Here is a 55276-nt window from a genome sequence, read left to right as displayed (position 1 = left end):
CCGGGCCGTTGTCGACATCGAGCAGGATGGCGTCCCAGGCCGATTTCCCGGCGCCGATGACGCGCCCGACATCGCTTTCCTGGATGGTGATGCGTGGGTCGTCGAGGCAGCCGTCGAAAATGCCGGCCATGGGACCGCGCGCCCAGGCGACGACGGCCGGCACCAGTTCGGCGATGGTGACGCTTGCGTCAGGACCAAGTTCGGCAAGGGCGGCGCGTAGCGTGAAGCCCATGCCCAGGCCGCCGATCAGGATTTTCGGCTGCTGGTGACCGGCGATCCTTTCGCAGGCGAGTTTTGCAAGCGCCTGCTCGGAGCCGCTGAGACGGCTGTTCATCAGCTCGTTGGTGCCCAGCATGATGGAAAATTCAGTACCGCGCTGCTTCAGGCGCAATTCCTGCCCGCCGTCCGGTGTCTTCGCCGAATCGAGCTGGACCCAAGGGATCAATGCCTGATTCCACTTTTTGGAATCATGGCTACGTCGCCAGCGCCGGCTGGCTCCAGCGGGCGGCGAGCAGCCGGTAGGGGATCAGCGCCACCACGGCGATGATCAGCTTCACCGAGAGGTCGCCCAGCGCCCAGGACACCCAGCGCATGGTCTCGACCGGCAGCACGCCCAGCAGCGGCGCCGCCTCCAGCGCGAAGCTGTCGTTCGGGCCGACGAAGGCGAAAGCGGCGGAGAAGGCGACGCCGAAGAAGACGACGGTGTCGAACACCGAGCCGACCAGCGTGCCGACGATCGGCGCCCGCCACCAGCTCTGCCGGCGCAGCCGGTTGAACACGGTGACGTCGAGCAGTTGCGCGGTGAGGAAGGCGGCGCCCGAGGCGGCGGCAATGCGCACCAGCCGGTCGGCGGCGGTCTCGAATTCGATCAGGCCGTGGCGGAACAGGAAGGGCGGGACGAGGATCGAGCAGATCACCGCCGTCATGAAGCCGACAAAGACGATCCTGCGCGCCACGGTCGGGCCATAGCGGCGGTTGGCGAGGTCGGTGACAAGGAAGGAGAAGGGGTAGGTGAAGGCGCCCCAGGTCAAGATGTCAGCCAGCGACAGGCCGCCGATCTGACCCTGCATCGGGAACTGCACGAGGATGTTGGAGGCCACGACGACGAGCGCCATGGCGGCCACGAAGGGCAGATATCGCGAGACGGAATTCATTTTTTTATCCTGGGTAATGGAACCAGCGGAATGTCATGCCGAATCCGCACGACACTCCTGCGAAGGCGGTGTCCCGCCAGAAACTGTTAAGCCGCGGCCTGCTCGGCGAGCTTCTTGGCGATCTGCTTCTTCAGGAGGCGAGCGCGCTGCGACAGCTCCTTGGCGTCGGCCTTGGCCAGGAAGGCGTCGAGGCCGCCGCGGTGCTCGACCGAACGCAGCGCGTTGGCCGAAATGCGCAGGCGCACATTCTGGTTCAGCACTTCGGAGATCAGCGTCACATTGACCAGGTTCGGCAGGAAGCGGCGCTTGGTCTTGTTGTTGGCGTGGCTCACATTGTTGCCGGTCTGGACTGCCTTGGCAGTGAGCTCGCAGGTGCGGGACATGATTCTAACCTTCAGTTCTCGGTCGGCCAAACCATTCGACCCGCGCCAGGCGGCGCGCGGTCTCGGTCAGGCGGCCTTATGGAAAAAGTTGGCGTTCCATAGTGGCATTTCACCGGCGCGTCAAGCTCCGGCCAGCCAGCCATATTCCATATAAAGGCCGGATTTCACCCTATAAGCCAGCCTCATAGGGACATACCAGCCAGGAATAGCCCGTTTCCCGGCTGAAAATCGAGGACCGCCATGCTTCGCCCCCCTGTGCTTCGTCTGTCATATGCCTTCGCCTGCTTGCTGGCTGTCGCCTTGCCAACGGCAAGTTTCGCCGCCGCCGCGCCACAATCTTTCAAGGGCGAGTATACGGTGTCGTTCCTCGGCCTTTCAGTGGCCAGGGCGACATTCTCGAGCCGCTATGACGGCGACAATTACGCGATCAACGGCACTGTCTCGGCGGCGGGCCTCGCTAAGCTGTTCGACGATACCAAGGGCACGGTCTCGTCCAAAGGCACTATTTCAGGCAAGCAGATGCGGCCACAGGCCTTCCGCGCCGATTACACGTCTGGCAAGAAGGCCTCGGTGGTCGACATCCGCTTCGCCAATGGCGCGGTGACCTCGACCGAGGTCGTCCCGGCGCCGAAGAAGCGCGATCCCAAGAGCTGGGTTCCGCTTGGCGCGGGCGACCTGAAGTCGGTCCTCGATCCGATGGCGGCGACCGTCATCCACGCCGACAGCCTCGATCAGGTCTGCGGGCGCACGGTCAAGTTCTACGATGGCGAGATGCGCGCCAATCTGACGCTGACCTATGCCTCGAAAGGGTCGATCTCGGTGCTCGGATACAAGGGCGACACGGTGACCTGCCGAATGGGGTTTGAGCCGGTGGCGGGGTACCGCAAGGGCCGCAAGGCGCTGAATTTCCTCAAGGACCGGAGCCGCATGATGGTGACGTTTGCACCGCTCGGCCAAACCGGCGTATATGCGCCGATCCGCGCCACGGTCGGGACCCAGATCGGTCCGCTGACCATCAGCGCCGGACGGTTCGAAGCCATAAACTAGGCGCGTTTGCGCGCCGCCGGAGACAGGCATGGGGCGCGCAACATTGATCGGCTTCTCGGCGGTCGCCATGTGGTCGTTGCTGGCGCTGTTGACCGACGCGTCCGGCCAGGTGCCGCCGTTCCTGCTGTCGGCCATCACCTTCGCCATCGGCACCTGCGTCGGGCTCGCCGCGCGGCTGGTGATGCCGGCCGCCGACCGCAGCGAAAAGATCCCGCCGCAGGTCTGGGTGATCGGCATTGCCGGGCTGTTCGGCTACCATTTCTTCTACTTCACCGCGCTGCGCAACGCGCCGGCGGTGGAGGCGAGCCTGATCGCCTATCTGTGGCCACTGCTGATCGTGCTGGGCTCGGCGCTGATGCCGGGCGAGCGGCTGGCCTGGAACCACGTCGTCGGCGCGCTGCTCGGCCTTGCAGGCACGGTCCTCATCGTCACCAAGGGCGGCGGCCTTGCCTTCGACGCGCGCTATGCCTTCGGCTACGCGATGGCCGGTGTTTGCGCCCTCCTGTGGTCGTCCTATTCGCTGTTGTCGCGGCGTTTCCCATCGGTGCCGACCTCGATCGTCACCTGGTTCTGCGCGGCGACGTCTGTGCTTTCGCTGGCCTGCCACTTCCTGCTTGAGCAGACGGTGCTGCCCGTCGGCATCGGCCAGTGGCTGGCCGTGCTCGGCCTCGGGCTGATGCCGGTGGGGGCCGCCTTCTACGCCTGGGACATCGGCGTCAAGCGCGGCAATATCCAGGTGCTGGGCGCGGCCAGCTACGCCGCGCCGCTGCTGTCGACGCTGGTGCTGATCATTGCCGGCGTCGCCGAGCCGTCGCTGCGCATCCTCGCCGCCTGCGTGCTCATCACCGGCGGCGCGGCACTTGCCGCGAAGTCGCTGTTGCTGCGCAAGGCGGCCACGGGTGAGGCAAACGCATGATGCCGTTTCCCGGCGGCATCGACGCCAACGCCAATGCGACGCTGGTGTTCTCGCTGGTGGCGGCGGTGATCTACGCTTTCACGCTCAACATGCCGCCGAGCCTCGCCCGCTCGGCGGCAAAGACGCTTGCCGTCGCCATGCTGGCGGTGCTCGCCGTCATGCAGGGTGGCCCGTTTCTGCTCGTCGCGGCGCTCGCGCTCAGCGCCGTCGGCGATGCCTTCCTGTCGCGCGATGGCGAGAAGGCCTTCCTCGGCGGGCTGGCCAGTTTTCTTACGGCGCATGTCCTTTACGTGCCGCTGTTCCTGCAAAACGGCGGCGGCCTGGACGTGCTCGGCGCCCAATCCTGGCGCGGCGCGATCGCGCTCGCCATGGCGGCATTTGCGATCGTCATGCTGGCCGCGCTCTGGCGCCGTGTCGGCCCGAGCCTGCGCCTGCCGATCGCGATCTATGTCGGGGCGATCCTCGCCATGGGGATTTCGGCGCTGACCACCAGCAATAGCCTGGTGATCGGCGGCGCCATACTGTTCATGGCGTCGGACGGGTTGCTCGCCGCCGAAAAATTCCTGCTCGCCGCCATCTCGCCGCACCGCGCCTGGATGCGCTACGCGGTCTGGGCGCTTTACTACGCCGCGCAGGCGGCGATCAGCTTGGGTTTTCTACTCGGCTAAGGCTGTTTCGGCTGCCAGCCCGGCTCGGCCAGCTCGAAGGCGGCGAAGTCGAAGCCCGGCGCCACGGTGCAGCCGACCAGCGTCCATTCGCCGAGGCTGCGCGCCGACTGCCACCAGCCGGCCGGCACCACGATCTGCGGCCGCTCGCCGGCGGCAAGGGCGATGCCCAGCACCTGCTCGATCACGCCGCTGCCTTCCTCATGCATCGACAGCGCCAGCGGCGCGCCGGCATGGAAGTGCCAGACCTCGGCCGCGTCCGTGACCCGGTGCCAGGCCGAGAGCTGATCCTCTTCCAGAAGGAAGTAGATGGCTGTCGAATGGCCGCGCGCGCCTCCGGTGCCATCACGAAAGGTCTCGGCATACCAGCCGCCCTCCGGGTGCGGCTTCAGGCCGAGCGTGGCGATGATTTCGGCGGCACTGGTCATCGGCCGGAAGCTAGCACGGGCTCAGAAATTGTCCTTGCGCTTGCGGATATCGGCGAACACCTCGGCGTCGGTGGCCGTCTCCATGCCGAGATGCTTGCGGATCGCCGGGTCGTGCCAGCGAAGGAACGGATTGGTCGACAATTCCTCGCCGATCGTCGTCGGCAGCGTCGGCTTGTCGTCGGCGCGCAGCGCCTCGATTCGGGCGGCGCGTTCCTTCAGGGCCGAATTGGTCGGATCGACGGTGAGCGCGAAGCGGGCGTTGGAAAGGGTGTATTCATGGCCGCAATAGACGACCGTCTCGGCCGGCAGCGCCGCCAGCTTCTTCAGCGAATCGTACATAACCGGCGGCTTGCACTCGAACAGCCGGCCGCAGCCCAGCGCAAACAGCGTGTCGGCGGTGAAGGCGACTTTCGAGGCCGGCAGATGGTAGGAGACATGGCCGGCGGTGTGGCCGGGCGTGGCGATGACGTCGATCCGTTCCTCGCCGAGGTGGATGACGGAGCCTTCGCCGACCGTCTCGTCGATGCCGGGGATTTTCTCCTTTTCCGCTTCCGGCCCGATGATGCGCAGCTTGAAGCGTTCCTTCAGCGCCAGATTGGCCTCGACATGGTCGACATGGTGGTGAGTGGTCAGGATCAGCGTCGGCGTCCAGCCGGTGCGCTGGATGGCGGCCAGAATCGGCGCCTCCTCTGGTGCGTCGATGATGGCGGTCTGGCCGCTCGTGGGGTCACGCACCAGCACGCCGAAATTGTCGCTGCGGCACATGAACTGTTCGATTTCGACCGGCATCGCGTCTCTCCACCAAAGCGCCGTGCGTCCAATTGGACGCACAAAGGACGCTCTAAGCTGTTTATCTGCTGCATCGCGCTTTCCGAAATCGAAACCGATTTCGGGCCGATGCAGTTGTCGCCGCAGACATAGGGCGCTTGGGCGCCGATGTCATCCGCCTTTGTTGAACTTGCAATGCTTCGAAGCTACCGTCCCGGCCATGCATTCCGATATCGTCGACCTCCGTTCCTTCTATTCGACCACGCTGGGGCGCCTCGCCGAGCGCTCGATCACCATGGCGCTGTCCTCGATCTGGGCGGCCGTGCCAAACGAGCGGCTGGTCGGGCTCGGCTACACCCTGCCGTGGCTGGAGCGGTTCGGTGCCGACGCCGAGCGGGTCTTCGCCTTCATGCCGGCAACGCAGGGCGCCGTGGTCTGGCCGGCGACCGGTCCGACAGCGACCGCGCTGGTCTTCGACGAGGAATTGCCGCTGGTCGATTCCTGCATCGACCGTGTGCTGCTTGTCCATTCGCTCGAGCATGTCGAGAACCCGCGCGAGACGCTGAACGAGATCTGGCGCGTGCTGTCGCCCGCCGGCCGCGTCGTCATCGTCGTGCCCAACCGGCGCGGCGTCTGGGCGCGTTTCGAGCACACGCCGTTCGGCAACGGCCGGCCGTTCTCGCGCGGCCAGCTGACCGAATTGCTGCGCGAGGCGAATTTCACCCCGGCTGCATGGTCCGACGCGCTGTTCTTCCCGCCGTCGCCGCGGCGCTTCATGATGCGCTTCCACAACATGCTGGAGCGCGCCGGCCGGCGGTTCTGGCCGATCTTTTCCGGCGTCATCGTGGTCGAGGCGCAGAAGCGGCTCTACCAGGGCGTGCCGGTCGTGCAGCGCGCCTCGCGCCGCGTTTTCGTGCCGGTGCTGACGCCGCAAGGCGCCACAAGGCTCGGGCGGCTGGCGGCGAACCAGGCGCAAGCCCAAGTGACGCGTTCGTGATCGCGGCGGCGCCTTGCCTCATCCTATCTGTCGGGGGCGGGTTCGCGGCCTGAGGGACATGCCGGTCGCACCCGCGCCGGTTTCGGCACCTTTTTCCGAAAGCAGGGATATCTGACATGGCTGATCAAGCGGATGACAAGGCCGGCCCGGCGGCTGCCGCCGTGTCTGTCGAAGTCAGCAGCCTCGGCGACCAGGTGAGGACGATCAAGCAAGCGCTGAAATCCTCGCCGGTGCGCAGGCAGTTCATCTGGGCCTGCCTCGGCATCGTCGCCGTCATCGTCGCGACCGCGATCGGCCAGGTGCTGCTCAACCGCTGGAACCAGCCCTTCTACGACGCGCTGGCGCGGCGCGACCTGCCGGGTTTCCTGCACCAGCTTATGGTCTTCGCGGCCATCGCCGGTGGGCCGCTGGTGCTCAATGTCGGCCAGACCTGGCTCAACCAGATGATCCGGCTGAAGCTGCGCCAGGCGCTGACGCTCGACCTGATCGAGGAGTGGATGCGGCCGGCGCGCGCCTTCCGCCTGGCGCATGCCGGCGCAATCGGCGTCAATCCGGACCAGCGCATGCAGCAGGATGCCGGGCATCTCTCCGACCTGTCGACCGATCTCGGCGTCGGGCTGCTGCAGTCCTTCATCCTGCTGGTGTCGTTCATCGGCGTGCTTTGGCAGCTCTCCTCCGGCTTCGTTTTCCATATCGGCGGCCATGCGCTGGAGATCCCCGGCTATATGGTGTGGGCGGCGATCCTCTATGCCGGCATCGCCTCGTGGCTGAGCTGGCTGGTCGGGCGGCCGCTGATCCGCTTCAACAGCGACCGCTACACGCGCGAGGCCGAGCTCAGGTCGTCGATGGTCCGCGTCAACGAGAATGTCGACGCCATCGCGCTCGCGCATGGCGAGGCCGACGCCAGGCGGCAGCTCGAGCTCGACCTCGGCACGGTGCTCGGCGCCATGCGGCGCATCTACGGCGCCCAGATCAATCTCTCCTGGGTTACCGACACCTATGGCTGGATCACCGTGGTGGCGCCGATCCTGGTGGCGGCGCCGGTCTATTTCGCCGGCGATATCAGCTTCGGCGGGCTGATGATGGCGGTTGGGGCCTTCAACCAGGTCCATTCCTCGCTGCGCTGGTTCATCAACAACATAGGCGGCATCGCCGACTGGCGGGCGACGCTGATGCGCGTCGCCGATTTCCGCATCGCGCTCGGCGAGACCGACGTTTTCCACGACACCGAAAAGCGCATCACCTTTACCGAGAACGCCGGCGGCACGCTGACCTTCGAGAGGCTGGAGGTCGCTTCGCCGGACGGCTGCACAAGGCTAGCCGAGCCGGAGGTGGAGATACGCCCCGGCGAGCGCGTCATGATCACCGGCGACCCGCGCGCCGGCAAGACGCTGTTCTTCCGCGCCATTGCCGGGCTGTGGCCATGGGGCAGCGGCAGCATCGGCATGCCGGCCGGGGCGGCGCCGGTCTTCGTTCCGCGCATGCCCTATTTCCCGCTCGGCACGCTGCGCGAGGTGCTTAACCATGCCGACGGCATCACGGTCGAGGATGCCGAGATCGCGGCGGTGCTGACGGAGGTCGGCCTCGAACGGCTTGCCTCCTCGCTCGACCGTTCGGCGCGCTGGGAGCACGAACTCGCCGACGACGAGCAGCGCCTGCTTGCCGTCGCCAGGCTGGCACTCAGGCGGCCAAAATGGGTGATCATCGACGAGGCGATGGACACGTTCGACGGCGCGACGCTGCGGCGCGTGCTGGCGATGCTGGAGAAGCGGCTGCCGGACGCCGCCATCCTCAACATCGGCCGTGGCCAGCACAACAACCAGTTCTTCCCGCGCTCGCTGACGATCGTGAAGGATGCTGGCCGATCGGCGCTCAAGCCGGCGCGGGTCAGGGCCGGCGCGATCGAGCCGCCGCCGCTGGCGCCGCGCAGGAACAAGTAAAAGCCAAGCTTTATTTCGCCGCGATCACCGCAGAAGATCAGGCCCGTCAAACCGGACGCACGCGGCCATGCTCGACATGCTCAGCCTGCTTGCCTGTCTCGGCTGCGCCCAGGCCGCGCCTGTGCCGGTGCCCGCCGCACCTGCCGCCGTGGACGTCGAGCTGGTGCTGGCGGTCGACATCTCGACGTCGATGGACGAGCGCGAATTCGCGTTGCAGCGCGCCGGCTACGTCGAGGCGCTCAGGCATCCGGACTTCATCAGGGCGGTGCGCGCGGGAACCAACGGCCGCATCGCGATCGCCTATTTCGAGTGGGCGGGCACCATCCGCGACGACGCGGTGCTTGCCTGGCAGATCATCGACGGCAGCGACAGCGCCAATGTGTTCGCCGACAGGATCGCAGCGCGGCCGTTCCGCAGCTTCCGCGGCACCTCGATCTCCGGCGCGCTCGCCTTTGGCACCGGGCTTTTCGAGCAAACCGCCTTCGCGGCCGAGCGGCGCGTCATCGACATCTCGGGCGACGGACCCAACAACACCGGTCCGCCCGTCACCTCCGAGCGCGACGCGGCACTGGCCAGGGGCATCGTCGTCAACGGCCTGCCGATCCTGATCAGCCCGTCGCCCACCTTCAGCCATCTCGACCGCTACTACGCCCAATGCGTCACCGGTGGGCCCGGCTCCTTCGTGCTGCCGATCTACGCGGCTTCCGAGTTCTCGACCGCCATCCGGCGCAAGCTGATCCTCGAGGTGAGCGGCATCGCCGACACGGCGGCGGTCCGGATCGATGCCGAGCCGCCCATCGACTGCCTGCAGGGCGAGCGCGACCGCCGTTTCTATTCCGACCCCTATTTCCCGGAACTCGATCGCTAGAGCGGTTCAGCGTTTCAAGGAATCGCCGAACCGCTCTAACTATTTGTTTCTACGCGATTCCGGACGGAAAACCGTTACACACTTTTCCTGGAATTGCTCCAAGCCGACAGGCTCGGGGCCCGGCAAGATCAGGCGGGGCGCGCGCCGTACTTCGCGCGGAACTCGTCATAAAGGTCACGCCGGCGGCGGCGGCCGTCGACATAGCCGCGCAACAGCTGCGGCAGCGAGTAGCCGAGCGACTTGGACGAGCGGTTGGCCAGATAACCGGCGAATGCCTGCGAAACCCTGCCCTTCATCGTATCGGCGATGATCTGGCGCGCGATCATATAGGGCGGGATCTCGGGATAGCGGTCAGCGATGTAAGGGTGTTTGTCGATGAGGTTCGCATAGGCCTCGACATAGCCGTCGCGGCGGCCGGAAATCGAATTTTCCGAATTGTATTTCTTCCAGTCGATTTCCTCGGTGAGCAGCGCGCCGCCGCGGCGGGCGAAGCGCAGCAGCAATTCGCGATCCTGCATGCGCGCGATGTCGCTGTCGTAGCCGCCGATCGCCAGCAGCGATTCATGCCGGGCGGTTATCGCCGAACCGGCGATGAAGACGGTCTGGGAGACCAGCGCCCGTTCCAGCATGTTCCGGGTCAGGAATGCCTCGCGGTTGACGCATTTGGTGGCCCGGTTGCCCTTCACCGAAACGAAGGAGCTGATGAGCACCTCGAGCGACGGGTTGTCGTCGAAGCGCGCCAGCGTCCGCTCCAGCCGGTCCGGCAGATAGACATCATCCGAATCAAGGAAGGTGACGATCGGCGCGCGCGCGCGCTCGATGCCGGCATTGCGGGCGGCGTTGGCACCACGCCATTTGGCTCCGACATAGATCAGCCGCGGGTCGCGGATTTCGGCAAGCGCCGCCGCGGTGGCGTCGGTGGAGCCATCGTCGACGACGATGTGCTCGAAGCGGGTAAGGGTCTGCGCCAGCACGCTTTCCACGGCGCGCACAACCTGGCTGCGCCGGTTGTGGGTCGGCGTGATCACTGTGATGAGCGGGGCCGGCTCGGGCGCTTTCGGCATGCGATCAGGCCCGGGATTCTGGGATATTCGGATGGATTTGTTGCCGTCTTCCATGCCCGCCCAAGCTTGCGTTCAGCGGGACGCTACAAAAAAGCAGTCTCTGTGTCACCTCGACCGCCCGCGCCCGTGCCTGCAATCGGCAGATTTCGAGACGCCGCGCCTCAATTGCAACACCGGCCTCAGCTGTGCCCGACATAGTCCGGCACCAGCTCGACCCTGTCGCCAACGATCCCCGCGGCAAAGCTGAACTGGCCCCAGAACATCAAGGCATAGAACGCCTGGCCGACGATCAGGGAGAACGGGATCTGCCAGGCCGGCATGCCTGCCTGGCGGGCATGGCTCACGATGCGCCGCGTCGTGCGCCACGACATGGTGAACCAGCGGCTGAACGACTTGACGATGCGCGCGCCGCGCGTGGGCGAGCGCTGCGCGACGAATTTCCTGTCGGCATCCCGGCCGGTCACCAGTGCCCGCCAGAAGAAGAACCGCCAGCCCCGCGGGGGATAGTGGTAGACGCGGGCGTTGACGTTGCTCGGCTGGTGGCCTTGGCGCCGCAGCTCGTGCATCAGCAAGGTGCAGGAGACCTTGAAGCCATTGTTTTCCGGAAACGGGTGGCTGGAAATCCACTCGCGCCGGAAGGCGATGTTGTTGGCGTTGAGCGCCCGTTTCGAGGCGAACCGCTTATCACCCTCGGCCATCGGGAAGAACCACATCATGGCAAAGGTTCTCGAAAAGAAGTCGTCGCACAAGAGATAGGTATAGCCGTTGACGCAGACGATCGCGGGATCCTGAAACGGGCCGAGCAGGGTTGCAAGCCAGTCCGGCTCCGGAACGGTATCGGAGTCCAGGAAGACGACCAGTTCGCCCTCGGTTTGTTTGATCCCGTTATTCTTGAGGTCGTAGTAGCGGCCGCCGGGACAAGCTGCGAAGCTTATCTCCGCCACCTCTTCCAACTGTGGCGCCTGGGTATGGAAGTTGCGCCGGAGCGTGTCCGCGTCCTCTTCCTCCCCGCCATGCGAGATAATGACTTTCGGTCTTGCAAAGCCGGTCGCGGAAACCGCGGCGATCTCGCGCGCCAGGGCGTTCAACCCAACGCCGATCTCCGCCCAGTCGATCGACTTGGCGTTCTCCATTTCCACGACGATTGAATAAGTCGGACGATCGCCGCTCATATTGTTCGACCAGGTTGCTTGAATGGACGTGGCTATAGGGGTCGGCTTTCGCTGTCAAATAACAGAAGCAAGCAGGAAAGCTCCTTTTGCGAGAATCTTCGTCGCGCCGGGATCTGCGGAAGTGCTGGTGTCGGCGAAGGAAACCGCCGCGATCGTTGCTATCGTCGCAGCAGAAACACTGCCTGCTGGCCGAAGAAATTCCAGAACCACCACGGCATGGAGAGGCCTATCTTCTGGCCGTTGCCGTCGAGCGCGGTCGCCTTTTCCACCGTCGCGCCAAGCTCCTCGCACAGATTGACGAAGTCGCGGATGGTGCAGAAGTGGATGTTGGGCGTGTCGTACCAGGAATAGGGCAGATCCTTGGTCACCGGCATACGCCCCTTGACGAACAGCGACAGGCGCACCTGCCAGTGGCCGAAATTGGGGAACGAGACGATGGCGCGGTTGCCTATCCTCAGCAACTCGTCGAGCACCAGCTTCGGATTGCGGGTCGCCTGCAGCGTCTGCGACAGGACGACGAAATCGAAGCCCTTGTCGGGATAGAATTCGAGATCCTTGTCGGCATCGCCCTGGATGACCGAGAGGCCGCGCGCCACGCATTCGTTGACGCCGCGCTGCGACAGTTCCAGCCCGCGGCCGTCGACCTGCTTGGTTTCCTGCAGCAATTCGAGCAGCAGACCGTCGCCGGAGCCGACATCGAGCACCCGTGACTGCGGCGGGATGAGATCGGCGACGACTTCAAGGTCGACGCGCTGGGCGCGGTTGACGCTCATCGGCTGGTCTCCCGTTCGGCGCATGATCCTGATCCGGGAAGTCTGCAACTTTCCGGGGTCATGCGTTCAGCCCTCTCGCCCGCGCGGCCGAACCGATGAAGCCGCTGATGGCGGCGAACAGTTCCGGCTCGTCGAGCAGGAAGGCGTCATGGCCGCGATCGGTGTCGATCTCGACGAAGGAGACGGAGGCGCCGGCGGCGTTCAGCGCATGCACGATCGAGCGGCTTTCCTCGGTCGGGAACAGCCAGTCGGAGGTGAAGGAGACCAGGCAGAATCGCGTTTTGGTGCCGGCGAAGGCATCAGCCAGGCGTCCACCGTGATCGGCGACGAGGTCGAAATAGTCCATCGCGCGGGTCAAATAGAGGTAGGTGTTGGCGTCGAAGCGGTCGACGAAGGTCATGCCCTGATGGCGCAGGTAGCTTTCGATCTGGAAGTCGGCGTCGAAGCCGAAGGTCAGCGCCTCGCGGTCCTGCAGGTTGCGGCCGAATTTGCGGTGCAGCGCCGCTTCCGACAGGTAGGTGATGTGTGCCGCCATGCGCGCCACCGCCAGCCCCTTTTCCGGACGCTTGCCGTGCTCGAAATATTTGCCGCCATGCCAGTCGGGGTCGGCCATGACAGCCTGCCGGCCAACCTCGTGGAAGGCGATGTTCTGCGAGGAATGGCGCGCGCCGGTGGCGATCGGCAGCGCCGAGAAGACGCGCTCCGGATAGCTCGCGGCCCATTCCAGCACCTGCATGCCGCCCATCGAGCCGCCAAGCACGCAAAACAGCTTCTCGATGCCGAAGTGGTCGACCAGCATCAGCTGCGCCCGCACCATGTCGCGGATGGTGATCACCGGCAGGTCGAGGCCGTAAGGCTTGCCGGTGGCAGGGTTTGTCGAGGCCGGGCCGGTGGAGCCCAGGCAGCCGCCCAACACGTTTGAGCAGATGACGAAGAAGCGGTTGGTGTCGATGATCTTGCCCGGCCCGATCAGCACCTGCCACCAGCCAGGCTTGCCGGTGACCGGATTGGTGCTGGCAACATGCTGGTCGCCGGTCAGCGCGTGGCAGACCAGGATGGCGTTGGAGCGGGCGTCGTTGAGGGTGCCATAGGTCTGGTAGGCGATCTGGAACGGCGACAGCAGCGCACCGGCATCGAGCTTGAGCGGCTTGTCGGGGCCAAAGCGCAACACCGGGCTCGACGGCTGGTCGACCTCGTTATTGGTCTTTGCGGCGCGCAGAACGGCCATTGCATCCTCTTACATCACGCACCGTGGTTTCCGAAAACCGATTCCGATTTCCGGACCAGGCGAATGTCCGGCCGGCGGCGGACAACAAAAAACCGGCAATGCATTCGCAAAGCCGGTTACAGGATGCAAACGGCCCTTTAGCGAATTGTTTAACGTGGCTGCAAGCCGACCGGCCAAATCACCACGGAACTGTCGCTGCCCTTCTAGGGCCAGCGCGGCTCGGCGTCAACGGCCAGGCTTTTCGCGCCCTTGCCGCCTCTCGACATTCAGGGCCACGACTAGTATTTCCGCTGCGGCCTCCGGACGGAGGCTCTCTCGACGGATTTTTGCGACATGAACCAGACACCAGACAAGGCACGTCCGACGCCCCGCGCGGGCATCATGGACATCGAAGCCTATGTGCCCGGCAAGAGCACGGCGCCGGCCGGTGTTGCCAGGGTCCATAAATTGTCGTCGAACGAGAACCCGCTGGGGCCCTCGCCGAAGGCGATCGAGGCTGCGCGCGAGGTTGCCGGAAAGCTCGATGTCTATCCGGACGGCACGGCAAGGCGGCTGCGCGAGGCGATCGCCGAGGTGCACGGCCTCAACCCCGCGAACATCATCTGCTCCAACGGCTCCGACGAGATTCTCGGCCTGCTCGCGCAGACCTATCTGGCGCCCGGCGACGAGGCTGTTTTCACCGAACACGCCTTCATGGTCTACAAGATCTACATCCAGGCGGCCGGCGCGCTTCCGGTCGCGGTCAAGGAAACCGACGAGCGGGCCGACATCGACGCGATCCTGGCCGCGGTGACGGCGCGGACCCGCATCGTCTTCCTCGCCAATCCCAACAATCCGACCGGTACCTACGTGCCGTTCCAGGAAGTGCGCCGGCTGCATGCCGGCCTGCCGAAGAACGTGCTCTTGGTGCTGGATGGGGCCTACGCCGAATATGTGCGCCGCAACGACTACGAGGCCGGCATCGAACTGGCGGGAAGCGCGGAGAACGTGGTGATGACCCGCACCTTCTCCAAGCTCGGCCTTGGCGGCGCGCGCATCGGCTGGATGTATGGGCCCATGCACATCGTCGACGCGATCAACCGCGTGCGCGGCCCCTTCAACGTCAACGCAACGGCGATCGAGGCCGGCATCGCGGCGATCCGCGACCGCGCCCATGTCGAGCGCAGCGTGGCGCACAACGAAACCTGGCTCGCCTGGCTGAGCGAGGAACTGACCAAGCTCGGGCTGCGCGTGACGCCGAGCGTCGGCAATTTCGTGCTGATCCACTTCCCCGAGGACGGCAAGCATTCGGCGGCGGCGGCGGACGACTATCTCACGGCGCGAGGCTACATATTGCGGCGGGTTTCCGGCTACGGTTTTCCCAACGCGCTGCGCATGAGCGTCGGCATCGAAGAAGCCAATCGCGGCGTGATTGCCGCCCTCACGACCTTCCTGAAAAGTTGAGCGCCATGACATCTGCGATGTTCGAAAAGATCGCGCTGGTCGGCATCGGCCTGATCGGCTCGTCGCTGGCCCGCGTCATCCGTCGCGAGCGACTGGCCCGGCATGTCGCGATCTCGACGCGCAGCCCCGCCACACTGGCACGGGCGGAGCAACTCGGCCTTGGCGATTCCTACACCACCGACGCGAAGGAAGCGGTTCGCGATGCGGACCTCGTCATCGTTTCGGTGCCGGTCGGCTCCTCCGGCGCGGTCGCCGAAGAAATCGCGCCGGCGCTGAAGAAGGGCGCCATTCTCACCGATGTCGGCTCGACCAAGGCGTCCGTCATCGCGCAGATGCAGCCGCATGTGCCGGAAGGCGTGCACTTCATTCCCGGCCATCCGCTGGCCGGCACGGAGAAGTCGGGGCCGGATGCCGGCTTCGCCGATCTCTTCGACAATCGCTGGTGCATCTTCACGCCGGTGCCAGGCACCGATCCCGCGGCCTTGGAGACGCTGTCGGAATTCTGGCGGCGCTGCGGTTCCAACATCGACACGATGGACCCGCAGCATCACGATATGACGCTTGCCATCGTCTCGCACCTGCCGCACATCATCGCCTACAACATCGTCGGCACCGCGGACGATCTGGAATCGGTGACCAAGACGGAAGTCATCAAATATTCGGCTTCCGGCTTCCGCGATTTCACCCGTCTTGCGGCTTCCGATCCGACGATGTGGCGGGATGTGTGCCTGCACAACAAGGACGCCATCCTGGAAATGCTGGCGCGCTTCTCGGAGGATCTCGCCTTCCTGCAGCGGGCGATCCGCTGGGGCGACGGCGAGAAACTGTTCGACCTCTTTACGCGCACGCGGGCGGTGCGCCGCTCGATTATCGACGCCGGGCAGGATATCGACGTGCCGGACTTCGGCCGCCAGGCTATCGAACATCCGGAAACGAAGGCTTAGTCAGCTCGACGGCGGCCAATGGGCGGCCATCATGGCAAGCGTCTCTGCCCGGTCCGGCGCGCCGAGCCGGCCGCCGAAGCGCTGGCATTTGAGCGCCGCGGCGGCACTGGCAAAGCGCAAGGCCTGCTCGGGCGGCATGGCTTCCGCGAGGCCGACGGCAAAAGCGCCGTGGAACACGTCGCCGGCGGCCAGCGTATCCACCGCCTTGATCCTCGGCGCCGCGACGTGGCGGACCGAGCCGGTGGAACGGTCGTGCCACCAGCTTCCCGCCGCGCCGCCGGTGACGGCGACAAAAGCATCGGTGCGGCTGGCGAGATCGGCGCAGGCGGTTTCCGGATCGAGCGCATGGCCGCAGACGATGCGCGCCGCGGGTTCCGAAGCGACGATGTGCGTGGCCAGCGGCAACAACTGCTCCAGGACCTCCAGCGGTGCGGTATCGGCATCGAGGATCGCAGGCCGGCCATTGGCGCGCGCCGCATTCAGGGCGAGCGCCGCGGCGCCCGGCCAGCGGACGTCGACCAGCATGGCGTCGAAGGCGGAGAGATCGGCGGGCAATTCATCGGGGTCGGCCTGCGCCTCGCGGTCGTAGAACGGGACGATGATGCGTTCGCCATGCGCATCGACGAGGATCGCGGCCAGCGCCGAGCGCGCGCCGGCCACACGTCGGACCAGGTTGCAATCGACGCCCTCGGCCTCGATCTCGGCAACCAGCTGGTCGCCGACGGCATCATCGCCCGCACTTGCCCAAAGCGAGACTTCGGCGCCGAGACGGCGGGCGGCGCAAGCGGCGCTGGTTGCCATGCCCGAGGCAATCTGGACGCCATCGCAAGCGATGAACTTGCCCTGATGCGCGGGCAGCGTGTCGAGGCGAAGGATCGTATCGAGGGTGAACGCGCCGACGCTCAGGACCTTGACCGGCTTCTCCATCAGATCGCTATCCCTTGTCTGGGCATGGTCTTGTCCAAAAACCGGTTCCCACTTATTGGGGCCATGCTCTAATCGACCGCTTTGATCTTGCCGAGCGGGATGAAGCCGAGCGAGGCCTTGCCCTTGACGATCCTGAGCGGCATGGACGGCTCGTTGCCGAGCATCGCCAGACCGGCAAAACCTTGCTCGATCTCGCTCTTGCGCTCGGGGATGGCGCCGCCGAGGATCGCTGCCACCGCCTTGGGATCCCTGAGCTTGATCGTCAGCTCGGCGTCGATGAGCCCTTCGGCATCGACCGATAGCGGCCCGGAGACGGTTATGCGCGCTTCGCCCGACGACAGGTCGAGCTTGGCGATGTCGACCGACTGGCCGCGCAGGCTCTTCGGCTGCGTCCTGATCAGCGCGACGCCGTTCTTCAGCGTCGCCTCGCCGCTGCCGTCGAGCGGCGGCAGCACGCGCCCGCCGATCGCGTCGGCGTCGATCTCGAGATCGTTGAAACTGCCGACATAGCCGATGTCCAGGCCGTTCGGCTGCAATTGCCCGGCGGCCTTTCCGGCATAGAACAGCTCGACGGGATCGCTGTTGTCGGCCGGATCGGTCTGGCCGGACAGGCCCTCGGCCTTCAGCGCGACGCGCTGCGGCAGCGGCCAGGAGAGCTTCGCGTCCGCCCGCAGTTTGTCCCAGTCGATCCACAGCGGCGTCATGCCGGGCATTGAGGTCCTGAGCGGACCGCGCAGATCGGCGACTGGCGACAGGGGCTGCGTAATTTCGGCCACCGCATTGAAACTGCCGGTCGAGGCGGCGACGTTCCTGGCATCGTCCTCATAGGCGAGCGTGTCGCAGGAGATGGCGAAGCTGAGCGGATAGCCGCTGACGGTCAGGTTGGCGCAACCGGCCTCGATGCCGTTGACGTTGAGCGAGGCAACCGCCTTGTCGGCCTCGGTCCTGACGCGATCGGCCAGATAGAACCAGCCAGCGCTGTAGAGGGCGAACAGCACGGCAATGAAGGCAGCGAGCCAGAACAGCCGGCGGCGAAAGTTCGGCGGGCGCTCGTCAGTTGACGTCATGCTGCAGCTCTCATTACCCCTGATATTGCGGGCGGGCGGTTGTTACGCAACAAGCAGGAAGACGTAAAACACCGATTCCGGCCTAGAGTCGGACTCGCGCGATCAGGCTTGGCGATATGGGCGATTTTTGGGTTTTTGGCTATGGGTCCCTGATCTGGCGCCCGGGTTTCGCGCATGTCGAGACGCGCCGCGCGCGCCTTTACGGCTACCGCCGGGCGCTCTGCGTCTATTCCTTCGTGCATCGCGGCACGCGCCGGCGGCCGGGCCTTGTGCTCGGCCTCGACCGCGGCGGCTCCTGCGTCGGGCTGGCATTCCGGGTGCCGGGCGACCTGCGCGGCGAGGTTCTCGCGTATCTGCGCGAGCGCGAGCTGGTGACCAGCGTCTATCTCGAACGCACGCTGGACATCCGGCTCGACGGGACAGGGAAGGAAGCGAACGGCAGGGTCGAGGCGGTTGCCTACATCGTCGACCGCGCGCATGAGCAGTATGCCGGCGCGCTCGACGCGGCGCATGCGGCAAGCATTGTTCGCGGCGCTGTCGGTCAATCCGGACGCAACGAGGACTATGTGTTGAGCACGCTGGAGCACCTCAAGGCGCTCAGCATACGCGACCACTGGCTGGAGGACGTGGCGCGGCGGTTCGCGCCTTTGTGAAGCGCTGGCCTGCCGGAAAAGAATGGCCAGGCCTTTGACCTCGGCAATCCAGGACCTAGGTTAGCTGCTGCCCCCCAGCCGGGCTTGCCCGGCACTATCCCAAGCATCACGGAGATCAGCCTTGCAAAAACGCCGTCTCGGTCGCACCGACCTTTCCCTCGCGCCGCTGGTCCTGGGCGGCAATGTCTTTGGCTGGACCGCCGACGAGAAGACCTCCTTCGACCTGCTCGACCGTTTTGCCGATGCCGGCCTCAACGCCGTCGACACGGCGGACGTCTATTCGCGCTGGGCTCCCGGCAACAAGGGCGGCGAATCCGAAACCATCATCGGCAAATGGATGAAAAGCCGCGGCAACCGCGACAAGATCGTCGTCATCACCAAGGTCGGCTCGGACATGGGCCAGGGCAGGCGGGACCTGTCCGCCGCCTATATCGAAAAGGCGGTCGACGCCTCGCTGAAGCGGCTGCAGACCGACGCGATCGACCTCTATCTGTCGCACTGGCCGGATCCGGCCACCCCCTACGAGGAGACGCTCGGCGCCTATCAGGGCCTGCTTGCCAAGGGCAAGGTCCGCCATGTCGGCTGCTCCAATCTCGATGCCGGCCAGCTGCGCGCGGCGCTCGATGTGGCGAGCCTGCGCGGCCTGCCGCGTTATGACGTGCTGCAACCCGAATACAATTTGTACGACCGTTCGTCGCTCGACGGACCGCTGCTTGATCTCTGCGTAGCCGAGGACATCGGCGTCATCACCTATTTCAGCCTGGCCAAGGGATTCTTGAGCGGCAAATACCGCGGCAAGGCGGACCTCGGCCAAAGCGAACGGGGCGAGGATGTCGCCAGCTATCTCAACGATCGCGGCATGCGCATCCTCGCCGCGCTCGACGCGGTTTCGGCCAGGCATTCGGCCAAGCAGGCCGAGGTGGCGCTGGCCTGGGTGATGGCGCGCCCGGGCGTCACCGCGCCGATCGCCAGCGCCACGACGACAGCGCAGGTGGACAGCCTGGTGCGCGCCGCGTCGCTGAAGCTCGGCGCCGACGACATCGCGGCGCTGGACCGGGCGAGTGCCTAGAGCGTTTCACCGTTTCACGGAAACGGCGAACCGCTCTATCTCTTTGTCTTGACGCAATTCCGGACGGAAAACCGTTTCACACTTTTCCTGGAATTGCTCCAGCCCGGCGCGCTGCAAGCGGGGCGTCCCTTGCCGGACGGTTCGACACGATCGTTCAAGACGGCGACGGCCCCTGCGCCATAACGTTTTGCGCATCGCGACACGATGCGGAAAACGCGTATGGCCGGAATTTTGACCCTCACGCAGCCATGGCAGCAGGTGCTGGTGCTGGTGCTTGCCGCCGCCGTCGTGATGGGCAGTCCGGGGCCGGCGACGATCAGCGTCACCGCAATAGGCGCCGCTTTCGGCCTGCGCGGCTCGCTGCGCTACACGTCGGGCATCATCGTTGGCACCACGCTCGTGTTGCTGGTGGTGGCTTCCGGCGTGACGGCGATCTTTGCCTCGCTGCCGGGCATGGCGCCGGTGCTGGCGATCGCCTCCGCGGCCTACATCCTCTACCTGGCCTACAGAATAGCGACGGCGCCGCCGCTGGCAGCGCGCGAGAACGGGATGGCGCCTCCCACATTCTCGGGCGGCTTCCTGCTCGCTGTCGCCAATCCGAAAGCCTATGTGGCGATCACCGCCGTCTTCGCCGGCGCTTCGTCGGGCGTCGCCGGTCTCGGGATTTCGACCAGGCTCCTGGTGCTCACGCTGATGATCGTCGCCATCCACGTGCTGTGGCTGCTTGTCGGGGCGGCGTTCGCCCGGCTCCTGCGGCGGCCGCTGGCCTCGCGGATCATCAACCTGGCTTTCGCGGCGACGCTAGTGCTGACGACGGCATTGGCGGCGTGGCCTTAGGCCGGCGAAACGGAGCTGCGGCTCAGGCCTTGGCCTTTCCGGCCGCCGCGAGCTCCGCCAGCCGCTTCGCCGCCGTCGGCGGCATCGGCGGCGGATTCGGCGCGCGCGAGGCCTCTACGAGGAGCTGGTCGCAGGCAGCCTCGGTCTCGCCGATCAGCCGCTTCATGAACTCGTCCTTGGCCAGGCCCGGCGGGATCGGCGGCAGGAAGCGGGCCTTGATGGTGCCGGGATAGCGCAGGAACTTGCGGCGCGGCCAGTAGAGGCCGGCGACATGGGCGACCGGTACCACCGGGACGCCAAGCTGCGAATAGATCTCGACGATGCCGTATTTGTAGGCCGGCTCGTCGCCGGGAGCGCGGCGCGTGCCTTCGGGGTAGATGATGAGCTGGCGCGGATTGCGGTCCATTTCAGCTCTGGTGGCGGCGACGACCGCCTTCAGCGCCTTGGAGCGACTGCCGCGGTCGACCGGGATCATCCGCATCTTCATGATGTACCAGCCGAAGAAGGGGATCCAGGTCAGCTCCCGTTTCAGGATGTAGAGCGCGTCATCGAGATAGGGAAAAAAGGCGATCGCATCCCAGAAGGACTGATGCTTCGGCGCCAGGATGAAGGACCCTTCGGGCAAGTTCTCGACGCCTGTGATCTCGCTCTTCGTGCCGGCGATCTTGTCGTAGAGCCACATGCAGGTGCGCGACCAGAATTTGGGCACGAACCAGGCCCGGTGGCGCGGCGACAGGAAATAGTACGGGGTCCAGAAGATCATCTGGACGACCAGGCTGAGGTAGAAGACGAGGTTGAACGCCAGCGAGCGGAAATAGAGCATGCGGGAAGGCCCGGTGAGGAAGAGTGCGTTGGTTACACCAAGCGCGGGAAAAAAGGAAACGGCCAGCGAGCGAAGGCCGATCCCGATTTCCTACCACATCGCTTGCGTCAGGCGCTCCTTCAGGCGCGGGGCGGCGAAATCGAGGAAGGCGCGCAGCTTGACCGGCAGCAGGCCCTGCCCGGCATGGACGAGGCTCACCGGCCATGGCGGCGGCTCGAACTCGCGCAGCACTGCCTGCAGCGCGCCGGAGCGCATCGCGGCGGCGACCTGGTAGGACAGCACCTTGGTCAAGCCGACCCCGGCGGTCGCGGCGTCGATGGCGGCTTCCGCGGTGTTGACGCGAAGCCTGGAATGGACCGGCACGGTGATCTCGCTCTTGCCGCCGGAGAAGACCCAGGTGGCAGGGGCCGAGAGGTTGTCGAACGTAACGCAGCTGTGCGCGGCTAGGTCCCCCGGGGTTTGCGGCGTGCCATGGGCCGCAAGGTAGGGCGGGCTTGCGCAGACGACGCGGCGGATCGCGCCGACGCGGATGGCGACAAGGCTGGAATCGGGCAGATCGCCGATGCGCACGGCAAGGTCGATATGCTCGTCGACCAGCTGCGTTATCTGGTCCGACAGCGTCAGCCGGATATCGACCTCGGGATAGGCGGCGAGGAAATCGGCGACCACCGGCAGCACGTGCAGGCGGCCGAAGACGATCGGCGCGGTGACGACCAGTTCGCCTTTGGGCGCGCTGTATTCGCCGGCCGCGGCGCGCTCGGCCTCACCGACCTCGTCCAGGATGCGGCGGCAGGCGGCGAGATAGGCCTGCCCGGCAGCGGTCGGCGTCAGCCGCCGCGCCGAGCGGCTGAGCAGGCGCGTGTTGAGGTGCCGTTCCAGTTCCGAGACCTTGCGGCTGACCGTGGCGAGCGGCATGCCGAAGCGGCGCGCCGTGGCCGAAAGGCTGCCGGCCTCCACCGCGGCGACGAAAAGCGACATAGCTTCAAGGCGATCCATGAACTTTCCAGAAAATGGAAGGAACTATTCCAGATATGCCATCTGCATCCGAAATATGGAAGGCTTATATTCGGCGGGTTACCAGCCCTTGGAGGACAGCGCCATATGAACGCCCATGCTTTCACCAGCGACGTCGCCTTCACGCCGAGCGTCAAGGCCATCCAGGCGCGCAAGGGCTCGCGCGATGCCTATTCCCGGGTCGAGGAGCGCGGCGGCTGGCGGGATACGATCACGCCGGACCTTGCCGCCTTCATCGCGGCGCAGACCAGCGTCTTCCTGGCGACCGCCAATGGCGAGGGCCAGCCCTACATCCAGCATCGCGGCGGGCCGGCGGGCTTCCTCAAGGTGATCGACGAGAAGACGATCGGCTTCGCCGACTTCACGGGCAACAGGCAGTTCATCACCCAGGGCAATCTCGCCGACAACGCGCAGGCCTTCCTGTTCCTGATCGACTATGCCCATCGGCAGCGCATCAAGATCTGGGGCAGGGCGCGCGTCGTCGAGGGAGACGCCGAACTGACGGCGAGCCTGATGCCGCAAGGCTACAAGGCGCGTCCCGAGCAGGTGATCCTGTTCACCGTCTCGACCTGGGATGCCAACTGCCAGCAGCACATACCGCAGCGCTTCGATGCTGCGGACGTCGCGGCGGCGCTCGCCGATCGCGACAGGCGCATTGCGGCCCTCGAACAGGAGGTCGAGCGCCTGCGCGCGGTCGAGACTAAGGGATGATGCGGGCTGGCGGCTTGTCGCTCTTGACCACCGAGGCTTCCGCCAGGGCGATGCCGTCGGCAGTCTGGCGCAGCGGGACGATGCCGCGCGCCAGAGCCAGCACATATTTGCTGTATTCGGTCAAAAGCACGCGCAACGCTTCCGGCTTGGTCAGCCAGCCGCCATTGCCGAGATTGGTGTTGACCACCGGATAGGGTTCCAGCTTGGCGCCGTGCAGCAGCCGCCCCATCTCCAGCAGGCTGCGCGGCATGTGGTAGTTGTTGGTGACGAGAATGACGCTGCCATAGGCGTGGCTTTCCACCCATTTGGCGCTTTCCTCGGCATTGCCGATGGTGTCGAGCGCGGCGCGGTCGATGTCGACGCAGCAGGAAAACAGCGCCTTGTCGCCGCCGGTCGCGGCCTGCAACTGGCGGCGGCTGGCGGAAGGATGAACGCCGCTGATCAGCAAGCGCTCGCCCTTGCCGGAAGCGAGCAGGTCCATCGCCGCGTCGAGGCGCGACTGGCCGCCGGTGAGAACGATGATGGCATCCGCCCTGGCGGGGTTGGCGGGCGTCGTCATGTGGCTGACCGTGCTGGCGAACCAGCCGAAGCCGCCGGCAAACAGAGCCGCAAGTGCCAGCACGGAGAAAGCAAAGATCCGAAGGACGATGGCAAGGCGGGCCAGATTGCCACGCCCGTGCGCACGGGCACCAACAACTGGCATCCGTCCAGCCGTTCCGGTCGTGTCCTGCGCGTCCATCATCCTATGGTTAATCCTGAAATGCGGCCTTTGATAGATGAGAAGGCGCACATTGCGTTACGGCAGTTTCCCTAGCGTGATCATACTCTTGCCTGGCATGGTCGTCTCGAAGAACCGGCTTTCGCTTTTTGGAACCGTGCTTAGCCTCCATCCGGCTGGCGCATGTCGATGTCGCTGAGATAGGTGACAACCGTCGCGTGCGAGGTCGCCGCCGTCAGCGCGCCGATCACCAGCACCATCAGGCCGACGCCGAGATAGCCCGCCGAGCCGATGGCGAAATTGCCGAACAGCGCGGTTGCCTGGTCGGCCTGGGGCGTCGCCATGTTGCGCGACGACCACCAGGAAAAGACGATGAAGACCAAAATCGCGGCGGCGCCGCCGGCCGCGGCGCCTTTCATGCCGGTGACCAGGAAATGCCAACGGAACTCGCGCGCGATGAAGCGCGCCTCGGCGCCGACGAAATGCAGCACCTCGATGATGTGGCCGTTGCCTGCCATGGCGCCGCGCGTCGCGAACACCACGGTCAGCACGGTCGCCGACAGCATCAGCACCAGCACGGCGATGCCGATGGTCACCGTCGTGCGGGCCATGGTGACGAGCCGGTCGACCCAGGTGCGGTGATCGTCGAGCGCCGCGGTCGGCAATTTGGGCGTGATCGCGGCGCGCATGGCGGCGAAGTCGGGCGGGCTGTTTTCGTCGATGGTGACGACGACGAGGCGCGGCACCGGCAATTCATCGATGTTGAGACCTGTGCCCAGCCACGGCTCCAGCAGCCGCGCGGTGGCGTCGCGGTCGATGATCTTGGTGCCCTTGACGCCGGGGAATTCGCTGGCGATCTGCGAGGCCTGGGCCAATGCCGCCTCCATGTCGAGGCCGTCGACCGGCTTGATCTGGATCGTCGCCTCGCGCGAGATCTGGTTCTCCCAGACCGACGCGGTGTCGCGCACCAGGGTCACGGCGCCGAACGTGAGGCAGGACAGGAAGGTCATGATGGCGATGACCAGCACCAGCGCCCGTCCGGCAATGTTCTGCGCCGGCACGATCGGCGCCATCCTGCGTTGGGGGCGCTGCACCACGCCAGCCATCTCGGCGGGCTGGTCATGCAGATGGTCGGCGGAGAGCTCAGTCATAGATGTCCAGCCTTCCGCCGGCGAGGATCATGCGCCGCGCGTCGACCTGCTCCATCAGGCCGAGGTCGTGGGTGGCGATCACCACCGCCGTGCCGAGACGGTTGAGCTCGATGAACAGCCGAAGCAGCCGGCGCGCCAGCGGCGGGTCGACATTGCCGGTCGGCTCGTCGGCGAGCAGGATCTCGGGCTGTTCGATCAGCGCGCGGGCGATCGCGGCGCGCTGCTTCTCGCCGCCCGACAGCACCGGCGGCAGCACATGCATGCGTTCGCCCAGCCCAACCCATTTCAGCAGTTCGGTGACGTCGGTGCGGTAGCTCGCCTCCTCGCGTCCGCGCACGCGCAAGGGCAGGGCGACGTTCTCATAGGTGGTCATGTGGTCGAGCAGGCGGAAATCCTGGAATACGACACCGATGCGGCGCCGCAGGTGCGGCAGCTCGCTGCGCGAGATGCGCGAGCGGTCCTTGCCGAAGATGGTGATCAGCCCGCGCGTCGGCTTCAGCGACATGAACAGCAGGCGCAGCAGCGTCGTCTTGCCGGCGCCGGAGGGCCCGCTCAGGAACTGGAAGGAGCGCTCCGGTATGTGCAGGGAAATGTCGCGGAGGATCTCCGGACCCATGCCATAGCGGAGGCCGACATTTTCGAAGCGGATCACGTTCGACGACCTGGAACTTTCGGCGGCGAAACGCCAGCCCTTTCTCTCAAAAGACCATCGGCCCGCATGGTTAACCCTTGGTTAATTTTCGATGCTTTTCGGTGCATCACCGGGGTTCCGGTGGGGAAGCGTTAACCATTTGCGTTTACCCAAAAGAAACGAACAGCGAACAGGGGCTTACCAGGCCGTATGGCTGAGCAACGAACCGCGCGCCCGGTTTCCGGCGAAATCATGACCGGGCTGGGGACAAGTGCCGCGCAGGAAGCGCGCGCGCCGGTGATCGACGTCGTCGACGCCGATTACGAGGTGCTGCCGCGTCCGTCGGCCAGGTCGGAAGCGCCGCCGGCTCCGCCTTCGCGCGCGACCAGCACGGCCGCCATCGAAGGCATGGGCATGCTGCGCAAGCCGGAGGCGGTGGCCGAACGGCGGCCGGCGTCGCGTGGCGGACCGCTCTTCTGGATTGCCGGTGTCGGCGCAGCGCTCGCTGCCTTCTGGGTCTCCGGCGGCCATGCGCTGGTCCGTCAATCGCCGTTCTGGGCCGTCGCGCAGCCGGCGGCCGCGCTCAGCATCTCGGGCATCACCTCGCGCATCGACGCATCAGGGCCGAAACCTGTGCTGTTCGTCGACGGCGAGGCCGCCAATGACGGCGCGCAGGCGGTGCAAATGCCGCCCCTGGAAATCCGCGTCACCGGCAAGGACAGCCAGATCATCCGCTATACGCTGGGGACATCCGGTCGCTCGCTGGCGCCCGGCGAAAGATTTGGCTTTTCCAGCCGCCTTGATGTGCCTAGAAACGGCGTGAAAGCCGTCTCAGTCACTTTTGCTGGCTAAGGCGACACAAAACCGCGCGACCCGGCGCAAAAACCAAGAAGTTCTACAGCGCTTTCGCAGGCCCTGAAGGTCGCGGTCCTGTAGGCAAAACGCCTGGAGGGCGAAAATGCCAGTTGTGCGCGGCAAGGACATCGAGGTCCTGTTTTCGGCGTCGGCGATCGCCCGCCGCAACCTCGAGCTCGCCAAGGAGATTGCCGGGCGCGACTACCATGACCTTTTGGTGATCTCGGTGCTGAAGGGGTCTTTCGTCTTCGCAGCCGACCTGATCCGGGCCATGCACGATGTCGGCCTGTCGCCCGAGGTCGAGTTCATCTTCATCTCCAGCTACGGCGCCGGCACCACGAGCGGCGAGGTGAAGGTGCTGCGCGACATCGACAATGAGGTCGCCGGCCGCGATGTGCTTCTGATCGACGACATCCTCGAATCCGGCAAGACGCTCTCCTTCGCCCGCGACCTGATGCTGTCGCGCGGCGCCAGAAGCTGCGCCATCGCCGTGCTGCTCGACAAGCGCATGCGCCGCCAGACCACGCTCAACGCCGACTATGTCGGCTTCGACTGCCCGGATTATTTCGTCGTCGGCTACGGCATGGACGTCGCCCACGCCTTCCGGGAGCTGCCCTTCGTCGGCGTCGTCAAGGGCGACGCCTAGGGCATGTCGATATTCAGGTGAGGCCGGCCGCAAACAGCGGCCTGACCTGAATCTCAACACCCCCTGAAGCATGCCCCAAATCAGGCAGCACTGAATCGCCGAACACGGCATGCTCTGGATTTCCCCCGGACCAATTGTTCCGGTTCAGAAAACGTCAACGTTTCCCCGCCATGTATCACGCCATGGCAAAGCTTCTGATCGTCGAGGACGATGAGTCCGTCCGCACCCTCGCCGCCCGCGCGCTCGAACGTGACGGGCACAGCGTGGCCATCGCCTGCGATGGCGCCCAGGGACTTGAGCTGATCAAGGCGGCGCGGGGTGGCTATGACCTCGTCGTCTCCGATATCCGCATGCCGGAGATGGACGGCATCGAGATGGCCACCGCGGCGGCGGCGCTGTTCCCGTCGATGAAGATCATGCTGATGACCGGCTACGCCGATCAGCGCGAGCGCGCCGAGGAGCTCAACGGCATCATCCTCGACGTCATGCAGAAGCCCTTTACGCTCGCTGAGATACGCGCTCGCGTCGGTCGCGCCTTGAGCTGCTTCGCCTGAGGCTCCGGCCCACAGGCCGCCCTTCACCATATCGGCGGCAACCGTAGCCGGCGCTCACGCCGTGTCGCCGGTCGGCACAAGCAGCGGCGGAGCCGCTCTGCGCCGCTCGGTACGGAAGGCGAGCAGGCCGGCACCGATGATGAGGGCGGCGCCCAGCACGGTCGTCGAGTGCGGCACCTCGGCGAAGAACAGGAATCCCCACAGCGGCGACCAGATGATGCCCGTATATTCGAAGGTGGCGACGCGGTTGGCCGGCGCCAGCCGGTAGGCTTGCGACAGCAGGATCATGCCGGCCGAGGCGACGAAGCCGCAGGCCGCCATCTTGAGAAGGTCGGGAAATGCCGGCCAGATCCACGGCCGCACCAGGAATTCGAGGCTGGGGTGGACGGCGTGCTCAATCCCGGCCAACCGGAACAGGCCGGCGACGAACACTGCGCCCGTCAGATAGGCGCCATTCTGGTAGAACGCCATGACGGTGGAGGATTCGGTGTCGCTTATCTTGCGCGCCATCAACTGCGAGAAGCCGTAGAGGAAGGCGGAGCCGAGCGACAGCAACGCCGCCCAGTCGAACAGTCCGGCGCCCGGCCGCAGCATGACGAGGACGCCGAGCAGGCCGATCAGCACGGTCGCCAGCGTCTGCCAGGACACCCGCTCGCCGAGATAAGGCCCGGCCAGCACCATGATGCACAGCGGCGCCATGAAATAGAGCGCCACCGCGTCGGCCAGCGGCAGGGCGGCGATCGCCAGATAGTAGGACGTGTAGGAGCTGAACTGGATGAAGGCGCGCAGCGTCAGCAGGCCGGAGCGCTTCGAGAGCAGGGCTTTCAACCCGACATCGGCGCGCACGATAACGATCAGGATCGGCAGGGCAACAATGGCGCGGATCGCCATCACCTCGGTGACCGGGTAGAGGCCCGAGACCGCCTTGACGAGCGGATCCTGGAGCGAAAACACCAGCACGCCCAGACAGAGGCTCAGGATGCCAAGCACCATCCTGTTCTGCATAGGATTCTGCTCCCCGGTTCGCGCGATCCCAAACCGACGCATGCGGTAAAAAGAACCCGCCACCGTTTCGGGCAGCGGGTATGAGTGAGGACTCGATTGGTCCGCAGCCGGTTTGAAGGGCCGCATATCCAATGGGTGAGGCGACTATCCTCCGGCGTTTGACATGTTGCAAACGAATTGGAATGATGCCAGCAATCAAAATTGCTTATGGTGAAATGCGATGAAGCCGACGCTCGACAGCGACCTCCTGCGCACCTTCGTCGCGGTGGCCGAAACCGGCAATTTCACCAAGGCGGCCGAGCAGGCGGGCCGCACCCAGTCGGCCGTGTCGATGCAGATGAAGAAGCTCGAGGGCATGGTCGGCGACAGCCTGTTCGAGCGCGGCTCGCGCGGCGTGGCGCTGACGCGGCGCGGCGGCGAGCTGATCGGCAATGCCAGGCGCATCGTTTCGCTGCTCGACGAGACGGCAGCGTCGATTGCCGCGGCGCCGCTTGGCGGGCCGGTGCGAATCGGCATTCCCGAAGAATATGGCCATGCCATCCTGTCGCGCGCCCTGGGGGCGTTTTCGAAGCGCCACCCGAAGGTCGAGGTGACGGTGCGCTACGCGCATTCGGGCGCGCAGACAGCGGCGGTTGCGGCCGGCGAGCTCGACCTTGCGGTTGTGTTCGAATGGCAGGATCTCGCGGGCGGCGAGGTGCTGATGCACGATCCGACCGTCTGGGTGACGTCCGAGACGCACCACAGGCACGAGGAGCGGCCGGTGCCGATCGCGCTCTACAGCCGCGAGGGCTGGTGCCGCGACTTCGCGATCAAGTCGCTGGAACAGCGCGGCCTTGCCTATCGCGTCGCCTATACCAGCGACACCAATGGCGGCCTCAAGCTCGCGGTCACCTCGGGCCTGGCGATCGCGCCGATCTCGCGCAGCAACATCCCGGCCGGCTGCCGCGAGCTGACCGCGGCCGACGGCTTCGGCGACATCGATTCCTCGAATGTCGTTTTGCATCGCAATCCGGCCGCCGCCGGCGAAGCGATCGACAGCATGGAGAATGCGATCCGCGAGGCGTTCACGCTGACGCCCGGCGCGCTCCTTGACGGCTGACCTGCGTTGCTTCAATCCGGTGGGGGCGGCGGCTCCGCGCTACCCTGCCGGCGTGCTCTCGGAGAAGGTCAGACGGTTGCCGAACGGGTCGTCGACGGTGACCTCTCTCGTTCCCCAGGGCGTCTCTTCCAACCCCGGCCTGGCGTAGCGGTATTTCTTCGCTGTCAGCTCGCGATGCAGCGCCGCTATGTCGGCCACTGCGACGCGGACATGGGAGCCCGGCGAACCGTCGCCATGATGCTCGCTCAGATGCAACTCGCAGCCGTCGCGGGCAATGCCGGTGTAAAGCGGCGCATCGTCGTCGAAACGGTGCTCGAACCGTACCTCGAAGCCGAGGAAGCCGAGATAGAATTCATGCGCCTTGGCGACGTCGAATATGCGCAATATCGGAGTGACGGCACCGAGCTTCGGCATTGCGTTGCGACCGTTGGGAAGAGGCGGGCTATTTCAGTTCCAGCAGCCGTTCGAGATAGCTGCGTTCGATGTCGGGGCTGAGCGCGTTGCCGAGCCGCTTGCGGATCGCTTCCAGGATCTGGCGCGCGCGCTGGACATCGATCTCGTCGGGCACCTTCACCGAATTGCCGTCGTCGGGCCCGCGCGTGGCGCGCGGTCGGCCGAGCGGGTCGCGGTCGGCATCCTGCTGGCGGCCGCCCTGCTCGCTGCCGCCCTGGTCGCCCTGCATGGCCTGCAGCTGCTTCATCATGTCCTTGGCGCCACGGCGCAGCGCCTCCAGCGCGCGGCCCTGATGGCCGACGGCCTGGTCGCCGTCGCCTTCGCCCAGCGCCTGCTCGGCATTGCCCATCGACTTGCCGGCTTCGCCAAATCCTTCGTTGGGCTCCATGCCCATGCCTTCCAGGCCCTTCTTCAACTGCTCGAGGTCGTTCTGCAGCTTGCCCTGGCCTTCCTGCAACTGCTTCAGCGCGTCGGCGAATTCCTGCGGCGTCATCGGCTTCGGGCGGGCGAGCGGATCGCGGTCCTGTCCCGGTCCCGGCCTGTCCTCGTCCTGGCCGCCGCCGTTTTCGCCGAGCTGCTCGTCGCGGTTCTCGCCGCGCTGCCGCTGGCCGCGCTGCATCTGGTCCATGCGGAAGGTGTCGTTCATCATCTCCTGCTGGCGCCGCATGATCTCGCCCAGCTTGTCCATCTGCTGGCGCATCTCACTGTCCTGCTCGCCGCCCTGCTGCTGACGGCCGGCCTGCAGGTTGTTCATCATGTCCTGCAATTGCGACAGCAACTGCTGGGCGCGGTCGCGGTCGCCGGATTTGGCGAGGTTCTCGATCTCGTCCATCATGCGTTCGATGTCGCTCTGGCGCAGTTCCTGGCCGTTCTGCTGCATCTGCGGCGCGTTCGGATTCTGCTTGGCGCGCTCGGCGAATTCCTGCAGGAACTGGTTCATCGCCTCGCGCAGTTCCTTCATCGCCTTGTCGATCTCTTCGTCGCTGGCGCCCCTGTTGATGGCATCCTGCAGAGCCTGCTGCGCCTGGCGCAGCCGCCGCTCGGCCGCCGACAGATTGCCCTCCTCGATGCCGAGCGCGATTTCCCAGAGGTAGGACACGACATTGCGCAGCTGATCGTCATTGTCGGCCATCTTCAGCCGGCTGCGGGCGCTCATGATGGCGAGGTAGTGCGCCATGTTGTCGAACGTGTCCTCCGGGCGCAGCGTGATCGCGTCCATCAGCTCGAGCACGCGCGGCTTCGAATTGGCGTCGAGCCCAAGCATGCGGCGCTGCTCGATCACCGCCCGCGCCAGGGGGTTGGCGAAGGGCCGCTCCGGCATCACCAGCGTCTTGGTCTCACTGGTCGCGGTATGGCCGGCGTCGTCGGTGGCGGTGAGGGTCAGCTTGATGCTGCCGCCGGACCAGACGTGCTCGGTCAGGTCCTTGCTGGTCTTGGCGGCGTTGCCCTTGCCGCCGCGCCGCGGCAGCGCCAGCGGCATGTCGGGCGGGCCATAGAGCGGATGCGCGTTGGGCGCCTGCGTGTCGGCGAGCGCTAACTCCGCCTTGGCCGAGGCCGCGCCATAGTCGTCGTCGATCTGGTAGTTGAGCTCGAAGGCACCGTTGACGGCGCGCTTCGGCTCGCCGGCGAAGCGGATCGTCGGCGGCTTGTCCGGAATGACGGCGAAGGCCCAGCGGCCGAGGTCGTCCTCGCCCGATTTCAGCGTCAGCGTGCCGTCGCCGGTCAGCTTGCCGGTGAACTGGCGCACCTTTGGCGCCGCTGTCGCCTCGGGCTTGGCGGCCTGCGGCGCGGCCGGGTCGATGGCGCGGGCATTGCCGTCCTTGTCGGCAAAGCTCAGCGTCTCCTCGCCCGAGCCGCCGGTGACGCGCAGCGAGACATCGCTGCCTTGCGGCACGGTGAAGGTGGCCGCCGCCTGTTTGGCGTCGGCGGTGAGGAAGAGCGGCGGCTTGCCGGTATAGGCCGGCGGCGTCACCCAGGCATCGATGCGCGGCGGAACGGCGTCGCGCGCCGCGCGGGCGACGAAACCGTCGCTTACGCGGCCGCCGGAGGGGCCGAAGGAGAAGGCGAAGGCGGTGACCAGAAGCAGCGCCGCCACGGCGCGCAGGCCCCAGCGGTCGCGCTCCGGCACACGCGCGCGCGGCCGGTCGGCGCCAAGACTGCCCAAGCGCTCGGCCATGCGCTTCTGGTGCTCGCGCCACAGCGCCTGCGAGAAGATGCTTTCGTGGCCGCTCGGGCGATCGGTCTGCACCTGCACCGGACTGTGCAACAATTCGTTGGCCGCCTCGATGCGCCGGTCGATCTCTGCGGCGGACGGCCAGCGGAAGAAGCGCAGCGGATAGAGCGCGGCAAGGGCGGCGCCGGCGAAGACGATCAGCACGCCGATGCGCGCAACGTCGGGCAGAAGCGGGAACAGGCCGAGCCAGGAGATGCTGAGGAACAGGCTGGCAAGGACGAGCAGCGGCAGAAGCAGCGGCCAACCGCGCTCGACCAGCATGGAGGTCCGCGTCGCCAGCCGGCTCAGGGCAAGACGCCCGGCCAGGCCACGATCGCCGCTGGAAGTGGGTCGTTGCGTCATCGGCCCTTCCCGTCCGGGCGGGATAGCCCGAACCTCAGGACTGGAAGTTTACCAGCAAACACGGCAAAGGCGAGGCGGGTTCCAAAAACGTGAACCGTTCTTTCCGGTTTATGGTCAGAATTTTGCGGGATCGGTGTTGGATCCGCAGACCAGAACCGCGATGCGCTCGCCCGGCGAGGGCTGGTAGCGGCCGGAGAGCACCGCCGCGAAGGCTGCAGCGCCACCCGGCTCGGAAATGATTCGCACCCGGTCCCAGAGCGCTTTCTGAGCGGCGATGATGTCATCGTCGCTGACCAGGAGCGAGCGCTCGACATAGGCCTCGGCGATCGGGAACATCATTTCGCCCACACGCTTCGGGGCCAGCGAATCGGCGGCGATGCCTTCGGCCGGCGCATCGACGGGCCGGCCGGCCTCGAAGGCGCGATGGAGCGTCGGTGCGCCCTCCGGCTCGACGGCGACGATCCGGATGCGGCCGGCAAACCAGGCGGCGATGCCGCCGATAAGGCCGCCGCCGCCGACGGCGACCAGCAGCGTGTCGATTTCGGGCAGGTCGGCCTCGATCTCGAGGCCGAGCGTGCCTTGCCCGACCAGCGTTTCCTCCTGGTTGAAGGCATGGATCTGCAGCGCTCCGGTGCTTGCGGCGAAGTCCTCGCTGGCGGCCAGCGCCTCGGCGTAGCGCGCGCCGCCGACGACCAGTTCGGCGCCATAGCCGCGAATGCGCGCCAGCTTGGCCGGCGGGCTTACTTCGGGAACGAAGATGGTCGCCTTGTGGCCGAGCCGCATGGCGGCATAGGCGACCGCCGCGCCATGATTGCCGCCGGAGGCGGCGACGACGCCGGCCTTCGGCACGGGGCGTTCGAGCAGGTTGGTGAAGGCGCCCCGCGCCTTGAACGAGCCGGAATGCTGCAGGCATTCGAGCTTGAGATCGACGGCAAGCGGCGCCTGGCCGAAATCGGCCATGTCGATGCGCAGCACCGGGGTGTGGCGCACGTACGGCCGGATGCGCGGCTCCATCGCGGCGATGCGTTCGCGGGTGATGATGTTCGGATTGGTCATGGTTCGCCTCCTAACCGTGCCGGCTGTCGTCCACGCGCCAGCCGGAATGAACTCATGGCCGCCTGCCTATTTCAGCCAGTCGGGAATGGAATCCAGTCCGATCAGCTCGTCATAGGTCTGGCGCGGGCGCACGACGTGGAAGCGGTCGCCGTCGACCAGCACTTCCGGCACGAGCAGGCGGGTGTTGTAGGTGCCCGCCTGCACCGCGCCATAGGCGCCGGCGGTGGCAATCGCGATCAGGTCGCCGGCCTTCAGCCTGGGCAGGTCGCGGTCGAGGCCGATATAGTCGCCGGTCTCGCAGACCGGGCCGACCACATCGACCGTCATGCGCGGCGCCGCCGCCGGCTGCTGCAGCACCGGGCGGATATCGTGGAAGGCATCGTAGAGCGTCGGCCGGATCAGGTCGTTCATGGCCGCGTCGACGACGAGGAAGTTCTTGGCGTCGCCTTCCTTCACGAAGATCACCTCGGAGACCAGGATGCCGGCATTGCCGACGATCAGCCGGCCGGGCTCGAACATCACCTTGAGGCCGAGCCTGGTGACGTGCTTCCTGACGATGTCGGCATAGGCGTCGGGCAGCGGCGGCGGGCTGTTGTCGACGCGGTAAGGAATGCCGAGACCGCCGCCGAGATCGACATGCTCGATGGCGTGGCCGTCGGCGCGCAGCGTGCCGACCAGCTCGACGAGCAGCGCGAAGGCATCGTCGAAAGGCTGCAGCTCCGTGATCTGGCTGCCGATATGGGTGTCGATGCCGGTGACCCTGATGCCGGGCAGTTGCGCGGCGCGGGCATAGACCTGGCGCGCCCTTTGCCACGCAATGCCGAACTTGTTCTCGGCCTTGCCGGTGGAGATCTTCTTGTGTGTCCTGGCGTCGACGTCCGGATTGATGCGCAGCGAGATGGGCGCGACCTTGCCAAGCGCTGTGGCGCGGGCCGAAAGCAGTTCCAGCTCCGGCTCGGATTCGACGTTGAAGCAGAGGATGCCCGCCGAAAGCGCGAAATCCATCTCCCGGGCCGTCTTGCCGACGCCGGAGAACAGGATCTTGCTGGCCGGAATGCCGGCGGCAAGCGCGCGGCGCAACTCGCCTTCCGAGACCACGTCGGCGCCGGCGCCAAGCCTTGCCAGCGTCTTCAGCACCGCCTGGTTGGAGTTCGCCTTCATGGCGTAGCAGACCAGCGTGTCGAGCCCGGCGAAGGCCTCCTTGAAGACGCGGAAATGCCTGGTCAGCGTCGCCGTCGAATAGCAATAGAACGGCGTACCGACCTGTGCCGCGATGTCAGGCAGGGCGACGTCCTCGGCATGCAGCACGCCGTCGCGATAGTCGAAATGGTTCACGAGAGTGGTTCCGAACAAGTTTGAGTACGACGAGATCGGGTTTGGAAAGACCAAACCCAGCTCATCGACTCTAGAGCAGCGGGTCGAGGATGAACTTCTTGTCCTCGACCGGTTTTTCCGGCTCCGGCGGCACGGGCTGATGGGCCTTCTCGGCATCCTTGCGCGCCTGCACGGCCGCCTCGTAAGGCGTGTCGAGGCCGGTCCTTCGGCCGCAGGCCGTGACGGCAACCATCGCCGCGAGCAGCGCGAGCGTCACCAAAATCCTGCTTCCGGTCATCGATCCATCCGTCCGAAACTGTTTGCGTGCTGCGCTTTTAGCCGAGTTTTCGGCGCATTGCATCCCGGCAAAATCAAGCCCCGAGAATTCGTCATTCGTCCAGCCGATGGACATACACACCAAACTCGGACGTGGCGGAAAAGTGGAAACTTCCGGCACTTCTTGGCCCCATACCGAAGCCGTCGTTGGCTTTCTCATCAGCAACTGCAAGGAGAAGTTCTGCGAGAAGGTGCAGCGCCCGCTTCGAGCCTTGTATGAGAATCTTTGGATCCCCACCGTCGTTGTCGGAAAGAAGAGCCAGGCTCAGGTTGGATTTCTGGTGGCTGTAGCGTTCTAAGATCTTGTCAGTTTGCATCAATCAGCCTCTCACGCTTTGGTCAGGCGCTTTTTCCAGTAGCGGATCTGCTTGCGCACCTCGGACGGCGCGGTGCCGCCGAAGCTTGTGCGGCTCTTCACCGAGTTCTGCACGGCAAGCACGGAGAAAATGCCCTGCGTGATGCCGGGATGGATCGATTGCAGATCCTCGAGCGAAAGCTTCTCCAGCCCGACCTTCTTGTCCTCGGCCAGCGCCACGGCGCGGCCGGTGACGTGATGCGCCTCGCGGAAGGGCAGGCCGAGCGTGCGCACCAGCCAGTCGGCAAGGTCGGTCGCGGTCGCGTGGCCCGAGCCGGCGGCCTTCTTCATGGCGGCGGCATTGACGGTCATGTCGCGCACCATGCCGGTCATCGCCGCCAGCATCAGATCGAGCGTCTCGGCGGCGTCGAAGACCGATTCCTTGTCTTCCTGCATGTCCTTGCCATAGGTCAGCGGCATGCCCTTCATCACCGTCAAAAGGCCGACGAGATGGCCGTTGACGCGGCCGGTCTTGCCGCGCACCAGCTCGGCGGCGTCGGGGTTCTTCTTCTGCGGCATGATCGAGGAGCCGGTAGAGAATGAGTCCGACAGCCGGACGAAGCCGAACTGCGGCGTCGACCAGATGATGATCTCCTCGGCCAGCCGCGACAGGTGCGTGGCGCAGATCGCGGCCATGGCGAGAAACTCCAGCGCGAAATCGCGGTCGGAAACGCCGTCGAGCGAATTGCGCATCGGCTCGCGGAAGCCAAGCGCCTTCGCCGTCTGGTGGCGGTCGATGGCGAAGCTGGTGCCGGCAAGCGCGGCCGCGCCGAGCGGGCTCTCGTCCATGCGCTCGATGGCGTCGCGGACACGCGACAGGTCGCGCGAAAACATCTCGACATAGGCCATGCAGTGGTGGCCGAAGGTCACCGGCTGCGCCGCCTGCATGTGGGTGAAGCCCGGCATCACCGTCGCCGCATGCTCCTCGGCGCGCTCGAGGAAGGCGGCGATCAGCCCCTTCAGCGCCTCGGCGACACGGAAGCATTCATCCTTGACCCAGAGCCTGAGGTCGACCGCCACCTGGTCGTTGCGCGAACGGGCGGTGTGCAGGCGGCCGGCAGCGGTACCGATCAGGTCGGCAAGGCGCGCCTCGACATTCATGTGGATGTCTTCCAGCCTGGTCGAGAACTCGAACGTGCCGGCCTCGATCTCTTTCAGGATCGTGTTCAGGCCGTCAGCGATCTTTTGCTGATCGGCCGTCGAAATAATGCCCGTTTCAGCCAACATCTCGCTATGGGCGATCGAACCTCTTATGTCCTGTGCGTAGAGTTTGCGATCGAACGAGATCGACGCGTTGATCGCTTCCATGATCGCGGCCGGACCCGAGGCAAAACGTCCGCCCCACATCTGGTTGCTGGCCTTCTTGTCGCTCATCGCTATAACCCGTGCTCCGGAGCAGTTTTGAAGAAAATGGCAGACCGCAGTAAACTATTCCCGGCCCCGCGCCTGATCCTCGCCGCCCTGGTGGCGGGCGTGCTGGCTGGCGCGGTGGCGGTATATGTCAGCGAGAGCGCTTCTGGCAACAACGCTCCAACGCAAGTCGCGGCATCCGATGGCAAGGACGATGCCGCCTGCGCGGCCAAGGCCGAGCGCGCCAAGCAGGTCGCCGCCAAGGCTACGGGCCAGGTCGCGGCGCTGTTGCCGGCCGATCCGCCGCAGTCGCTGAAGAGCCTTGCCTTCAACGGCCCCGACGGCAAGCCGATGACGGTTGCCGACCACGCCGGCAAGACGCTGCTGTTAAATCTCTGGGCGACATGGTGCGCGCCGTGCCGCGCCGAAATGCCGGCACTCGACGCGCTGCAGAAGGAGATGGGCAGCGACCGCTTCCAGGTCGTCGCGGTCAATGTCGACACCGGCGACGACAGCAAGCCGAAGAAGTTCCTTAGCGACATCGGCGTCGCAACGCTCGGCTACTACCGGGATCCGACGTTGGCGTTGTTCAACGACGTCAAGACGCGTGGCCTGGCGCTAGGCCTGCCGGTCACCATGCTGATCGACGGCGAGGGCTGCCTGATCGCGCATATGAACGGCCCGGCCGAATGGTCGGGAGCGGATGCCAGGCGGCTGGTCGAAGCCGCGCTCGGCCCGTCAAGCTGAGCGCAGGGCCGCCGCCGGTTCCAGCATCAGGATGCTGCCGCCGCCGCGCGACCTGCCGGCGCCGTCGTCCTCCTTCTCGGAAGCCACGCCGGTCAGCTCACCGAACGCCTCGATCGGGCCCGGCCTGCCAAGATAGAAGCCCTGGCCGATCTCGCAGTCCTCGGCATCGAGGAACCTGAGCTCGCCCAGCGTCTCGACGCCTTCGGCGAGCACCGGCAGGCCGAGACCGCGGCCGAGCCCGAGAACGGCGCGCACGATGGCCGCGACCTGACCGTTCCTGTCGACCGACTTGATGAAGGATCCGTCGATCTTGATCTTGTCGAAGGGGAAGGCGCGCAGGTTGGAGAGCGAGGAATAGCCGGTGCCGAAATCGTCCATGGCGACACGGACGCCGAGTGCCTTGATCTGCCGCAAGGCCGCCAGCGCGCGCGGCATGTCCTTGACCAGCGCCGTCTCGGTGATTTCCAACTCGAGCCTGCCCGGCGCCAGGCCGGAGCGCAGAAGGACCTCATGCACCTTGCGGCTGAAGTTCGGATTGTGCAACTGCACGGCCGAGACATTGACCGCGACCATCAGCGGGTTCTTCCAGCGGGCGGCTTCCTCGCACGCGGCCGAAAGCACCCATTCGCCGATCTGGATGATGGCGCCGCTGTCCTCGGCCACCGGGATGAACACGGCAGGCGAGATGTCGCCATGGTCGGGATGGTGCCAGCGGAGCAGCGCCTCGAAGCCGATCATCCTGCCGGTACTGATCTCCTTTTGCGGCTGGTAGACGAGGCGGAATTCGCCGCGCGCCACCGCCTGGCGCAGGTCGTGCTCCATCACCCGCCTGTCGCGCGCCTCGGCGCCCATCGAGGCTTCGAAATAGCGATAGGTGTCCTTGCCCTCCGCCTTGGCGCGGTAGAGCGCGGTGTCGGCGTGGCTGACGAGCGAGGCCTGCTCGTCGGCGTCCAGCGGGTAGAGCGCGATGCCGATGCTGGCCGACACCAGGCCGCCGCCGGGCGACAGCCGGTTCTCCTCGCGCATGGCCGAAAGCACCGCCTCGGCAATGCGGCCGGCAGCCTGCGGATCCGGCAGGTTCGGGGCGATGATGGCGAACTCGTCACCGCCGAGGCGGGCCAGCATCTGTCCGTGACGAAGCTTGGCCGAGGCGCATTGCGCCACTTTCTGCAGCATCGCGTCGCCGGCGGCATGGCCGAAGAGGTCGTTGACCTCCTTGAACCGGTCGAGATCGAGGAGCATGAGCGCGAGCTGCCCGCCCTTGCCGCCACGGCCCGCCGCGGCGATCTCGGCCTCCAGCCGGCTGTTGAAGGAGCGCCGGTTGGCGAGCCCGGTCAGCGGATCGTAGTGGGCGAGGCGGATGATCTCCTGCTCCGCCTTCTTGCGCTCGCGGATGTCGCGCACGGCGACCACGCCGTGCGGCTTGCCGCAATAGTCGATGGTCCTGGCGATGAGCTCGACGGGGATCGATGTTCCGTCATGGCTCCTGAGCTCGGTTTCCCGCGCCTGCCCGTCGGCTTCCGCCATGGCGGCGGCGGCGCGCTCGCCGAAGAGGTCGCCAAGCACCATGGTATTGAGCGTCGCCGATGCGATGCCGGACAATGCCGCAATGCTGTCGTTGGCGCTGACGATGCGGGTGCCGTCGCAGACGATGAGGCCTTCGACCGCCGCGTTGGCCAGGCCATGCATGCGCTCGGCCTCGGCCTGATGGCGGCGGAAGCGCAGGTCGATCCACAGCGCCGCCGCCGAAAGCACGAGGATGACAAGGCTGGCGGCGGCGGCCGCGAAGGCCTGCGACATCGGCTCGATCGTATACTGCGAGATCTCGATCGAGCTGTCCGGATAGATCGACACGGCGCCCATGGCGATGAAGTGCAAGGTGCAGATCGCCAGCGTCAAAAGCACGGCGGCGCCGATCGTCCCCAGTGTCGAGGGGCGGCGCAGCACGACGAAAAGCGACAGCGCCGCAAGCGCGATGCCGGCGACCAGCGAGATGCCGACCAGCAGGTGGTCCCATACGATCCGGCCCTGCACCTCGAACGCCGCCATGCCGGTATAGTGCATCGTGCCGATGCCGGCGCCGAGCACGGCGCCGCCGACCAGGTAGTGGTCGATGCCGCCACGCAAGGTGGCGATCCACATGCCGGCGGCTGTCAGCAGGACGGCCGCGGCAAGCGAAAGCACCGACAGTTCGGTGTTGTAGGCGTTGGGTATTCCTGGCGAGAAGGCGATCATGGCGATGAAATGCGTCGCCCAGATGCCGAACCCGGTCGAGGTGGCGGCAATCATCAGCCAGGCATAGCGGTTTCTGTGGGTCGAGCGGTCGACGTGGCGAAGCAGATTGACCGCCGAGAAGGAAGAAATGCCGCAAATAAGGGCTGCAAGTGCGACCAGTCTCAAATCGTGCTCGTGCACGATACAATTATAGACTGTCAACATCGCGCTTCACCTGATCTTCCCGCAACAATCAAGCAATGAAATTGATTAGAGCGGTACGGTTGAAGAATCGGTTATTGCGCATGCAACCACTGCGCGTGTCGCTGGTTGTGCCGGCGTCTCTCGCGCATCGCCGGCCGGTCGCCGACGAGCGCCAGCGTCGGCTGCGAGACCGGCATTCGCTCCCCCATCTTAGCCGGATAATCAGTTGCGTCGTCCGGGCCTTTACGCCGCCCCGCGGCGCCCTAGCTACCCAGGGCGCCGACGTGAAGGTTCATACCGGCGCGGCCGTCGAAGGAGGAGAGGGACGGGCTGTACACGGGCCTGAAAAGGCACAACAGAACTGTCACATACCTTCTCTATGAGAGCGGCCAAGGGACTTGCGCAAAGCCTGATGTCATCAGCCACTCAAGAGGAATGAATTCCATGTCGATCATCAAGCAGGGCTTTGCCGCCCTTGCCGCCGGCGCTCTCGGCATCGCGCTGGCGCAGCCCGCCACCGCTGCTCCCGTCAAATTCGATTTCTGGTTCGGCCTTTCGGGCGACCTCGCGCGCGTCGTCGACACGCTGTGCAAGAACTTCAACGCCTCGCAGGCGGACTACGAGGTGGTCTGCACCAGCCAGGGCAATTACGACGCCACGCTGCAGAACACCATCGCCGCCTTCCGCGCCGGCAAGCAGCCGACCGTCGTCCAGGTCTACGACGTCGGCACCGCCACGATGATGCTGTCTGGCGCCTACAAGCCCGCCGACAAGCTGATGGAGGAGAACGGCTACAAGATCGACTACAGCGACTACTTCCCCGGCATTGCCCGCTACTACGCGACGTCGAAGGGCGAGATGCTGTCCTTCCCGTTCAATTCCTCGACCCCGCTGATGTACTGGAACAAGGACGCTTTCGCCAAGATCGGCAAGACCGAGGCGCCGAAGACCTGGGAAGATGTCGGCGCCGACCTCAAGGCGCTGAAGGACGCCGGCTACGATTGCCCGATGGCGATCAACATTTCCGCCAATGAAAGCTGGCAGTTGATGGAGCAGTTCTCGGCCATCCACAACCAGCCGATCGCGACCAAGAACAACGGCTATGATGGTCTCGACGCCCGTCTCGAGATGAACAAGACCAAGTTCGTCCAGTACGTCACCGATCTCAAGAAGTGGTATGACGCCGGCCTGATCAAGATCAAGTCGAAGGACCTCGGCCAGGACATGGTGCAGGCCTTCGCGTCCGGTACCTGCCAGGTCATCATGACCTCGGTCGGCGACCACGGCACGGTCGGCAAGACGCAGAAGGAAGGCATGAAGTGGGACGTCGCCGAGCTTCCCGCCTATGCCGGCACCGGGCGCAAGAATTCGCTGGTCGGCGGCGCCTCGCTCTGGGTTCTTTCCGGCAAGTCGGATGCGGAATACAAGGGCGCCGCCGCCTTCCTCAACTTCATCCACGACCCCAAGACGGCCTTGTTCTGGTCGACCAACACAGGCTACATCCCGGTGACCAAGTCGGGCTTCGACTACATGAAATCCCAGGGTTTCTACGACAAGGCGCCCTACAAGGGCCGTGAGGTCGCCATCGCCAGCCTGACCGCGTCCGAGCCGACCGCGATCACCCGTGGCATCCGGCTTGGCAATTTCACCCAGATCCGCGCCGAGTTCGGCACCCAGATGCAGGCCATCTTCGCCAACAAGGTCAGCGTCCAGGAGGGCATCGACACGCTGGTCAAGAACGGCGACGCGATCCTCGACCGCTTCCAGCAGACCTATCCGGACAAGACGCTGCCCTGATCTCGGATGCCGCCATGGCCGCCCGCCGGGAAACGACGGGCGGCCATTTCGCATAGTTTTGATTTTACGCATGTCCTTGTCCCGAAACCGGGTCCCACTTTCGGCAGACATGCCTTAGTCTCACCCCGGGAAAGCGGGCTGGCGGGTTCAACGGCGTCGGCGGATCGATGGAAAAACGCGTCACTTTCTCAAGATGGTCGATCGGCATCCTGTTCGCGGTGCCGCAGTTGCTCCTGATTTTCACCTTCTTCTATTGGCCCGCCGGCCAGGCGGTCTACTGGTCGCTGACGCTGCAGCAGCCGTGGGGCGGCGGCAACATCTGGGTCGGGCTCGACAATTTCCGCTCGATCCTCGCCAACGCCGACTATTGGAACTCGATCACCGCCAGCCTCGTCTTCGCGGCATGCAGCACCGGCCTTGCCATGGTCATCGCCCTGGTGCTTGCAGCCTTGACCGACCGGCAGCTCGCCGGCTCGCGTCTCTATCGCGTCGTGCTGATCTGGCCTTACGGCATCGCCGCGCCGGCGCTGGCGATGGCTTTCCGCTTCATCCTGGCGCCGGAGGCCGGCTTCATGGCCGTCGTCAACCAGGTCTGGCCGGGCTTCTGGGATCCCGGCCTCGACGGCACCGATGCGATGGCATCGATCATCGCCGCCTTCTCGTGGAAGTATGTCGGCTACAATTTCATCTTCTTCCTCGCCGCTTTCCAGGCCATCCCGCGCTCGCTGATCGAGGCGGCGGCGATGGACGGCTCCGGCGTTCTCAGGCGGTTCTGGGATATCCAGTTCCCGCTGATCACGCCGACGATCTTTTTCCTGCTGGTCATCAACATCACCGAGAGCTTCCAGGACTCCTTCGGCATCGTCGACATCATGACGGCGGGCGGTCCGGCGAATTCGACCAATCTGATGGTCTACAAGATTTATTCCGACGGCTTCAAAGGCCTGGATTATTCCGGCGCCGCCGCGCAGAGCATCATCCTGATGCTGCTCATCATCGTGCTCACCATCTTCCAGTTCCGCTTCATCGAGCGGCGCGTGCACTACAGGTGAGGCGGACATGGTCGAGCGCACCCCGATCCTCAATTTCTTCACTCACCTGATATTGTTCGTCGGCTTCGTTTTCTGCGTGGCGCCGTTCGTGATCGTGGCGATCGCCGCCTCGCATAGTCTGAAAGAGGTCAACGACGTGCCGATGTCGCTGCTGCCGGGCAGCGAGTTCTGGGTCAACATCAAGACAGCCTGGACGACGGCCGACCTCGGGCCGAAGCTGTTCAATAGCTTCGTCATGGCCGCCGGCGTCGCCGCCGGCAAGGTGATCATCTCGGCGCTGACGGCCTTTTCCATCGTCTATTTCCGCTATCCCGGCCGCATGCTGATCTTCTGGCTGATCTTCGTCACGCTGATGCTGCCGCTCGAAGTGCGCATCGTGCCGACCTATGCGGTGGTCGCCAACGTCATGTCGCCCTATCAGGCGATCCTCGACGTGACGGGCCTGAGTTGGCTGATCGAGACGGTATCGGGCGTGCAGGTCTCGCTCAGCCTCGGGCTGCTCAATTCCTACACCGGCCTGATCATGCCGCTGATCGCCACCGCCACCGGCACGTTCCTCTACCGGCAATTCTTCCTGACCGTGCCCGATGAGCTGACCGAGGCGGCGCGCATGGACGGCGCCGGGGCGCTGCGCTTCTTCATCGACATCCTGCTGCCCTTGTCGCGCAACAACATGGCGGCGCTCGGCACCATCATGTTCCTGTGGGCGTGGAACCAGTATCTGTGGCCGCTGCTGATCACCACGGATGCCAGCCACGCCACGGCGGTGACCGAGCTCAAGCAGCTCATTCCCAATGTCGGAGGCATTCCCGAATGGAACATCGCCATGGCCGGCACGCTGATCGTCATGCTGCCGCCGCTCGTCGTCGTGGTGGCCATGCAGCGCTGGTTCGTGCGCGGCCTCATCGCGACAGAAAAGTAAGGAGACAAAGATGGCCTCCATCACCATCCGCGACGTCAGGAAAAGCTACGCCAAGATGCAGGTCGTGCACGGCGTCAACCTCGACATCGCGTCCGGCGAATTCGTCGTCATCCTCGGCCCATCGGGCTGCGGCAAGTCCACGCTGCTCAGGATGATCGCCGGGCTGGAGGAAATCTCCGGCGGCGCGATCGCCATCGACGGCAAGGTGGTCAACACGCTGGAGCCGCGCGAGCGCGGCTGCGCCATGGTGTTCCAGAACTACGCGCTCTATCCGCATATGAGCGTTGCGCAGAACATCGGCTATTCGCTGAAGGTGGCGGGTGTCCCAGCCGCCGAGCGCGCCCAGCGCATCCAGGCGGTCGCCCGCATCCTGGAGCTGGAGCACCTGCTCGACCGCAAGCCGATGGCGCTCTCCGGCGGCCAGCGCCAGCGCGTCGCCATGGGCCGGGCCATGATCCGCGAGCCCAAGGTCTTCCTGTTCGACGAGCCGCTTTCCAACCTCGACGCCAAGCTGCGCGTGCAGATGCGTTCCGAAATCCGCAAGCTGCACCGGCGGCTGAGCGCCACCTCCGTCTTCGTCACCCACGACCAGGTCGAGGCGATGACGCTGGCGGACCGGCTGGTGGTGATGAATGGCGGTCGTGTCGAACAGGTCGGCACGCCGGCGGAAGTCTACAGCCGCCCGGCGAGCCGCTTCGTCGCCACCTTCGTCGGCGCGCCGGCGATGAACATGCTGGAAGGCGAGGTGACGCTCGATGGCCTGTCGCTGCTCGGCGGCAGCCGCAAGCTCAACGTCTCGCGCGCGGGCTTGCCGGTCGGCAGCAAGCTCGCGGTGGGCATCCGGCCGGAGGCCGTGCGCCTGGTGGCGTCGGGCACGCCGGGCGCGCTCGACGCGACCGTCGATCTGGTCGAGGAGCTCGGCGCCGGGCGGGTCATCTATGTCGATCTCGACGGCGCGGCGTTTTCGGTGGTGACGTCGGAGACCGCCCATCCGGCGCCGGGCAGCGCCGTCGGGCTGCAGTTTTCCGAAGCCGACCTGCATTTCTTCTCGTCCGAGACGGGAAGCCGCCTCGACGTCTTCAAGGCATCGATGCCGGTGCCGGCGCTCTGATCACGCGCTCGCTCGGCTGCGAGGACGCCAAGGCAACTCCCTGTCGTGTCGAAGAAAGGTCGCGCAATGAAAATCATCCAGGTCACCGACGTCCATCTCGGCCGGCGCGGGGAGATCCGCTTTGGCGCCGACCTGCACGAGCGGCTCGACCGCTGCATCGACCATATCAATGCCCACCACGGCGATGCGGCGCTTTGCGTCTTCACCGGCGACCTGACCGAATCCGGCGAGGCGCAGAGCTATGCCGACCTCAAATCGGGCCTGGCTCGGCTTTCAGTCCCCTACCGGCTGCTGCCCGGCAATCACGACAGGCGCGCCAACCTGGTCGCGGCTTTTGCCGGAAACCCAACCGACGAGAATGGTTTCGTGCAGTCGGTCTTCGACACGCCGGAGGCATCGCTGCTGTTCCTCGACAGCCTGGCCGAGGGTCGCGTCACCGGCGAATTGTGCGACAGGCGGCTGGCCTGGCTGGATGCCAGGCTCGGCGAGGCTGCGGGCCGCCGGGCCTATGTCTTCCTGCACCATCCGCCCGTCGAGCTTGGCCTCGAGCTGCTCGATCCGCTCGGGCTCGAACAGCCGCATCGGCTGCTCGACGTGCTGATGCGGCACGGCAATGTCGGCTACGTCTTCTTCGGCCATGTCCATCGCGACATCGCCGGCACGGTCGCCGGCATTCCGTTTTCCGCGCAGCGTGGCCTGCATGCCCGTTTCATGCTCGACCTGGTCGGCGACGAGAAGGTCGAGCAGGCACCACCCGCCTACTCGATCATCCTGATCGACGGCGCGCGCGTCGTCGTGCACAGCTGCGACTTCCTGGAGAACTGGCCGCTGTGGTCGCCGGCGACCGGTCAGCGCGTAGGGTAACGACCGCGGCAAGCTTCAGGCAAGGACATGCGCCTTGCCGGAGACGGTCAGCCGCACGATCTCGCCAAGCGCCGGCGCGTCGATGCCGGGCTTGCGCAGGATCAGCGGCGTGTTGCCGATCGCCGCGGCGTCGGGCGGGTCGGGGCTGTTCAGGAGCCGCACTGCTATCGTGCACATCGAGCCGGCGAATTCGGATTCCGTCACCTCGCCGAACAGCATGTCCGGCGTTCCCGACATGCCTTCGCGCGAGGTCCGTTTCAACAGCACCTGTTCCGGCCTGAGCATGATGCGGGCGACATCGCGGCGCTCGGCGGTGTCGACGGCGATGCGGCCGAGCGGCGAGGTGGCGAAGCCGTCGGCGATCCTGGCCGGCAGGATGATGGCGTCGCCGAGGAACTCGGCGACCATCCTGTCCTTCGGCTGGAAATAGAGCTCGCGCGGCGTACCGACCTGCGAGAACAGGCCGTCGCGCATCACCGCCACCTGGCTGGCGAAGGACAGCGCCTCGGCCTGGTCGTGGGTGACCAGGATGGTGGTGATCCCGGCGATTTCCAGCAGTTCGGCCACCGCCTTGCGCATCGAGGCGCGCAAGCCGGTGTCGAGCGCCGAGAACGGTTCGTCGAGCAGCATCAGGCGCGGCTTCATGGCCATGGCGCGGGCAAGCGCCACGCGCTGCTGCTGGCCGCCGGAGAGCTCGTGCGGACGCCGCCTCAGGATCGCCTTGTCCAGCCCGACGATATAGGCGAGCTCGACGATCTGCTCGGCGCGTTTGTCGGCGTTCCGCGCCAGGCCGAAGCCGATATTGTCGGCGATGGTGAGGTGCGGGAACAACGCCCCGTCCTGGGCGACCACGCCGATGCCGCGCCGGTGCGCCGGCACGGCGGCGCCGCCATTGGCCAGCACCTCGCCGTCGAGCACGATCTTGCCCCGGTCCGGCGCCTCGAAACCGGCGATAAGCCTGAGCAAGGTGGTCTTGCCGCAACCGGAAGGCCCGACGATCGCCGTGCGGCTGCCGCTGGCGACGCTGAGGTCGACGCCGGCCAGCGCCGCCACCGGGCCATAGTGCTTGGCCACGCCGCTGAGTTCGAGGAAGCTCATCGTCCGGCCATCCTCTTCGACTGGACATAGAGCAGCCAGGTCAGCGGCAGCGACATCGCCACCATGATGAAGGCGTAAGGGGCGGCCGAGGCATAGTCGATCTCGCCGCTGTAGGACCAGAATGCCATCGCGAGCGTCCGGGTGCCGTTCGGCGCCAGCATCTGGGTGGCGGTCAGCTCGTTCATGATGCCGAGCGCCACCATGGCCATGCCGGCCGCGGCGCCCGGCGCCGACAGGCGGATGGTCGTCGACCACAGCGCCTTGAGCGGCGCCCGGCCGAGGCTCGATGCGGCCCGCTCCAGTTCGACGGGCGCCTGCGCGATCGAGGCTCGGAGGCTGACCAAGGCGCGCGGCAGGAACATCAGCGCATAGGCGAAGAGGATGGTGAACAGGGTCTGGTAGAGCGGCATGGCGATGCGCACGGTGATGGTGACCAGCGCCAGCGCGATGACGACTCCGGGCAGCGAACCGACGATATAGTTGCAGCCTTCGAGCAGGCGCTGCAACGGCCCGGGCGCGCGGATCGAGATCCAGGCCATCGGCATGGCGGCGATGGTGGCGAGCAGCGCGCCGGCGAGCGCCAGGACAAGCGTCTGGCCGAGCGCCAGGCCGATCTCGTCGAGGCGCCAGACCTCGGCGCCGCCGGCGATCAGCCAGCGGCCGATGGTGACGAAGGGCACGCCCAGCGAAAGCAGCGCGGCGATGGCGGGCAGGGCCAGGCAAGGCAGCGTGGCGCGGCCAAGGCTGGCGCGCTGCTGCTGGCGGGCGGCGCCCGAACCGACGCGGGCATAGCGCTCCTCGCCGCGCACCAGAACCTCAAGCCCGAGCAGCACGAAGCAGCATGTCACCAGCACGGCGGCGAGCATGTTGGCGGCCGGCCCGTTGAAGGTCGACTGGAACTGGTCGACGATCGCCGTGGTGAAGGTGTCGAAGCGGATGAAGACGTAGAGGCCGTATTCGGCCAGCAGATGCAGGCCGACCAGCAGCGAACCGCCGCAGATGGCCAGTCTGAGCTGCGGCAGCACGACGCGCGCGAAGACCCGCCACGGACCGAGCCCAAGCGCGGCGGCGGCGTCTTCCAGTGCGGGGTCGAGCCGGCGCAGTGCTGCCGAGATGGGTAGATAGAGGAACGGGAAATAGGCGATGACGGAAACCAGCACGCCGGCCCACAGGCCATGCAGTCCCGGCACCAGGCTGATCCAGGCATAGGAGTGGACGAAGGCCGGAATGGCGAGCGGCGCCACCGACAGCCAGGCCCACAGGCGGGCGCCGGGCAGGTCGCTGCGCTCGGTCAGCCAGGCCAGCGCCACCGAAAGGACGATGGAGATCGGAACCGCCAGCGCCACCAGCATGATGGTGTTGATCAGGAGGTCGCCGACACGTGCGCGGAAGATCAGCGCCGAGACGGTCTCCCAGCCGGTCTGCACCGCGATCCAGACGATGAAGGCCAGCGGCAGCAGCGCAAGCAGCGAGATCAAGGCGGCGGCGAGCAGGATCCAGGACGCCGAGCGCCGTTGCCGCGCGCGTCCGGCGGCCGGCAGGCCTGATCGGGTGAGGTCGACCGCCGCTTGCATCAGACCCGATGCCGCGCCGCTTCGGCCCGCGGACGAAGGTGGCCGAAGGCGCGCTTGTCGCAGCCAGAAACGCAGCTTGTCGTCATCGACGATGCCATCTCTAAAACAGAGCGCTCCCGCGGAAAGCGAAGTCCCGCAGGAGCGCAGTCGGTTGCCCTTTTAGGACGAACGCGAACTAAAGCAAGCCGGCTGCCGTCATCAGGTCGGTCACCTTCTTGGAGTTCAGCGTCGTCGGATCGACTTTCGGCGCCTGCAGGTCGGCCAGCGGCACCAGCTTGGGGTTGGACTCGGCGCCCTTGCCGACCGCGTATTCGAAGGAGGTGCCGTTCTTCAGCACGTCCTGGCCACCCTTGCCGGTCACCCATTTCAGGAACGCCTGGGCTTCCTTCGGATGCTTGCTCGAAGCCAGCACGCCGCCGCCGGAGATCGAGACGAAGGCGCCCGGATCCTGGTTCTTGAAATAGTGGAGCGCGATGTTCTTGCTGTTCTCGCCGGTCTTGGCCTGATCGCCGAAATAGTAATAATGGTAGATCACGCCGCCTTCGATCTCGCCCGCATTGACCGCCTTCATCACGGTGTTGTTGCCCTTGTAGGCGGTGAAGTTCTCCTTCATCGCCTTCAGCCAGTCGCCCGTGGCGGCCTCGCCCTTGAGCTGCAGCAGCGCGCTGACGATGGCCTGGAAATCGGCGCCCGAAGGCGACGCCGCCCAGCGGCCCTTCCAGCTCGGATCGGCAAGGTCGAGCAGCGACTTGGGCAACTGGTCTTCCTTGAGCTTGGTCTTGTCATAGGCAAAGACCGTGCTGCGGGCGGCGACGCCGACCCATTTGCCGGTGGCCGGCTGGTACTCCGGCGGCACCTGCGCCAGCGTCTCGGCGTCGACCGGCGCGAACAGGCCGGCAGCCTCGACGAGCGCCATGGCCGGCGAGTTTTCGGTCAGGAACACATCGGCCGGCGAGGCCGCGCCCTCGGCGACGATCTGGTTGGAGAAATCGCTGTCGCCGCCATTGCGCAGCGTCACCTTGATACCGGTTTCCTTGGTGAAGCCTTTGGCCCATTCCTTCGCCAGGCTCTCGTGCTGGGCGTTGTATACGACGATACCGGCATCATCTTCCGCCAGCGCCGGAGCCGCAAGCAGGCCGAGCGCCAGCGCCGTGGCGCCGGCAAGGGTGGAAAGGGCAAATCTCATGGGCGTCGTCCTCGATCTGATGGTCTTGGTTGGCACGGCTGCACCTACCAATACCTGATTAAGCTAGTCAACATTGCAGGCCTGCTTCATTCGGTCGCCGGGGCGCAACCTTTCGTGATTTTGCGGCACTTTGGCTTGGACATTATTTCTTCGGCCACGTAACAAATCAGCGCCGAGGCGCGAACATCGGGGGAGAAAACTCTTGTGACCGGCAACAACGAGGCCGAGCTTTCCCGGTTGCTCAAGGCCGCGATCGCGGGAGACGAAAGGGCTTACGCCGACTTTCTGACGCGGACGGCCGCTCTCGTGCGCGGCTTTGCCCGGCGCAAGATCGTTCAGGGCGGGGTCGACCCCGAGGATGTCGTGCAGGAAACCTTGCTGGCCATTCACGTCAAACGGCATACCTGGCGCCAGGACGCGCCGGTGCTGCCATGGATCTACGCCATTGCGCGCTTCAAGCTGATCGACGCCTTCCGGCGGCGCGGGCGGCGCATCGAGGTCGAGATCGACGAGATCGCAGAGACCTTCGCCGAGCCGGAAACGGAGACGGTGAGCGAACGCGACATCAACCGGGTGCTGGAGAGCCTGCCGCCGGCACAGCGTTCGGTGGTCTCGTCGGTGTCGGTCGAGGGCCGCTCGATCGGCGAGACGGCGGCGAAGTTCGGCATCACGGAGACGGCGGTCAGGGTGTCGCTGCATCGCGGCCTTGCCGCCATCGCCAAACGCTTCGGGCGGGAGTGACATGAGGACCGAGGATCTCATCAAGGCGCTCGACGCCGACGTCCGCAGCAATGCGATGCCGCTCGGCTCCGCCTGGCGGATGGCCGTCGCCGTGGCGGCGGTGGTCGCGGCCGCCGTGTTCTGGCTGACCATCGGCCCGCGTCCTGACCTCATGGTCGCTATGCACACGATGCGTTTCCTGTCCAAATTCGTCTTCACCATCGCGCTCGGCGTCAGCGCGTTTGGCCTGATCAGGGCGCTGTCGAGCCCCGGCGCGCCGACGGCCAGGGCAACGGCCTGGATGGCGCTCGCGCCGGCATTGGTGGGCGTGGCGGTGATCCTCGAGCTTTTCGCGGTGCCCCGCGCCGAATGGGGCACGCGACTGGTCGGCTCCAACATGATGATCTGCATGGCGTTCATCCCGCTGATCGGCCTCGGGCCGCTCGCCGTCTTTCTTTGGGTGCTGCGCCATGGCGCCCCGACGCGGCCGGTGCTGGCGGGCGCGGTCGCCGGCCTGCTCGCCGGCGGGCTGTCGGCGACCTTCTATGCCGCGCATTGCTTCGACGACTCGCCGCTTTTCGTCGCCACCTGGTATACGCTCGCGGTCGTCATCCTCACCGGTCTCGGCGCGCTTGGCGGCCGGTTTTTCGTGCGCTGGTAGCGGCGCATACCGATCCTTAATCATGCCGGCAATTGTTTGCCGGTTGGCATCGCCGCTTCCGTCCCCCATGCAACCTTTCCTTAAAATCGATCCGCGAGGGTTGCATCGACGTGCAATTGCGCATTGGGGTGGAACGCGTTGTGACGCGGTGGAATTGGAAGGGCCCGCGGGCCGGCAGATACGCGGCATTGATCCTGATGGCGGTTGGCCTTGTCGCCGCCGCGGCTTCGATGCTGTCGTCGCGCCTCGATCTCAGCGCCGAGACGCTCAAGCTCAGCCTGCAGGTATCGGACGCCATGATCGCGGCGTCGCTGTTTCTTGCCGCCTTCTTCATCCGCCAGATCGTCGACGACCGCCGCCAGATCGCCGAGAGCGAGCAGCGCTTCCGCCGCGCCATGGAGGATTCGGCGATCGGCGTCGCCATCGTCGGGCTCGACGGCCGCATCGTGCAGACCAATCCGGCCTTTGCCGCCATGCTCGACTACAGCCGCGAGGAAATCGAGGCGCTGACCTTTTTCCAGATCACCCATCCCGACGACCTGCAGATCGGCCGGGAAACCATGGTGAGCCTGAAGGAAGGCAAGATCGATTCGTTTCACTTCGAAAAGCGATATCTCAAGAAGGATGGGACACCGGTATGGGCGCAACTTGCCGGCTCGGTGATCCGCGACGCCGACAGCGGCCGGCCGCTCTACCTGGTGTCGCAGATCGAGGACATCGACGCCCGCAAGAAGTCCGAGGCGCGCATCGCGGAGGCCGAAACGCGCTGGAATTTCGCGCTGGCCAGCGCCGGTCAGGGCGTCTGGGACTTCGATCTGCGCAAGGGCGGCACCACCTATTCCGCCACCTGGGTGAAGCTGCTCGGTTACGCCGATGGCGAGCTGGACGGCGATCCCGATCGCTGGCTGACGATGATCCACCCGGATGACCGTGCGGTCGTGGCCGATGCCGATCGCGCTCATCTCGCCGGCGAGACGCCCTTTTTCGAGGCCGAGTACCGCATGCGCCACAAGGATGGCCGTTGGATATGGATCCTCGACCGCGGCAAGGCCCTGGAGCGTGACGGCGATGGGCGGCTGACCCGGGCCATCGGCAGCCATACCGACATCACCCAGCGCAAGGAGGCCGAGGCGCGGCTCATCGTCTCGGCGGCGATGCTGGCCGACGAAAAGGAACGGCTGAAAGTGACGCTGCAGTCGATCGGCGACGCCGTCATCTGCACGGATGCGGCCAATCGCGTCACCTTCATGAACCCGGTCGCGGAAAAGCTGACCGGCATCGCGGCCGGCGAGGCGCTCGGCAAGACGCTCGGCCATGTCTACTGGGCCGTCGACGAGGAAACCGGACAGCGGATCGGCGTGGCCCGGCCTTCGGCCGGCAGCCCGAGCCCCACCGACCAGAACAGCCGCGCGGTGCTTATCCGGCGCGACGAGACGCGCTGCAGCATCCGGCAGGTGGTGTCGCCCATCATGAACGAGCGCGCCGAGTTCGGCGGGCTGGTCATCGTCTTCCAGGATTTCACCGATGCGCGCGCCCTGCAGCGCCAGCTCGCCCATGCGGCTGCGCATGACGCGCTCACCGGCCTTGCGAACCGCTCCAATTTCATCCGTGTCATGGAGGAGATGGTCGATCACGGCGGCAAAGTCGGCACGACAGGATCCGCCGGCGGCGGCGAGCATCAGTTCATGTTCATCGACCTCGATCATTTCAAGCAGGTCAACGACACCGGCGGTCACGCCGCCGGCGACGCCCTGCTGAAGCAGGTCGCCAATGCCATCCGTCGCGTGATCGGCCCCGATGATATCGTCGCCCGCCTCGGCGGCGACGAATTCGCCGTCATCCTGAAGTCAGGCTCGGCCGCCAGCGGCGAGATCGCGGCGCGCTCGATCATCGATGCGATCCGCGGCCTGAATTTCACCTGGGACGGCCGGCCGCATTCGATCGGCGCCAGCATCGGGCTCGCCCCGATCCGCCCCGGCTGCGGCGCGGTGGACGAGATCATCGCGCGGGCCGACGCCGCCTGCTATGCCGCCAAGGCCGCCGGGCGAGGCTGCGTTTCCATGGCGCCGGACGAGGAAACCCAAGACGGACAGGCGGAAACGCCCAAGCCGTTCGCCGCGGCGTCCTGAGGAGCGCCGGGCTCTCAGGCAATCCGGCGGCCTGGAATTGCCCTAGCGCGTCGGGACCGGATGCTCGCCGCGATAATCGTAGAAGCCGCGGCCGGTCTTGCGGCCGAGCCAGCCGGCTTCGACATATTTCACCAGGAGCGGGCAGGGGCGGTATTTCGAATCCGACAGGCCCTCATGCAGCACCTGCATGATCGACAGGCACGTGTCCAGGCCGATGAAGTCCGCCAGCTGCAGCGGCCCCATCGGATGGTTCGCGCCGAGCTTCATGGCGGTGTCGATCGCGTCGACCGTGCCGACGCCCTCATAGAGCGTGTAGATCGCCTCGTTGATCATCGGCAGCAGGATGCGGTTGACGATGAAGGCGGGGAAATCCTCGGAGACGGTCACCGTCTTGTCGAGATGCCTCACATAGGCCTTGGCGGCCTCGAAGGTCTGGTCCTCGGTGGCGATGCCGCGCACCAGCTCGACCAGCTTCATCACCGGAACCGGGTTCATGAAATGTATGCCGATGAAGCGCTCAGGCCGGTCGGTCTGCGCGGCCAGCCGGGTGATCGAGATCGACGAGGTGTTCGTCGCCAGGATCGCCTCGGGGTTGAGCTGCGGGCAGAGCTGGGCGTAGATCTTGCGCTTGACCGTCTCGTCCTCGGTGGCCGCCTCGATCACCAGATCGGCGCCGGCCAGATCGGCCATCGCGGCGGCCGCCGAAATACGTCCCATCGCCTCGTTGCGGGCCTTCTCCTCGAGCTTGCCGGAGCCGACCTGGCGCGCCATGTTGCCGCTGATGGTGGCGATGCCCTTCTCGATGCGGTCGGGCGAAATATCGTAGATCAGCACCTTGTAACCGGATAGCGCCGAGACATGGGCGATGCCGCCACCCATCTGCCCCGCGCCGACGATGCCGATCGTCTCGATCTTGCTCATAACAGCGATCCCGTCGAAAAAGGCCTTTGCGGCCTGCTTTTTGTGCGGTGCAAACTAAAAGGGCGGGGCGACTTCGTCTACCCCGCCCTTCACAATTTAATACGCTTCCGCAGAGAGCGTCAAAGCGCCTTTTGCAGTTCCGGCAGGATGACGAAGAGATCGCCGACGAGGCCGTAGTCGGCGACCTGGAAGATCGGCGCCTCCTCGTCCTTGTTGATGGCGACGATGACCTTGGAATCCTTCATGCCGGCGAGGTGCTGGATGGCGCCGGAAATGCCGACGGCGATGTAGAGGTCGGGAGCGACCACCTTGCCGGTCTGGCCGACCTGCCAGTCATTCGGCGCGTAGCCGGCATCGACCGCGGCTCGGGAAGCGCCAACCGCGGCGCCGAGCTTGTCGGCGACCGGCAGGATGACCTCCTGGAACTTTTCCGAGGAACCAAGCGCGCGGCCGCCCGAGATGATGATCTTGGCCGAGGTCAGCTCCGGACGGTCGGTCTCGGAAAGCTTGTTCTCGACGAAGGAGGACAGACCCGGATTGGCCGCAGCGCTGACCGTCTCGACCGAAGCCGAGCCGCCCTCGGGCGCCGCCTGGAAGGAGGCGGTGCGCACCGTGATGACCTTCTTGGCGTCGGTTGCCTGCACCGTCTGGATGGCGTTGCCAGCATAGATCGGACGCTTGAAGGTGTCGGGCGAGACGACTTCGATGATCTCGGACACCTGCGCGACGTCGAGCAGGGCGGCGACGCGCGGCGCGACGTTCTTGCCCGCCGAGGTCGCCGGCGCAATGATCGTGTCATAGGAACCGGCGAGCGAAACCACGAGCGCGGCGAGCGGCTCGGCAAGGCGCTCGGACAGTTCGTCGGCCTCGGCGAGCAGCACCTTGCCGACGCCCTTGAGCTTGGCGGCGGCGTCGGCGGCAGCCTTGGCGCCCTTGCCGGCAACCAGCACATGCACGTCCGAACCGATCTGCAGCGCCGCCGACAGCGCCTTGGCGGTCTGGTCGGAAAGGCTGGCGTTGTCGTGTTCTGCGATTAGGAGAATAGCCATTTTCGTGTTCCTTTCCCGATCGCTTACAGCACGCCGGC

Annotated in this window: 56 protein-coding genes and 1 riboswitch (2 of these 57 cut by a window edge); of the genes, 25 read left to right on the top strand and 31 right to left on the bottom strand. The window is 65.8% G+C overall.

The genetic code is table 11. The annotated features are described in order from the left end of the window. From EN786_RS14135 to rpmB, 3 genes are all read right to left on the bottom strand, one after another. Positions 1-445, bottom strand: the 5' portion of a protein-coding gene (locus EN786_RS14135; RefSeq protein ID WP_127310170.1) for a hypothetical protein. The gene continues 236 nt to the left of window position 1, outside the view; the window shows 445 of its 681 coding nt (coding positions 1-445); the start codon lies at positions 443-445; its stop codon lies off the left edge, out of view. A 28-nt stretch (positions 446-473) separates the two neighbouring features. Next, a complete protein-coding gene (locus EN786_RS14130; protein ID WP_127310169.1) occupies positions 474-1154 on the bottom strand; it encodes a queuosine precursor transporter in 681 nt (226 codons plus the stop codon). A gap of 86 nt (positions 1155-1240) precedes the next feature. Further along, complete coding sequence (rpmB, locus tag EN786_RS14125) at positions 1241-1537, bottom strand: 50S ribosomal protein L28 (protein WP_127286026.1); 297 nt, start codon at positions 1535-1537, stop codon at positions 1241-1243. A 255-nt stretch (positions 1538-1792) separates the two neighbouring features. Here rpmB and EN786_RS14120 point away from each other — a divergent pair, with 255 nt between their 5' ends. From EN786_RS14120 to EN786_RS14110, 3 genes are read left to right on the top strand one after another with little or no spacing between them, the layout of a single operon-like run. Then, positions 1793-2584: a DUF3108 domain-containing protein gene (locus EN786_RS14120; protein ID WP_127286029.1), complete on the top strand. Its 792-nt coding sequence runs from the start codon at positions 1793-1795 to the stop codon at positions 2582-2584. 28 nt (positions 2585-2612) lie between these two features. Beyond that, on the top strand, positions 2613-3500 hold the full coding sequence (locus tag EN786_RS14115; RefSeq protein WP_127286025.1) for an EamA family transporter: 888 nt from the start codon (positions 2613-2615) through the stop codon (positions 3498-3500). Next, a complete protein-coding gene (locus EN786_RS14110) occupies positions 3497-4168 on the top strand; it encodes a lysoplasmalogenase family protein (RefSeq protein WP_127286024.1) in 672 nt (223 codons plus the stop codon). The genes EN786_RS14115 and EN786_RS14110 overlap by 4 nt, the downstream gene beginning before the upstream one ends. On the opposite strand, the gene EN786_RS14105 is transcribed toward EN786_RS14110, so the two are convergent. Then, positions 4165-4593 carry a cupin domain-containing protein gene (locus tag EN786_RS14105; protein ID WP_127310168.1) on the bottom strand — a complete coding sequence of 143 codons (429 nt, stop codon included), beginning with the start codon at positions 4591-4593 and terminating at the stop codon, positions 4165-4167. The two genes, EN786_RS14110 and EN786_RS14105, sit on opposite strands and share 4 nt — an antisense overlap. 21 nt (positions 4594-4614) lie before the next feature. Continuing rightward, on the bottom strand, positions 4615-5382 hold the full coding sequence (gloB, locus tag EN786_RS14100; RefSeq protein WP_127286022.1) for a hydroxyacylglutathione hydrolase: 768 nt from the start codon (positions 5380-5382) through the stop codon (positions 4615-4617). Between the two features lie 199 nt (positions 5383-5581). Between gloB and EN786_RS14095 the strand changes: the two genes are divergently transcribed. The 3 genes from EN786_RS14095 to EN786_RS14085 all read left to right on the top strand — a co-directional run bounded on the left by EN786_RS14095 (position 5582) and on the right by EN786_RS14085 (position 9166). Then, positions 5582-6358 carry a methyltransferase domain-containing protein gene (locus EN786_RS14095; RefSeq protein ID WP_127286021.1) on the top strand — a complete coding sequence of 259 codons (777 nt, stop codon included), beginning with the start codon at positions 5582-5584 and terminating at the stop codon, positions 6356-6358. 116 nt (positions 6359-6474) lie between these two features. Next, positions 6475-8298, top strand: coding sequence for an ABC transporter ATP-binding protein/permease (locus tag EN786_RS14090; RefSeq protein ID WP_135908620.1), 1824 nt, complete (start codon positions 6475-6477; stop codon positions 8296-8298). 67 nt (positions 8299-8365) lie between these two features. After that, positions 8366-9166 (top strand): DUF1194 domain-containing protein, encoded by an 801-nt coding sequence (locus tag EN786_RS14085; protein WP_127310166.1) that lies wholly within the window; start codon positions 8366-8368, stop codon positions 9164-9166. 128 nt (positions 9167-9294) lie between these two features. On the opposite strand, the gene EN786_RS14080 is transcribed toward EN786_RS14085, so the two are convergent. The 4 genes from EN786_RS14080 to EN786_RS14065 all read right to left on the bottom strand — a co-directional run bounded on the left by EN786_RS14080 (position 9295) and on the right by EN786_RS14065 (position 13403). Continuing rightward, a complete protein-coding gene (locus tag EN786_RS14080) occupies positions 9295-10230 on the bottom strand; it encodes a glycosyltransferase family 2 protein (protein ID WP_127310165.1) in 936 nt (311 codons plus the stop codon). Between the two features lie 179 nt (positions 10231-10409). Next, the gene (locus EN786_RS14075) at positions 10410-11402 is read right to left on the bottom strand and encodes a glycosyltransferase (RefSeq protein ID WP_127310164.1); all 993 of its coding nucleotides are present in this window, start codon (positions 11400-11402) and stop codon (positions 10410-10412) included. 158 nt (positions 11403-11560) lie between these two features. After that, on the bottom strand, positions 11561-12175 hold the full coding sequence (gene metW / locus EN786_RS14070; protein ID WP_127392790.1) for a methionine biosynthesis protein MetW: 615 nt from the start codon (positions 12173-12175) through the stop codon (positions 11561-11563). A gap of 58 nt (positions 12176-12233) precedes the next feature. Beyond that, the gene (locus EN786_RS14065; protein WP_127312025.1) at positions 12234-13403 is read right to left on the bottom strand and encodes a homoserine O-acetyltransferase; all 1170 of its coding nucleotides are present in this window, start codon (positions 13401-13403) and stop codon (positions 12234-12236) included. 117 nt (positions 13404-13520) lie between these two features. Next, a riboswitch (SAM riboswitch) is annotated at positions 13521-13598 on the bottom strand. Positions 13599-13736: 138 nt separating this feature from the next. On the opposite strand from EN786_RS14065, the gene hisC reads away from it, so the two are divergent. Next, positions 13737-14846 carry a histidinol-phosphate transaminase gene (hisC, locus tag EN786_RS14060; RefSeq protein WP_127312026.1) on the top strand — a complete coding sequence of 370 codons (1110 nt, stop codon included), beginning with the start codon at positions 13737-13739 and terminating at the stop codon, positions 14844-14846. Positions 14847-14851: 5 nt separating this feature from the next. Further along, on the top strand, positions 14852-15790 hold the full coding sequence (locus EN786_RS14055) for a prephenate/arogenate dehydrogenase family protein (RefSeq protein WP_189524290.1): 939 nt from the start codon (positions 14852-14854) through the stop codon (positions 15788-15790). Here the strand turns inward: EN786_RS14055 and EN786_RS14050 are convergent, their stop codons facing one another. Continuing rightward, positions 15791-16717: a sugar kinase gene (locus EN786_RS14050; RefSeq protein WP_135908616.1), complete on the bottom strand. Its 927-nt coding sequence runs from the start codon at positions 16715-16717 to the stop codon at positions 15791-15793. Positions 16718-16785: 68 nt separating this feature from the next. After that, a complete protein-coding gene (locus EN786_RS14045; protein WP_127311576.1) occupies positions 16786-17784 on the bottom strand; it encodes a DUF2125 domain-containing protein in 999 nt (332 codons plus the stop codon). Between the two features lie 116 nt (positions 17785-17900). Between EN786_RS14045 and EN786_RS14040 the strand changes: the two genes are divergently transcribed. The 3 genes from EN786_RS14040 to EN786_RS14030 all read left to right on the top strand — a co-directional run bounded on the left by EN786_RS14040 (position 17901) and on the right by EN786_RS14030 (position 20343). Further along, a complete protein-coding gene (locus tag EN786_RS14040) occupies positions 17901-18437 on the top strand; it encodes a gamma-glutamylcyclotransferase (protein WP_127311575.1) in 537 nt (178 codons plus the stop codon). Positions 18438-18558: 121 nt separating this feature from the next. Beyond that, positions 18559-19506 carry an aldo/keto reductase gene (locus tag EN786_RS14035; protein WP_127311574.1) on the top strand — a complete coding sequence of 316 codons (948 nt, stop codon included), beginning with the start codon at positions 18559-18561 and terminating at the stop codon, positions 19504-19506. Between the two features lie 219 nt (positions 19507-19725). Next, positions 19726-20343, top strand: coding sequence for a LysE family translocator (locus EN786_RS14030; protein WP_127311573.1), 618 nt, complete (start codon positions 19726-19728; stop codon positions 20341-20343). Between the two features lie 22 nt (positions 20344-20365). Here EN786_RS14030 and EN786_RS14025 read toward each other — a convergent pair whose 3' ends face one another. Both EN786_RS14025 and EN786_RS14020 read right to left on the bottom strand, forming a co-directional pair. Further along, positions 20366-21166 carry a 1-acyl-sn-glycerol-3-phosphate acyltransferase gene (locus tag EN786_RS14025; protein WP_127284999.1) on the bottom strand — a complete coding sequence of 267 codons (801 nt, stop codon included), beginning with the start codon at positions 21164-21166 and terminating at the stop codon, positions 20366-20368. Between the two features lie 90 nt (positions 21167-21256). After that, positions 21257-22162, bottom strand: coding sequence for a LysR family transcriptional regulator (locus EN786_RS14020; protein WP_135908614.1), 906 nt, complete (start codon positions 22160-22162; stop codon positions 21257-21259). Between the two features lie 105 nt (positions 22163-22267). Here EN786_RS14020 and EN786_RS14015 point away from each other — a divergent pair, with 105 nt between their 5' ends. Beyond that, positions 22268-22891, top strand: a complete 624-nt coding sequence (locus EN786_RS14015; protein WP_127285001.1) for a pyridoxamine 5'-phosphate oxidase family protein — start codon at positions 22268-22270, stop codon at positions 22889-22891. Here EN786_RS14015 and EN786_RS14010 read toward each other — a convergent pair. The 3 genes from EN786_RS14010 to ftsE form a co-directional block, all read right to left on the bottom strand. Then, complete coding sequence (locus tag EN786_RS14010; RefSeq protein ID WP_127285002.1) at positions 22881-23633, bottom strand: YdcF family protein; 753 nt, start codon at positions 23631-23633, stop codon at positions 22881-22883. The genes EN786_RS14015 and EN786_RS14010 overlap by 11 nt on opposite strands. 137 nt (positions 23634-23770) lie before the next feature. Further along, positions 23771-24760: an ABC transporter permease gene (locus EN786_RS14005; RefSeq protein ID WP_127285003.1), complete on the bottom strand. Its 990-nt coding sequence runs from the start codon at positions 24758-24760 to the stop codon at positions 23771-23773. Next, entirely contained in the window at positions 24753-25412 is a 660-nt protein-coding gene (ftsE, locus tag EN786_RS14000) for a cell division ATP-binding protein FtsE (RefSeq protein WP_023757234.1), read from the bottom strand. Before ftsE ends, EN786_RS14005 begins: the two co-directional genes overlap by 8 nt. A gap of 189 nt (positions 25413-25601) precedes the next feature. Between ftsE and EN786_RS13995 the strand changes: the two genes are divergently transcribed. The 3 genes from EN786_RS13995 (at position 25602) to EN786_RS13985 (ending at position 27446) form a co-directional block, all read left to right on the top strand. Continuing rightward, the gene (locus EN786_RS13995) at positions 25602-26243 is read left to right on the top strand and encodes a hypothetical protein (protein WP_127285004.1); all 642 of its coding nucleotides are present in this window, start codon (positions 25602-25604) and stop codon (positions 26241-26243) included. 106 nt (positions 26244-26349) lie between these two features. Beyond that, positions 26350-26892, top strand: a complete 543-nt coding sequence (hpt, locus tag EN786_RS13990; protein WP_127285005.1) for a hypoxanthine phosphoribosyltransferase — start codon at positions 26350-26352, stop codon at positions 26890-26892. A 182-nt stretch (positions 26893-27074) separates the two neighbouring features. After that, complete coding sequence (locus EN786_RS13985) at positions 27075-27446, top strand: response regulator (RefSeq protein WP_127285006.1); 372 nt, start codon at positions 27075-27077, stop codon at positions 27444-27446. A gap of 54 nt (positions 27447-27500) precedes the next feature. Here the strand turns inward: EN786_RS13985 and EN786_RS13980 are convergent, their stop codons facing one another. Further along, positions 27501-28451 carry a DMT family transporter gene (locus EN786_RS13980; protein WP_127310757.1) on the bottom strand — a complete coding sequence of 317 codons (951 nt, stop codon included), beginning with the start codon at positions 28449-28451 and terminating at the stop codon, positions 27501-27503. A gap of 220 nt (positions 28452-28671) precedes the next feature. On the opposite strand from EN786_RS13980, the gene EN786_RS13975 reads away from it, so the two are divergent. Further along, entirely contained in the window at positions 28672-29550 is an 879-nt protein-coding gene (locus tag EN786_RS13975) for a LysR substrate-binding domain-containing protein (RefSeq protein ID WP_127310756.1), read from the top strand. Positions 29551-29589: 39 nt separating this feature from the next. On the opposite strand, the gene EN786_RS13970 is transcribed toward EN786_RS13975, so the two are convergent. The 7 genes from EN786_RS13970 to argH form a co-directional block, all read right to left on the bottom strand. After that, on the bottom strand, positions 29590-29964 hold the full coding sequence (locus EN786_RS13970; protein WP_127286942.1) for a glyoxalase superfamily protein: 375 nt from the start codon (positions 29962-29964) through the stop codon (positions 29590-29592). Positions 29965-29992: 28 nt separating this feature from the next. Next, entirely contained in the window at positions 29993-32578 is a 2586-nt protein-coding gene (locus EN786_RS13965; protein WP_127286943.1) for a TIGR02302 family protein, read from the bottom strand. Positions 32579-32692: 114 nt separating this feature from the next. After that, on the bottom strand, positions 32693-33634 hold the full coding sequence (locus EN786_RS13960; protein ID WP_127286944.1) for a threonine/serine dehydratase: 942 nt from the start codon (positions 33632-33634) through the stop codon (positions 32693-32695). A 66-nt stretch (positions 33635-33700) separates the two neighbouring features. Further along, complete coding sequence (gene lysA / locus EN786_RS13955) at positions 33701-34969, bottom strand: diaminopimelate decarboxylase (RefSeq protein WP_135908612.1); 1269 nt, start codon at positions 34967-34969, stop codon at positions 33701-33703. Between the two features lie 70 nt (positions 34970-35039). Next, positions 35040-35246 carry a hypothetical protein gene (locus tag EN786_RS13950; RefSeq protein WP_127312131.1) on the bottom strand — a complete coding sequence of 69 codons (207 nt, stop codon included), beginning with the start codon at positions 35244-35246 and terminating at the stop codon, positions 35040-35042. A 91-nt stretch (positions 35247-35337) separates the two neighbouring features. Further along, positions 35338-35601 carry a hypothetical protein gene (locus tag EN786_RS13945; protein WP_127312130.1) on the bottom strand — a complete coding sequence of 88 codons (264 nt, stop codon included), beginning with the start codon at positions 35599-35601 and terminating at the stop codon, positions 35338-35340. A gap of 11 nt (positions 35602-35612) precedes the next feature. Beyond that, positions 35613-37013 (bottom strand): argininosuccinate lyase, encoded by a 1401-nt coding sequence (gene argH, locus EN786_RS13940; RefSeq protein WP_135908610.1) that lies wholly within the window; start codon positions 37011-37013, stop codon positions 35613-35615. A 36-nt stretch (positions 37014-37049) separates the two neighbouring features. Here argH and EN786_RS13935 point away from each other — a divergent pair, with 36 nt between their 5' ends. Then, a complete protein-coding gene (locus EN786_RS13935; protein WP_127311729.1) occupies positions 37050-37736 on the top strand; it encodes a TlpA disulfide reductase family protein in 687 nt (228 codons plus the stop codon). Here the strand turns inward: EN786_RS13935 and EN786_RS13930 are convergent. Next, a complete protein-coding gene (locus EN786_RS13930; protein WP_127311730.1) occupies positions 37728-40175 on the bottom strand; it encodes an EAL domain-containing protein in 2448 nt (815 codons plus the stop codon). The genes EN786_RS13935 and EN786_RS13930 overlap by 9 nt on opposite strands. 423 nt (positions 40176-40598) lie before the next feature. On the opposite strand from EN786_RS13930, the gene EN786_RS13925 reads away from it, so the two are divergent. The 5 genes from EN786_RS13925 (at position 40599) to EN786_RS13905 (ending at position 45900) form a co-directional block, all read left to right on the top strand. After that, on the top strand, positions 40599-41951 hold the full coding sequence (locus EN786_RS13925; RefSeq protein WP_127311793.1) for an extracellular solute-binding protein: 1353 nt from the start codon (positions 40599-40601) through the stop codon (positions 41949-41951). Between the two features lie 167 nt (positions 41952-42118). Then, positions 42119-43003 (top strand): sugar ABC transporter permease, encoded by an 885-nt coding sequence (locus EN786_RS13920; RefSeq protein ID WP_127284447.1) that lies wholly within the window; start codon positions 42119-42121, stop codon positions 43001-43003. A 7-nt stretch (positions 43004-43010) separates the two neighbouring features. Continuing rightward, positions 43011-43925, top strand: coding sequence for an ABC transporter permease subunit (locus EN786_RS13915; protein ID WP_127311792.1), 915 nt, complete (start codon positions 43011-43013; stop codon positions 43923-43925). Between the two features lie 10 nt (positions 43926-43935). Continuing rightward, positions 43936-45036, top strand: coding sequence for a sn-glycerol-3-phosphate import ATP-binding protein UgpC (locus EN786_RS13910; protein ID WP_135908608.1), 1101 nt, complete (start codon positions 43936-43938; stop codon positions 45034-45036). A gap of 66 nt (positions 45037-45102) precedes the next feature. Further along, positions 45103-45900 (top strand): phosphodiesterase, encoded by a 798-nt coding sequence (locus EN786_RS13905; RefSeq protein WP_127284444.1) that lies wholly within the window; start codon positions 45103-45105, stop codon positions 45898-45900. Between the two features lie 15 nt (positions 45901-45915). Here EN786_RS13905 and EN786_RS13900 read toward each other — a convergent pair whose 3' ends face one another. From EN786_RS13900 to EN786_RS13890, 3 genes are all read right to left on the bottom strand, one after another. After that, entirely contained in the window at positions 45916-46998 is a 1083-nt protein-coding gene (locus EN786_RS13900; protein ID WP_127312141.1) for an ABC transporter ATP-binding protein, read from the bottom strand. After that, positions 46995-48572: an iron ABC transporter permease gene (locus tag EN786_RS13895; RefSeq protein ID WP_187331472.1), complete on the bottom strand. Its 1578-nt coding sequence runs from the start codon at positions 48570-48572 to the stop codon at positions 46995-46997. Before EN786_RS13895 ends, EN786_RS13900 begins: the two co-directional genes overlap by 4 nt. Before the next feature lie 175 nt (positions 48573-48747). Continuing rightward, positions 48748-49758, bottom strand: coding sequence for an iron ABC transporter substrate-binding protein (locus EN786_RS13890; protein WP_127312163.1), 1011 nt, complete (start codon positions 49756-49758; stop codon positions 48748-48750). 204 nt (positions 49759-49962) lie between these two features. On the opposite strand from EN786_RS13890, the gene EN786_RS13885 reads away from it, so the two are divergent. From EN786_RS13885 to EN786_RS13875, 3 genes are all read left to right on the top strand, one after another. Further along, positions 49963-50499 carry a sigma-70 family RNA polymerase sigma factor gene (locus EN786_RS13885; protein WP_127284440.1) on the top strand — a complete coding sequence of 179 codons (537 nt, stop codon included), beginning with the start codon at positions 49963-49965 and terminating at the stop codon, positions 50497-50499. Between the two features lies 1 nt (position 50500). Beyond that, positions 50501-51139 (top strand): NrsF family protein, encoded by a 639-nt coding sequence (locus tag EN786_RS13880; protein ID WP_135908606.1) that lies wholly within the window; start codon positions 50501-50503, stop codon positions 51137-51139. A gap of 140 nt (positions 51140-51279) precedes the next feature. Then, the gene (locus EN786_RS13875; protein WP_245478457.1) at positions 51280-53268 is read left to right on the top strand and encodes a PAS domain S-box protein; all 1989 of its coding nucleotides are present in this window, start codon (positions 51280-51282) and stop codon (positions 53266-53268) included. Between the two features lie 42 nt (positions 53269-53310). Here EN786_RS13875 and EN786_RS13870 read toward each other — a convergent pair whose 3' ends face one another. The 3 genes from EN786_RS13870 to EN786_RS13860 form a co-directional block, all read right to left on the bottom strand. Beyond that, positions 53311-54189: a 3-hydroxybutyryl-CoA dehydrogenase gene (locus EN786_RS13870; protein WP_127284361.1), complete on the bottom strand. Its 879-nt coding sequence runs from the start codon at positions 54187-54189 to the stop codon at positions 53311-53313. Between the two features lie 119 nt (positions 54190-54308). Further along, positions 54309-55238 carry an electron transfer flavoprotein subunit alpha/FixB family protein gene (locus EN786_RS13865; protein WP_127284362.1) on the bottom strand — a complete coding sequence of 310 codons (930 nt, stop codon included), beginning with the start codon at positions 55236-55238 and terminating at the stop codon, positions 54309-54311. 23 nt (positions 55239-55261) lie between these two features. Then, positions 55262-55276, bottom strand: partial view of an electron transfer flavoprotein subunit beta/FixA family protein gene (locus EN786_RS13860; protein ID WP_127284363.1) — the 3' portion only. It continues 735 nt past the right edge of the window; only the last 15 of its 750 coding nucleotides appear in the window; the start codon falls outside the window, past its right edge; the stop codon is at positions 55262-55264.

It is taken from the genome of Mesorhizobium sp. M4B.F.Ca.ET.143.01.1.1 (genome assembly GCF_004792275.1).
GTDB lineage: Bacteria > Pseudomonadota > Alphaproteobacteria > Rhizobiales > Rhizobiaceae > Mesorhizobium > Mesorhizobium abyssinicae.
This window is presented reverse-complemented; position numbering and strand designations above follow the sequence as displayed.

Bases quoted from the DNA above. Each gene is read 5' to 3' on its own strand.
- EN786_RS13880 (WP_135908606.1), top strand. From the start codon at position 50,501: ATGAGGACCGAGGATCTCATCAAGGCGCTCGACGCCGACGTCCGCAGC.
- EN786_RS14105 (WP_127310168.1), bottom strand. From the start codon at position 4,593: ATGACCAGTGCCGCCGAAATCATCGCCACGCTCGGCCTGAAGCCGCAC.
- EN786_RS14005 (WP_127285003.1), bottom strand. From the start codon at position 24,760: ATGACTGAGCTCTCCGCCGACCATCTGCATGACCAGCCCGCCGAGATG.
- EN786_RS14015 (WP_127285001.1), top strand. From the start codon at position 22,268: ATGAACGCCCATGCTTTCACCAGCGACGTCGCCTTCACGCCGAGCGTC.
- EN786_RS13870 (WP_127284361.1), bottom strand. From the start codon at position 54,189: ATGAGCAAGATCGAGACGATCGGCATCGTCGGCGCGGGGCAGATGGGT.
- EN786_RS14010 (WP_127285002.1), bottom strand. From the start codon at position 23,633: ATGATGGACGCGCAGGACACGACCGGAACGGCTGGACGGATGCCAGTT.
- EN786_RS14130 (WP_127310169.1), bottom strand. From the start codon at position 1,154: ATGAATTCCGTCTCGCGATATCTGCCCTTCGTGGCCGCCATGGCGCTC.
- EN786_RS13865 (WP_127284362.1), bottom strand. From the start codon at position 55,238: ATGGCTATTCTCCTAATCGCAGAACACGACAACGCCAGCCTTTCCGAC.
- EN786_RS14115 (WP_127286025.1), top strand. From the start codon at position 2,613: ATGGGGCGCGCAACATTGATCGGCTTCTCGGCGGTCGCCATGTGGTCG.
- EN786_RS13905 (WP_127284444.1), top strand. From the start codon at position 45,103: ATGAAAATCATCCAGGTCACCGACGTCCATCTCGGCCGGCGCGGGGAG.
- EN786_RS13895 (WP_187331472.1), bottom strand. From the start codon at position 48,572: ATGCAAGCGGCGGTCGACCTCACCCGATCAGGCCTGCCGGCCGCCGGA.
- EN786_RS13980 (WP_127310757.1), bottom strand. From the start codon at position 28,451: ATGCAGAACAGGATGGTGCTTGGCATCCTGAGCCTCTGTCTGGGCGTG.
- EN786_RS14050 (WP_135908616.1), bottom strand. From the start codon at position 16,717: ATGGAGAAGCCGGTCAAGGTCCTGAGCGTCGGCGCGTTCACCCTCGAT.
- EN786_RS13930 (WP_127311730.1), bottom strand. From the start codon at position 40,175: ATGTTGACAGTCTATAATTGTATCGTGCACGAGCACGATTTGAGACTG.
- metW (WP_127392790.1), bottom strand. From the start codon at position 12,175: ATGAGCGTCAACCGCGCCCAGCGCGTCGACCTTGAAGTCGTCGCCGAT.
- hisC (WP_127312026.1), top strand. From the start codon at position 13,737: ATGAACCAGACACCAGACAAGGCACGTCCGACGCCCCGCGCGGGCATC.
- EN786_RS14075 (WP_127310164.1), bottom strand. From the start codon at position 11,402: ATGAGCGGCGATCGTCCGACTTATTCAATCGTCGTGGAAATGGAGAAC.
- EN786_RS14025 (WP_127284999.1), bottom strand. From the start codon at position 21,166: ATGCTCTATTTCCGCTCGCTGGCGTTCAACCTCGTCTTCTACCTCAGC.
- EN786_RS14085 (WP_127310166.1), top strand. From the start codon at position 8,366: ATGCTCGACATGCTCAGCCTGCTTGCCTGTCTCGGCTGCGCCCAGGCC.
- EN786_RS14065 (WP_127312025.1), bottom strand. From the start codon at position 13,403: ATGGCCGTTCTGCGCGCCGCAAAGACCAATAACGAGGTCGACCAGCCG.
- rpmB (WP_127286026.1), bottom strand. From the start codon at position 1,537: ATGTCCCGCACCTGCGAGCTCACTGCCAAGGCAGTCCAGACCGGCAAC.
- EN786_RS14090 (WP_135908620.1), top strand. From the start codon at position 6,475: ATGGCTGATCAAGCGGATGACAAGGCCGGCCCGGCGGCTGCCGCCGTG.
- EN786_RS13975 (WP_127310756.1), top strand. From the start codon at position 28,672: ATGAAGCCGACGCTCGACAGCGACCTCCTGCGCACCTTCGTCGCGGTG.
- EN786_RS14095 (WP_127286021.1), top strand. From the start codon at position 5,582: ATGCATTCCGATATCGTCGACCTCCGTTCCTTCTATTCGACCACGCTG.
- EN786_RS13925 (WP_127311793.1), top strand. From the start codon at position 40,599: ATGTCGATCATCAAGCAGGGCTTTGCCGCCCTTGCCGCCGGCGCTCTC.
- EN786_RS13965 (WP_127286943.1), bottom strand. From the start codon at position 32,578: ATGACGCAACGACCCACTTCCAGCGGCGATCGTGGCCTGGCCGGGCGT.
- EN786_RS14040 (WP_127311575.1), top strand. From the start codon at position 17,901: ATGGGCGATTTTTGGGTTTTTGGCTATGGGTCCCTGATCTGGCGCCCG.
- gloB (WP_127286022.1), bottom strand. From the start codon at position 5,382: ATGCCGGTCGAAATCGAACAGTTCATGTGCCGCAGCGACAATTTCGGC.
- EN786_RS13935 (WP_127311729.1), top strand. From the start codon at position 37,050: ATGGCAGACCGCAGTAAACTATTCCCGGCCCCGCGCCTGATCCTCGCC.
- EN786_RS14080 (WP_127310165.1), bottom strand. From the start codon at position 10,230: ATGCCGAAAGCGCCCGAGCCGGCCCCGCTCATCACAGTGATCACGCCG.
- EN786_RS14045 (WP_127311576.1), bottom strand. From the start codon at position 17,784: ATGACGTCAACTGACGAGCGCCCGCCGAACTTTCGCCGCCGGCTGTTC.
- hpt (WP_127285005.1), top strand. From the start codon at position 26,350: ATGCCAGTTGTGCGCGGCAAGGACATCGAGGTCCTGTTTTCGGCGTCG.
- EN786_RS13945 (WP_127312130.1), bottom strand. From the start codon at position 35,601: ATGCAAACTGACAAGATCTTAGAACGCTACAGCCACCAGAAATCCAAC.
- EN786_RS13920 (WP_127284447.1), top strand. From the start codon at position 42,119: ATGGAAAAACGCGTCACTTTCTCAAGATGGTCGATCGGCATCCTGTTC.
- EN786_RS13960 (WP_127286944.1), bottom strand. From the start codon at position 33,634: ATGACCAATCCGAACATCATCACCCGCGAACGCATCGCCGCGATGGAG.
- EN786_RS14110 (WP_127286024.1), top strand. From the start codon at position 3,497: ATGATGCCGTTTCCCGGCGGCATCGACGCCAACGCCAATGCGACGCTG.
- EN786_RS14030 (WP_127311573.1), top strand. From the start codon at position 19,726: ATGGCCGGAATTTTGACCCTCACGCAGCCATGGCAGCAGGTGCTGGTG.
- EN786_RS13985 (WP_127285006.1), top strand. From the start codon at position 27,075: ATGGCAAAGCTTCTGATCGTCGAGGACGATGAGTCCGTCCGCACCCTC.
- EN786_RS13900 (WP_127312141.1), bottom strand. From the start codon at position 46,998: ATGAGCTTCCTCGAACTCAGCGGCGTGGCCAAGCACTATGGCCCGGTG.
- EN786_RS13915 (WP_127311792.1), top strand. From the start codon at position 43,011: ATGGTCGAGCGCACCCCGATCCTCAATTTCTTCACTCACCTGATATTG.
- EN786_RS13970 (WP_127286942.1), bottom strand. From the start codon at position 29,964: ATGCCGAAGCTCGGTGCCGTCACTCCGATATTGCGCATATTCGACGTC.
- EN786_RS14020 (WP_135908614.1), bottom strand. From the start codon at position 22,162: ATGGATCGCCTTGAAGCTATGTCGCTTTTCGTCGCCGCGGTGGAGGCC.
- EN786_RS13950 (WP_127312131.1), bottom strand. From the start codon at position 35,246: ATGACCGGAAGCAGGATTTTGGTGACGCTCGCGCTGCTCGCGGCGATG.
- EN786_RS13995 (WP_127285004.1), top strand. From the start codon at position 25,602: ATGGCTGAGCAACGAACCGCGCGCCCGGTTTCCGGCGAAATCATGACC.
- EN786_RS13890 (WP_127312163.1), bottom strand. From the start codon at position 49,758: ATGAGATTTGCCCTTTCCACCCTTGCCGGCGCCACGGCGCTGGCGCTC.
- argH (WP_135908610.1), bottom strand. From the start codon at position 37,013: ATGAGCGACAAGAAGGCCAGCAACCAGATGTGGGGCGGACGTTTTGCC.
- EN786_RS13910 (WP_135908608.1), top strand. From the start codon at position 43,936: ATGGCCTCCATCACCATCCGCGACGTCAGGAAAAGCTACGCCAAGATG.
- EN786_RS14055 (WP_189524290.1), top strand. From the start codon at position 14,852: ATGACATCTGCGATGTTCGAAAAGATCGCGCTGGTCGGCATCGGCCTG.